Genomic DNA, 57,671 nt, shown 5'->3' with positions numbered 1-57,671 from the left:
GCCAAAGGCACTGTTGGCGCGATGGCTGCTGGCGCGATAGGAGACGCCGCAGATGCTGGCGGCACCGGTATGGCGGGCGCTGCCGGCACCACAGCCAACGCAAGCGGATGCGATGCAGATGAGGGTTCAGATGCGGATACGGTTGCGATCAGCGAGGGGCCGGCGAGTGCGGCGATGGCCAGCAGCAACGCGGTGCGTAGGCACAGCAATGGGGAAGCGGTCTGGATCATGGGAGATCTCCACGAAGGTCACAGCTCGGTAGGTGCCGCCTGCGTAAAGCACCGGCGGGGGAGGAAACAGCGATCACGCGGCCACGGCGTTGCCGACGCTGCGCAGCGTCGTCACGCGGGAAGTGCCGGGCTGTGGCGGGCCCGTGTCATGCAGGTGCTGCCTGGCGCGCTGCCATCGCACGACGCCGGCAGGTGCCTGGTGTCAGGCAGTGCTTACCGCTCCCGCAGCTCTGCCGGCCGTGCACGGCCGGGAGCGGATCGGGGGCTGTCCGCCACGCGTTGCACAGGCGTGGCCGCTAGAGACGGTTGCCGACGCGACCTGCGGTCTGCAGCGAATCCGCTGCGATTGGCTTTCTCTGTTCGGTAGCTGCAGCGGCAGGCAAGACGGTGCGAGCGCCGTCGACCGGTGTAGCTGGCGCGCTGAGAAGCGGCTTCGCCCAGAGCCGGAGCCTGCGCGTGGTCCATGCCGGCTCCGGGCACCGGACGCGCCGGCCTGACGTGAGCGCCGTCGTGTCGTTGATGGCTCCTAGTTGTTTTGCGCCTGTTCGGCCTCTGCTTGCGCTTGTTCGGCATCTGCCTGTGCTTGCGCCGCCTCCCGTTGCGCTTGCGCCGCTTGCTGCTGCCCGCGCGCAGCCTCAATGCGGGCCTGACGTGCGGCCTGTTTGCCCATCTCGGCCTGCTGCCGGGACAGCGCGGCCGCTTGGCGCACCGCAGCGGCATACGCGTATTGCGCCTGGCGATGCTGCTGTGCCACTTCGCGAATCTGTTGCTCGGCTTCGCGTGCTTGCTGTTGCGCGTCCTGTTTGGCTTGGGCCAATTCCGGGCCCAACGAGGCCAGTTGTTCGCGTGCTTCCTGTAATGCGTCCTGTGCGTCCTGCATCCGCTCCTGCTGCATCTCAAGGTCCTGGTTGTTGGCAGCGAGCGCATCGTGCACCGCGGCTTGCGCGCCACGGGTGGCATCGCGGCGGATGCGGTCCAGGTCGAGATTCCAGCCGCTGTCCGCTGGGTCCGCATCCGCGTCATGCAGCGGCTCGGCACCCAGCACATCGGCGATGACACCGTGCGTGGCAGGGGCGGCCGCTTCCGCCGGCGCAGCCGGCAGCGCCGGTGCAGGCAACGCGGTCATCGGTGCTGCAGCGTCTGCAGGGTTGACCTGTGCGCGTGCAGCGCGTGCTGCTGCCGGGGCAGTGACCACAACCGGCTGCATGCGCGGAGACGTCACCGGTACCGGCTTGGCCACAAGACGCAGCGGCAGCACACCGCACACCGCTACTGCGGCCAAAATCATCGCGGCGGCCAGCCGTGGAAACGCGCGGGTGTCCTGCAACATCGACAGCCTGCGCTTCAAACTGATAAACGAGGGCGACGCGCTCGCCACGCCACCGCGTGGGCGCGGCGCCACACCCAGTTGCAGCAACAAGCGGCCGTACTCGTGGCGGCAATGGCGGTGCCCGGCGACCACGGCAGCATCGCAAGCGGCTTCGCGGGCGATGCCATATTCGCACGCGGCCAGATGCACCAGCGGGTGGAAGAAGAACAGGTGCTGCGCCAATGCCGGTAACAAGCCCCACCACAGATCGCCACGGCGCAGATGGATCAACTCGTGGGTCAGCGCCATGTCCAGATCGTCATCGGCCATGTGCGGCAGACGTGCAGCAGGCAACAGCAACACCGGTTGCCACGGGCCGATCAACTGCGGCGAATCGATCTGCGATGACAACCGCAGGGCCGGCGGGCGCGATAAGCCATGCGCTTCGGAGGCCATCTGCAACGCCTGCACCAAGGCGTGGTCGGTGCAGGGCTCGGCCGCACGCACCAGTGCACGGCTGCGCAGATAGGCGCGCGCCGTGCCGGCAGCCAGCACCAGCACGCCCGCCGCCCACAGCGCCAGCAATGCCATCGCAACGGTGGGCCAGACGCCGACCTGCATCGCCTGCGCGGTGGCGCTGGCATGTGCGGCCGTGGATGCCGCGGCGGCGTTTGCCATCGGGGCCAGGCTGTCGGCCGAACCCAGCGCAGTGGTCAGGTGATGCGCTGGCAGCACCGGCAGCTGCACCGGGCTGCTCCACAACAGGCCCACCACGGCCTGCACGCCCACCAGCCACCACAGCCAGGTCTGCGTGGCGGCCGGCAAGCGCTTCACCCCGCGACACAGCCCCCACACCGCCAGTGTCAGCACCGCGGTCTGCACGCTGGTGGCGCCGAGTTTCCATAACAGCGATTCGATCAGAGGCGACATGGCTCAATCCTCCTTGCGCTGCGATTGCAGCTTGGCAACCAGGGCTTCGAGTTCGGCCAGTTCGGTATCGCTGACCTCGGCGCGCTGCGACATCCACGCCACGAAAGGCGAGACCGAGCCCTGCAAGGTCTTCTCCACGAACTGCCCCACCGCACCGCGCACCACGTCGTCCTGGCCGGCGGTGGCGCTGTAGCGGTACATGCCACCGGCCTGTTTGCGGCGCAGGAAGCCCTTGGCGCGCAGGCGCTCCATCATGGTCAGCACGGTGGAGCGCGCCAGCCCGCGCGGCTCACCGAACGCAGCCGCCACTTCGCCGACGCTGGCGTGCCGTTGTTCTTCGATGTGTTGCAGCAGGGCCAGTTCCTGGTCCCCGATGGTCTTGCCGCGCATGTCCGACTCCCTGACTACAGTTGTCGCTACGCTAGGCCTGACGACAGGTGTAGTCAATAGGTCGGATGGCAGGGTGCCGTTGGTGGGCTTGGGCAGGAGGTGACAGCAAGGTCGACCGGCGTTGCTGTGCGCGAGCCTGCGGGCGTGAGTGGCGCAACGACTGCTCAGTGGCAGTGCAAAACGACTGCTACGGTCTTAAGTTCCGCTAGCCTCGGCCAATACGGCTGGATGGGCGAGTACAAGTCACGCGCGAGTCAAAGATGCCCTGCAGCGTGCGCGCGCGAAAGAAACCACGGGTTCGATGCCTGCCTGTTTTGCAAAGGCTCTCTAACTGGAAGGCACTATTTGCTACATCCACTGCGGGCTTGCTGCGTTGCCCGCGTGCAAATGGTCATCAGGTCAGCGCTTCACCACCGCGCTGTCGGCGGATGTTCCCTGCCACCGTTCAATTTTGGGACACCTCGCTTGAGCCAAAGCAGGCCGTGGAGCTTGCGCTGCGCCGTTCGGCCAGGATGCAGTGCGAACGCGGCCATCCCAAGGGCTGCATGGTGACGCTTGGCGTCATGAGCACGCCGTCGCCGGAGTTCTCCGCGCTCTCTGCCCCGCTGACGCGCTCGCGTGCGCACACACGCGCCGGCATCCGCGCGTGCGTGGACCGCGCCATCGCCAATGGAAGCCTAGCAGCGGGTCTCGACGCGGCCGCGCTGACGTGCGTGTTCGACAGCTTCATGCTCGGGCTATCCACGCTCGCCAGGGACGGCAAAACCTTCAAGGCGATGGATGCGGCCATTACGCAACTCATGCAGCTGTGGGACATGCACGCCCGCTAGCGGGCTCCTTGGCGCACGGCGTTTTTTCCGCTAGCCACTACCAGCCACCCTCGCGCGCCACCTCCAGCAGAAAGTCGCGCAGCAATCGGGCGCTGGGGCCGATCTTTTTCGAATGCACCAGGTAGATCTCCAGCGGTGCGGTCTGTGCCTGCGGCAGCACCTGCACCAGTTCGCCTGCGGCCAGCGGGGCGGCGGCATCGTAGCCGGGCAGGCGCGCGATGCCTTCGCCGGCAAGCACGAAGGCCAGCCGTGACACCGCACTGTCGGTGACGATGTCGCCCTGCACCGGGATGTCGATGCGTTCGCCGTCGATCTGAATCTGCGTCTGCCGCTGACTGGGCGGGTAGATCACCCAGCGATGCTCTTTGAGCGCAGCGGCCGTGGTGGGCATGCCGTAGCGCTTTACATACGCCGGTGACGCGCACAGCAAGGTGGCTTCACGCACCAATGGCCGCGCGTACAGCGTGGAATCCGGCAGCGGGCCGGCACGCACCGCCAGATCCACGCCCTGCTGCACCAGATCCACGTTGGCATCGCCCATCGCGATGTGCAGGCGGATCGCCGGGTAGCGGCGGCGAAAGGCCAGCAGCGCGGGCAGGATGCGTTTGTTGCCGAAATGGTGCGAGCAGGTGAGCCGCACTTCGCCCTGCGGTTCGGCGCGCAACAGCTCCATGCCGCGCAAGCCGTCCGAGGCTTCGTCGAGCAAGCGCTCGCAATGCACGCGAAACGCCTCGCCCGCCGGGGTCAGGCTGAAGCTGCGCGTACTGCGGTACGCCAACGGCACGCCCAGGCGCGCTTCCAACGCGCCCACGTGATGGCTGACCACTGCGCGGGTCAGCGCAAGTTCGCGCGCGGCCGCGGCGAAACTGCCACAGCGGACCACCGTGGCGAAGATCGCCATGGCGCGCAGTTCGTCCAGCAGAGCCATGGCAGCCTCAAGTGCATTTGTCTTATTGAATTTTACAATCTGTCAGCCGCTCGCTGTCTACTGCCAGCACTGCACGCCTTCTATCGTCTCTCCACCGGCTGCTGCCGGACTCAACCACCCTCAAGGAGAGCGCAATGCACATCAAGCATGTCTTGTTCGTACTGACAAACGCCGGCCAGATCGGTCCCCATCAGCGCCCCACCGGCTACTTCTTCCCGGAAGTGGCGCACCCGGTCGAGGTGCTGGAGCAGGCTGGCATCGCGATCGAATTCGCCTCGCCTGCCGGTGGCGCGGCACCGGAGGATGGCTACGACGCGTCTGATGCGGCGCAGCTGGCGTTTCGCCACAGCAGGGCTTTCGGCCGCATGGCGCATAGCCGCAAGTTGTCGGAAGTGGACGTGCGCGATTACGACGCCGTGTTCGTGCCCGGCGGGCTGGGCCCGATGGTGGATGTCAGCGGGAACCGCGATGTGCAGGCGTTGATCAAGCAGGCGTGGGAGGCCGACATGCTGGTCGCCGCTGTCTGCCACGGCCCGTCCGCGCTGCTGGGCATCACGCTGGACGATGGCACCGCTTTGGTCCAGGGCCGTCGCGTCACCGGTTTTTCCACCGCCGAGGAGGACGGCTACGCGCGCGCCGATGTGCCGTTCGACCTTGAATCCGCCTTGCGCGAGGAAGGTGCGCTGTACGTTGCCGGCGCAGACTGGCAGCCGCATGTGGTGGTGGACGGCACGCTGATCACCGGCCAGAACCCCGCCTCTGCCGGCCCGCTTGCGCACGCACTGGTGGCCGCACTGCAGGTGCAGGCATGAGCGCGCCGGCCCGCCCCATCGTGGTGGTGGCGCGCTGGAGCGTGCCTGCCAGCGCGCGCGCCATAGTGCTGGCGCTGCTGCCAGAGCTGCAGCGGCAGTCGCTGCAGGAACCCGGCTGCCTCGGATACGAGGTGCTGCATGCACCGCAAGCACTGGAGTGCATCGTGCTGATCGAACGCTACCGCGACAGCGCTGCCATCGAAGCGCACCGCAGCAGCACGCACTACAGCAGCCTGGTGGTCGAACGCATCGTGCCGCTGCTGAGCAGCCGGCAGGTGGATCTGCTGGAGACGCTCGACTGAGCCGTTGTCATGCGGGCTGTCAGGGACGATGGCCCGTGGCTTTTGTAGGAGCGCGCTTGCGCGCGAGGGGGCGTTCCCGAGAAGGCTTCATCGCGCGCAAATGCGCTCCTACTCGGCATTGCGCGCTCCGTGCTCGACGTTGGCACTTACGCGTAATTGGCTGTTTGCTTGCCTGCACACCGGTTCAACCGCATCCATGCAGGGACGCGTCGGGCCTGATCAGCGCCTGCCGTCCGACGCACAACACCTGATCCCCGGCGCGCTTAAACTCACCGCAGACCGACAAAGGTGTGCCTGCCGTGATCGACCTCAATGACATTGCGCTGTATGTGCAGGTCGTGCGTAGCGGCAGTTTTGCCGAGGCCGCGCGCCGGCTGGGCACCGCGCCCAATAGCGTGAGCCGGCGCGTGCAGCAGCTCGAAGCGCAGCTGGATACGCGGCTGATGCAGCGCTCCACCCGCAAGCTCACCCTGACCGATGCCGGGCAGGCGTTTTACGAACGTTGCGGCGATGCGGTGGACGGGCTGACCGATGCCGGGCAATCGCTGGTGGCCGGTGGCGAGGAGGTCGCTGGCCTGGTGCGGGTGGCAGCGCCGGCGGATTTCCTGGATTTCTTCCGGGTCGAATGGGTGGCCGACTTCCTGGCCGCGCATCCGCGCGTGCGCCTGGAATTCTTGCTCAGCGATGCGCGCGCGGATCTGATTGCCGAGCGCATCGACGTGGCATTTCGCGCCGGCATCCTGGCCGACTCCAGTTACGTGGGGCGGCCGATCCTGGCCGACAACCGCGATGTGCTGGTGGCGAGCCCAGGTTATCTGCAGGCACGTGGCAGGCCGCTGCGCCTGGATGAGCTGCCGCAGCACGATTGCCTGGGCATTCCGCATCCCAGCGGGCACGTCAGCTGGACGCTGGTAGGTCCGTCCGGGCTTGCCGAGACAGTGCAGGTGCCCACCCGTTTTGCCGCAAATACAGCGCGCGCGCTACGCTTGGCGGCCGTGGCCGGGCTGGGAATCGCCTTGTTGCCGCAGGCACTGACCTGGCCGGATGTGGCCGAAGGCCGCCTGGTCACGGTGTTGCCGGATTTCCAGCGCAATGGCCAGGGCGTGCATGCGCTGTATCCCAGCCGGCGGCATCAGCCGCGCGCGGTGACGGCGTTTATCGAGGCGGTCAGCGCGCGCTTGAATGCGATGTAGCGCGGTGCGCGGGCATTGGTTGAGTAGATGATCGATGATTTCCTGCGCGCGTTTTGCGACTAAGTGCAGCTAACAAAACGTAGCGCGCAACCGTCAGACGCGCGCAGGGAACCTGGGTGTACGGGTACTTGCAGATTCCAAGCGCCAGCCACGCCCGCCTGGTGGCTGCGCAATCGTGTTGATCGCTGCGCCAAGGCGTACGCAAGTGGTGTCTGTACCGCTTTCCACAACACACGTCGAGCGATGCAATCGCTCGATGTGTCTGCTTGAAGATCACGTCGGCGCAGCGATACCTCACCGCGCCAACCGGTTGCTGCGAGCGGCATGCAACCGCCAGCACCGGATCACACCGGCAAGGCGTCGATCTGCGCCTGCGCAGCGGCCATGCCGGCGGCGCGTGCCTCCGGGCCCAGGGCCAGGCCTTCGGCAACCACCACTTCCGGTTGATGCAGACCAACGAATCCCAGCGCGGCGCGCATGTAGGTTTCCGCATGCTCCAGTGCCGCCGTCGGCGAGCCTTCGCCATAGCGGCCACCGCGCGCCACCGCCAGGATCACCCGCTTGTTGCCGGCCAGCCCTTCGAGCGCGCCTTCGGCGGTGTAGCGGAAGGTCTTGCCGGCCACCAGCACGCGGTCGATCCATGCCTTGAGCTGGGTGGAGATGGTGAAGTTGTACAGCGCCACGCCGATCACCACCGTGTCGGCATCCAGGAATTCCTGCAGCACCTGCACGCCTAGCGCCAGGTCGTTGGCCAGCTCCGGCGTCTGGTCGCCGGTGGGTTTTGCGCGGCCGCCAGATGTGCGCCGGACAGGTGGCCGATCGGGTTGGCCGCCAGGTCGCGGTAGGTGTACTGCAGCGCCGGATCGGCGGCCTGCAACTTGGCCACGATGCTGGCGGTGAGTTGGCGGCTGGCGGAATAGTCGCCCAGGATGCTGGAATCGAGATGGAGCAGTTTCATGGTGATGTCTCTGATGGAAGTGATGGAAAGTGATGCGCGGGGTGCGGCAACGCCCGAAGGCGTTGCTGCGGTGGTCTGGCGGTGAGTCATGGAGCGCTGTGCACACGGGTGGTGGTCACAGCGCCCTGTTGAAAGCGGAGAACAGCGCAAGCTGCAGCGCGTCAGGCCGTGGCTACATCGTGCGAAGACGCATCTGCACTGCAGCGCACGGCTGAGATGCGTGGCGTGGCGCAATTCCTGCGGGCAATGGCATCAGCGCGTTGCGCTGCTCCGTCCTGGGTGCAGCGCAGTGATCGGCGGCACGCATGCCGCCGATCGCGTTGCTCAACCCAGGCGCCCCTGGCTGCGCAGCTGCGCGCCGATGCGGCGGATCTCCGCTTCGCCCTGGGCCAGGCTGGCCGCGTTGGTGTGCACCGAGTAATGGCCCATCACCAGATCGTGCGGATGCTTGACCGCCGAGCCGAGCACGAAGGTGGTCGGGCCAACCGCAGTCACCTCGATCGCCTGCTCGCCGTCCTTGAACACCGCCATGTGCCCGCTGGCGATGGTTTCGGCCGCCTCCAGCTGCCCACCGTGCACCGCGATCCAGGCCACGTCGTGGCCGGCCGGCGGCACGTAGCGCCAACGCTCGCCGTCGGCCAGCTGCACGCGGAGGTAGGTCATGTCGGCCGGTGCCGGGATCAGGCTCTGCGCCTGGCCATAGCGCCCCAGCAACACCCGCGCCGGGCCCACGCTGGGCACCTGCTCGGGCGACAGATACAGGCTTTGCGCCGGGGCGTTCTCCTCGGCGGCCGGCAGCGCCACCCAGAGCTGGAAACCCACCGCCGACGCGCCGCCCACCGGCATGCCGTCGTGCCAGACGCCGTTGCCGGCGCGCATCCACTCCACTCCGCCGGTGGGCAGGGTGCCGTGCTTGCCGGTGCTGTCTTCGTAGCCCACCTCGCCCTCCATCAGGTAGGTCAGCGTGGCGATACCCGAATGCGGATGCATGCCCATCGGCGCCCCGCCAACCGTCGGCTTGACGGTGAACAGGTCCAGGAACACGAACGGCTTGACCAGCTGGCCCAGGTCGCCCGGGCTCATCAGCCGGGTGATCGGGCCGCGACGGGTGCCACTGGTACGGAACACCACCGGGCGCGGCCGGGCGGCGGACGGCACGGTCGGCGCGCCCTGCGACGGCGGATCGGCGTGGAAGGAGGCCAGTTGTGCGTTCATGTCGGTTCCCCTTGGGGTGTTGGTGGAGCGGTCTGCTCCGGTGAGGGAAAGACTAGGCGCCGCCGCATTGATCGACTAGACGGAAGATTTGGAGTGAAGTCGTCCACTATTCGAAGTAATCGACTGGTTGCTGGCAGTGGCCAGCCGGCTTGGCTCTGAGCCGCCTAGATCGCAGCGCGCGTTGCGTCATTGCCTGCTGCGCAGCACATAGCGTAGGCATCTGTTGCAGTACGGTAGGGCCTTCGTGACGCTGGCTGCTGATAGCTGATGGCCGCCTCGCACCAACTGGAGCGGACAGCGGCAACGTATATGCGTCCTTCCGCGTTGCAAAGGAGGCTTGATCGTGCTGACCGCTGACTACTGATCGCGGCACGCTCCTCCAACTGGCTGTGACAGCAGCACATGCGAACCCGATGCCCCAACCAGCGCGCGACATCTGCTCAACGGTTCGCTACACGCGTCGCAAGCACCGGCGTCTTCATCCAATCCCCACAGCGCGGCCTTCACGCTTGCGGCCATTCTTCCCGCTGGAGATCGCCATGGTCCGCACCCTCGCCCCGCTTGCCGCCGTCCTGCTGCTGTCGGCGTGCAGCACCAACCAGGTTGCGCAGGTGCAGCCGATCGATGGCGTGATCTCCGGCCAGTGCCATACCGACAAAGTACGCGGCGCCGTGGGTCTGGCCGCCGCGGCGCAGACCGTGGAACGCGCCCGCGTGGATAGCGACAGCCTGCAGGTCAGCGTGCGCCGTGGCGAGCGCAGCACCGGCGGCACCACCGCCAGCGGCCTGGCCGACCCGGCCCAGGGCGCAAGCGAAACCGGCGGCGATCACCTCACCATCGAGACCGGCCCGAACGACAACATCACCGCCATCTATTGCGGCTGAGCAGGCCCGCACGCGCTTCGGCGCGCCATCGCCGCCTGGCGTCTCGCCAGCGCGGCGCATTCGCATACGTCTGCTGGGCGCCGATGGCATTGGATAAAGCCATGCGGCACAACGCGCGGACCATACGCATGGCGCATCGGTCCGAATTGCGTTGAAGCCACGCCGATGCGCGCAGGTTGCGGCCCTGCAGTTCGCCTGATGCCGATACGTTGAAGTGCTCTCCAAACGACCGTCGCGCACAGCAACGCTGTGCCACACGATCCGACAGGCGAAAATTGGCGCAGCGCCAGCAAGGCTGGGCTGCGGCATCGGCAAGCAGTGGCATCCGCATGCGCGCAAGACGGCGTGTCGCCCAACATGAGCAAGGTCTGGCTGCGAGCCGTTGTGGCAGCCGCTTGGCTCTTCCCGGTGTCTCCGGCAGCCACCCGACCCTTTCCGATGGTCCCGACCGTTGCCGGTCGCTAACGCATCGCGCCGGTATGCAACGCCACACAATGCCTACGCACATGCACATGCGACCGTGCGACGTCGCCGGCTGAGCTGTCGTCTAGTTGGCAGCAGCTGTCTTCTGCTGCCATCCACACTGCACATCCTTGCATGACCGAGCGTTCGCATCGCCCCGCAGTGCCCGTTGCCGCTCGCTCTGAAGCCCTGTCAGCAACCGCGCACAGTGCAGCGCCGTGACCAATGCGCGGATGCATTTCGCGACGTTGCTACTCCACAAAGACATCGCGCGCGCACTGAACGCACGCACCACCGCGAACACCCGCCCAGCCACAAACGGTTGAAAACATCCCACCGCCCGCGACAGACTGCCGGCGGACTCATCCTTGCGTGGATGCCTTGCGCGGCGTGCTGGCACACTGCATCCACAAGGTAGGCGGCAGGTGCCTGAGCCAGACTCTGCAACCGGTGTGAGGATTGATGGCGCGTTCGTACAGGACTTCATTTTTTCGCGAATGGATCACTGCGCCCGCATCGGTTGCGGCGATCCTTCCATCCGGGCGCGCGCTGGCCGCGGTGATCACCTCCGAGCTCTCGCATACCACCGAGCGGGTGCTCGAACTCGGCCCCGGCACCGGTGTGTTCACCGAAGCGATGCTCGACAGGGGTGTGCAGGAAAACAATCTGGTGCTGCTGGAGTACAACGCGGCGTTTTCCGCATTGCTCAAACAGCGGTTTCCCCGTGCCAACCTGCTGCAGATGGATGTGACCGGCCTGGAAGCACTGCCGCGCATCGACGGCGGGCGCGTGGATGCGGTGATCTGCGGCCTGGGCTTGCTGACCATGCCCATGCACCAGGTGGCGGCGATCGTGCGCGGTGCCTTCCTGCATCTCAAGGATGATGGCCGCATGTATCTGTTTACCTACGGATTGAAGTGCTCGGTGCCCGACTGCATTCTCGACCAGCTCGATCTGGAGGCCGTCAAAATCGGGCGCACGTATCGCAACCTGCCGCCGGCGACTACCTACCGCCTGCAGCGCCGTTCGTACGCCTGCTGATTCGCGCAATCCGGTCACGCACCGCGCGCACAACAGGTCGCGCGACAAACGCACAAGGCACCCGAAGCAATGCACACCGCCATCGCCTCGGCACCACGCCAGGACACGCGCCGCATCACGCTGCCTTGCGTGCTCCAGCCTTCGTGGTGGTCGGCCGCTTGATGGCACACTTGCTCGCACGCTTGGCTGGCTTGACCGATGTGGCCGAGGACTTCGCCGCTTTCACCACCTTGCGCACCTTGGCGCGCGAGGCGCTCAAGAACCGCAGCGTGGCCGCTTCCCATTGCCGTTCGCCGCGCACACCGGTGGCCAGGGTCTGCAACTCGCCAGCGCGCCAGCCTTCGAACACGCAAGGGTCGATGTAGGCTTTGCGGCAGACCGACGGCGTGTTGCCCAGTGCATCGGCCACCTCGCGAATGACATCGTTCTGCACCTGCTTGAGTGCCCGCTCGCTGCTGCGCTCGGGCACGGGCAGCCGCGCCAGGCGCTGCAACGCCGCCAGCGTGCCGCCCCAGGTGCGGAAGTCCTTTGCGGTGAAGTCCTCGCCCATCGCCTCGCGCAGATAGTCGTTGACCTCGCCCGAATCCACCGGCTGCAGCTGGCCGTCATCATCCTTGTACTGAAACAGCGACTGCCCCGGCAGCTGCTGGCATTCGCGGATCAGTTTGACCAGGTGCTTGTCGTCGACTTCGATCTCATGTTCTTGGCCACTCTTACCGCGGAACTTGAGCCGCGCGCGGCCGCCTTTCAGAAATTCCATGTGCCGGTTGCGCAGCGTGGTCAGCCCGTAGGAGCGATTGCTGCGCGAGTATTCGGCATTGCCCACACGCACCAGCGTGTCAGCCAGCAACGCCACCACGATGGCCAGTACTTTTTCACGCGGGAAGCCCGGCAGCAGCAGATCGCGGCGCAGCCGGCGGCGCAACTTCGGCAGTGCTTCGCCGAAGGCGATCACACGCTCGAACTTGCCTTCGCCCCGCACCTGCGCCCAATCGGCGTGGTAGCGGTACTGCTTGCGCCGGCGTGCATCGCGGCCGGTGGCCTGCAGATGGCCGTTGGGCTTGGCGCAGATCCACACCTCGGTATACGCCGGCGGAATGGCCAGCGCGCGGATCCGCTGCAAGGTGTCGGCATCGGTCACCCGCTGCCCGTCCGCGTCCCGGTAGCTGAAGTTTTTGCCAGCCTTGCGGCGGCTGATCCCGGGCTGCTGGTCGTTGACATAGATCAGGCCGGCCGCACGCGCGGTGGCCTTGGCCTGGGCCACCGCAGCAGCGGTGGTGACGGCGGCGGTGGCGGCCACCGCAGTGGTGGCGACGGTGGCCAGCTTGCCCGCGGTGCTGGCAGCGACGGCGGCATTGCGAATAACACGGTTGGCTTTCATGGCGCACACATCGGAAGGCTGGCGCCGATTGTTGGGCCGGGCCGGACTAGGCCGCGTCAACGTCATGGCAACGCAGCGTGCGCAAGCAATGCCTGCGGCGGCGTTTGTGCTTATGCTTGGGCCATCCCCCTGTGCTGGAGTCATCGATGAGGTTTGTCCTGCCTACCGCCCGCCTGGCCTGCACGCTGGTTGTGCTGGCCGCACTCAGCGCCTGTAACAAGCCGCAACCGGACGAGCAGGAAGCCGTCTCCGCCAAGGCGCAGCAAGCCGCCGAACAGGCCTCCGCCCCGGCACCGGCTGCCGCACCGGACGCACCGCCCATCGGCACCTGCGATGCCACCCAGGTGCAATCGCTGGTGGGTCAGCCCTTGACCGAAACCGTGAGCGAACAAGCCCGCAACGACGCCGGTGCCAAGGCGGTGCGTGTGCTCAAACCCGGCCAGATGACCACGATGGAGTTCAACGGCGAACGGCTCAATCTGGAAGTGGACGCCAAGAACATGATCACCTCGGTCCGCTGCGGCTGAGCACCCAGCAGGCCTGGCGCTCCCATCGGGCGCCAAGCCTGCTGGCACAAGGGATTCAGGCCGCTCTCGTTGCAGCTGTAACGGTGTATTGCGGCACCGCATCAACTGTGTTTTAGTCGATGATCCGGTGATCTCCTGCACCGCTCCATGGTCGAGCGGTGCAACGTCGTCGCCGTTTTTCCCGGATCGCAAAGAGGCAGACATGGCCCCCCGCACTCGCCAAGGGCTCGACGACTACGGTCTCTACAACAGCGCGCGCGACGAACGCGACGCCTGTGGTTTTGGCATGGTCGCGCAGTTGGACGACCAGCCTTCCCGTTCGCTGGTCGATACCGCGATCGCTGCGCTGTCGCGCATGACCCACCGTGGCGGCGTGGCCGCCGACGGGCTCACCGGCGACGGCTGCGGCCTGCTGATCCGCAAACCCGACGCTTTCCTGCGCGGGCTGGCCCGCGATGCCGGCATCACGCTAGGCACGCGCTATGCGGCCGGCGTGGTGTTCCTGCCGCTGGACGAGGCCGATGCGGCGCGCTGTCGCAGCGAGCTGGAAACCCAGCTGCAGATTGCCGGCGTGCAGTTCCGCGGCTGGCGCGTGGTGCCCACCGATGACAGCGTGTGCGGCCAGCTGGCCCGCGACACCCTGCCGCGCATCGAGCAAGTGTTTGTCGATGCCGGCGTCGAGCAGACCGAAGACGGCTTCACCCTGGCGCTGTTTCTGGCGCGCCGCCGCGCCGAGCAGGCCTTGCGCGAGGTGGACAACTTCTACGTCACCACGCTGTCGCCCAATGGCATCAGCTACAAGGGCATGGTGCTGCCGGACAAGCTGAGCACGTTCTACCCGGACCTGCAGCGCAGCGATCTATCATCCAGCGCGATTGTGTTTCACCAACGTTTTTCCACCAATACGCTGCCGCGCTGGCCGCTGGCGCATCCGTTCCGCCTGCTCGCCCACAACGGCGAGATCAACACCATCGAAGGCAACCGGCGCTGGGCGCAGGCGCGTAGCAAGGTGTGGCAGACGCCGCGCTTTGACATCGCCGAATTCGACCCGGTGATCTCCATGCATGGCTCCGATTCGCAGAGCCTGGACAACATGCTGGAGCTGCTGATCGCCGGTGGCATGGACCTGCTGCAGGCGCTGCGCATCCTGGTGCCGCCGGCGACCCAGTCGCTGGAGTTCAAGGACGCCGATCTGGCCGCGTTCTACGAGTTCTACGGCCTCAACACCGAGCCGTGGGACGGCCCGGCCGGCATCGTGGCCTGCGACAGCCGCTACGCGGCCTGCATGCTCGACCGCAACGGCCTGCGCCCGGCGCGCTGGATGCTGACCTCCGACCGCCATTTCCTGGTGGCTTCCGAGGCCGGCGTGTGGGAATTGCCGGCCGAGCGCATCACCCGCAAGGGCAAGCTGGGCCCGGGCGAGATGATGGCGATCGATCTGAAGCGCGGCGACCTGCTCGATTCCGATGCCATCGACCGCATCAACCGTGCGCGTGCGCCCTACAAGCAATGGCTGCAGCAGGGCGTGACCTACCTGCAGACCGAGTTGATCGACCCGTCGCTGGTGGAAGAACCCTTCAGCGAGCAGACCCTGCGCAGCTACCACAAGCTGTTCCAGCTCAGCACCGAGGAAGTGGAGCAGATCCTGCGCCCGCTGGCCGAGACCGAGCAGGAAGCCACCGGCTCGATGGGCGACGACACCCCGATGGCGGTGCTCAGCCGCCAGACCCGGCCGCTGTACGACTACTTCCGCCAGGCGTTCGCGCAGGTCACCAACCCGCCGATCGACCCGCTGCGCGAAGGCATCGCGATGTCGCTCACCACCCAGCTCGGCAAGGAGACCAACATCTTCCATGCCGGCGCGGAAACGGTGAACCACGTCATCCTGAATTCGCCGGTGCTCAGCCAGCGCAAGCTGCGCCAGCTGCTGAAGATGGAGCAGTACGTTGCGCGTAATCGCCTGATCGACCTGTCCTACAGCGTCGAAGAAGGCCTCAAGGCCGGCCTGGAACGCATCTGCCAGGAAGTGGAAGCCGCCGCCCGCGATGGCGCGGTGATGCTGCTGCTGTCCGACCGTTACCCGGTGCCGGACCGCCCGATGGCGCATGCGTTGCTGGCCACCGGCGCGGTGCATCACCACCTGTGCAAGGTGGGCCTGCGCTGCGACGTCAACCTGATCATCGAAACCGGTACCGCGCGCGACCCGCACCACATGGCGTGCCTGCTCGGCTTCGGCGCCACCGCGGTGTACCCGTACCTGGCCTACCAGACCCTGTTCGACCTGGGCCGCCGCGGCATCCTGCAACTGAGCAAGGGCGGCGAGCAGTCGCAGATCGGCCGCCGTTACCGCAAGGGCATCTACAAGGGCCTGTCCAAGATCATCTCCAAGATGGGCATCTGCACCATCGCCAGCTACCGCGGCGCGCAGTTGTTCGAGATCGTCGGGCTGGACCCGGACGTGGTGGAGCTGTGCTTTACCGAAACGCCGGCGCGCATCGGCGGGGTAAGCCTGTCGCGGCTGGACACCGAAGCACGCGAGCTCACCGCACGCGCCTGGAACGACCAGCTCAAGCCGGAAGTGGGCGGCCTGCTCAAGTATGTGCACGGCGGCGAATACCACATGTACAACCCGGACGTGGTCATGACGCTGCAGCGCGCCACCCGCACCGGCGATGCCAGCGATTGGCAGAAGTATGTAGATGCGGTGCATTCGCGCCCGGCCTCCACGCTGCGCGATCTGGTGCAGCTCAAGCGCGCCGACACGCCAACCCCGCTGGACGAAGTCGCCCCGGCCGCCGATGTGCTGCGCCGTTTCGACACCGCCGCGATCAGCCTGGGCGCGTTGTCGCCGGAAGCGCACGAAGCACTCGCCATTGCGATGAACCGCCTGGGCGGGCGCAGCAATTCCGGCGAAGGCGGCGAAGACCCGGCCCGCTACGGCACCGAGAAGCGCTCCAAGATCAAGCAGGTGGCCTCCGGCCGTTTCGGCGTGACCCCGGAATATCTGGTCAACGCCGAGGTGCTGCAGATCAAGGTCGCCCAGGGCGCCAAGCCCGGCGAAGGCGGCCAGCTGCCCGGCCACAAGGTCAACGAACTGATCGCCCGGCTGCGCTACGCCAAGCCCGGCATCGGCCTGATCAGCCCGCCGCCGCATCACGACATCTATTCGATCGAAGACCTGGCCCAGCTGATCTATGACCTCAAGCAGGTCAACCCGACCGCACTGGTGTCGGTGAAGCTGGTGGCGCATGCCGGCGTCGGCACGATTGCCGCCGGCGTGGTCAAGGCCGGCGCCGATCTGATCACCGTGTCCGGCCATGACGGCGGCACCGGCGCCAGCCCGGTCAGCTCGATCCGCTATGCGGGCGTGCCGTGGGAGCTGGGCGTCGCCGAGTCGCACCAGGCGCTGGTGGCCAACGACCTGCGCGATCGCACCATCCTGCAGACCGACGGCGGCCTGAAGACCGGCCTGGACGTGGTCAAGGCCGCGTTGCTGGGCGCCGACAGCTTCGGCTTCGGCACCGCGCCGATGATCGTGCTGGGCTGCAAGTACCTGCGCATCTGCCACCTCAACAACTGCGCCACCGGCGTGGCCACGCAGGACGAGCGCCTGCGCGCGAACTACTTCACCGGCCTGCCCGAACGCGTGGAGCATTTCTTCCGCCTGCTGGCCGAAGAAGTGCGCCAGTGGTTGTCGTACCTGGGCGTGCGTTCGCTGGACGAGATCGTTGGCCGCACCGATCTGCTGGAACAGCTCGAGGTCTCGCCGCGTCCGGGCGTCAAGGTCGATCTGTCACGCCTGCTCACCCATGCGCAGTACGACGGCAGCCATTGCGCGGCCCAGCGCCTGTACGAATCGCCGGACAGCCTGGCCACGCAGATGGACGGCCTGCTCGCCGATGCGATCGCCAACAAGACCGGCGGCGACCACCGCTTCCTGATCCACAACACCGACCGTTCGATCGGCGCGCGCCTGTCCGGCACCATTGCGCGGGCGCACGGCAACCACGGCATGAGCGATGCGCCGTTGAACCTGCGCTTCCGCGGCACCGCTGGGCAAAGCTTTGGCGCGTTCAACGCCGGTGGCCTGCAGCTGGAGCTGGAAGGCGAAGCCAACGACTACGTCGGCAAGGGCATGGCCGGCGGCCGGCTGGTGGTGCGCCCACCACGCGGCGCACGCTTTGAAGCGCGCAACACCCCGATCGTGGGCAACACCTGCCTGTATGGCGCCACCGGCGGCGAGCTGTTCGCAGCCGGCCGCGCGGGCGAGCGCTTTGCGGTGCGTAATTCAGGCGCACTGGCGGTGGTGGAAGGCGCCGGCGATCACTGCTGCGAATACATGACCGACGGCGTGGTGCTGGTGCTGGGCAAGGTGGGCCTGAACTTCGGCGCCGGCTTCACTGGCGGCCTGGCCTATGTGCTGGATATCGAACGCGACTTCGTGGACCGCTACAACCACGAGTTGATCGACATCCACCGCGTCTCCGCCGAAGGTTTCGAAAACCATCGCCAGCACCTGCACACACTGATCAGCCGCCACCGCGAGCTGACCGGCAGCATCTGGGCGCAACAGATCCTCGACGAGTTCCGCGACTACATCGGCAAGTTCTGGCTGGTCAAACCCAAGGCCGCCAGCATTGAGTCGTTGACCGAGTCGCTCAGGCGAGCGGCGTAGCCGCCGCCGGGAATCGGGAATAGGGACTCGGGAATTGTAAAACTGGTTCCCCGCCCTTCTTCCCGTTCGTCGCGACCCGCTGTTCCGATTCCCCATTCCCCATTCCCGATTCCCAGCCCCTATGAGCCGCAAGCAAGCCTTCCAATTCCTTGACCTGCCGCGGACCATGCCCACGCGCATCCCGGTGGAGCTGCGTACGTCCGGTGACTGGGGCGAGTTGTACGGCAAGTTCGACAAGGCCGACGCGCAGTACCAGTCCGGCCGCTGTCTGGATTGCGGCAACCCGTACTGCAGCTGGAAGTGCCCGGTGCACAACGCCATTCCGCAGTGGCTGCAGCTGGTGCAGGAAGATCGCATCATCGAGGCCGCCGCGCTGTGCCATTCCACCAACCCGCTGCCGGAAGTGTGCGGGCGCGTGTGTCCGCAGGACCGTCTGTGCGAAGGCAGCTGCACGCTGGAAGAATTCGGCGCGGTCACCATCGGCGCGGTGGAAAAGTACATCGTCGATACCGCCTTCAGCATGGGCTGGCGCCCGGACCTGGGCAACGTGCAACCCAGCGGCCACCGCGTGGCCGTGGTCGGCGCCGGCCCGGCAGGCCTGTCCTGCGCGGACCGCCTGGTGCGCGCCGGCATCGAAGCGGTGGTCTACGACCGCTACGAACAGATCGGCGGGCTGCTGCAGTTCGGCATTCCTAGCTTCAAGCTGGACAAGTCGGTGATCGGCAAGCGCCGCGAGATCCTGGAAGGCATGGGCGTGCAGTTCCGCCTGGGCGTGGAGATCGGCAAGGACGTCAGCATCGAACAGTTGCTCGGCGAATACGACGCCGTGTTCCTGGGCACCGGCGCGTACCGCTACACCGACGGCGGGCTGGACGGCCAGGACCTGAAGAACGTTTTGCCAGCGTTGCCCTTCCTGGTGCAGAACAGCCGCATCGTCAGCGGCAACGACCCGCACGGCCGGCCGATCGCCGGCTGGGAAGACCAGATCGCCCTGCCCGACCTCAACGGCAAGCGCGTGGTGGTGCTGGGCGGCGGCGACACCGGCATGGACTGCGTGCGCAGCGCCATCCGCCTGGGCGCGGCCAAAGTCACCTGTGCCTACCGCCGCGACGAATCCAGCATGCCGGGCTCGGCGCGCGAAGTGGCCAACGCGCGCGAAGAAGGCGTGCGCTTCCTGTTCAACCGCCAGCCGCTGTCGATCGAGTCCGGCGCCGACGACGAAGCCATCGGCGTGACCGTGGTGGAAACCAAACTCGGCGAGCCCGACGCCAGCGGCCGCCGCAACGCGGTGCCGGTGGAAGGCAGCGAATCGTTGCTGGAAGCGGACGTGGTGATCATCGCGTTCGGCTTCTCGCCGACGGTGCCGGAGTGGCTGTCCTCGCAAGGCGTGGAGGCCGGCAGCAACGGTCGCATCGTCGCCCCGGCCGAGGGCAACGGCCGCCTGCCCTACCAGACCAGCAACCCCCGCCTGTTCGCCGGTGGCGACTGCGTGCGCGGCGCCGACCTGGTGGTCACCGCCGTGGCCGAAGGCCGCGATGCGGCCGGCAGCATCGTGCAGCTGCTGGGTGTCAAAGCGCAGGTCAAGGAGCCGGCTGCGGCGTGAGCGTTCGCTAACCAAAGATATGATCGCCCCTACCGTCAAAGGGTATGGTGACTCTGGCGCTGAGTCGTTCGACGATTACTACGCTCGATGGCCGAAACAGCTCAGTAATTTTCCACAATGTCGTCGAAAGCTGGGTCCACCGGCATTGGCAGGAGTTCGAGCGCGATTGGCTGAATAGGTCAATCGATCAGCTCGTCTTTGCGCAAGCTAACCTAACCAATGCAGAAATCATGCACATTGGCCACTTCGACGAGTGGCTAGAAACCCTCGATTACTGGGGAGACGAACTCTTCCGGGACCAGATTCGCAGAAGTACTTGGCTGGCGACATATATGCTGACCAACGGCACGTCGCCCGTCCCAATTATAGTTGCTGCAAACTCATCAGGCTTGATGCATCCAAAAGGCGCAACGATGCGTTCAAATCAACTGATAGAGGGCCATATGCGTCTCGCATATCTAAGGGGCATGATTCGCCAAAACCATACCTCTCTAAGGCAGTCTCATCTGGTATGGCTACTGTCGCTGCCGAACAGTCCATTTAATTACTAATCTTTGCTCGATGACTTACTTGAGGCTCTCGGCTATATGGTTGTCTCTAACATCCTACTACGTACATTTTTCATCAAAGCGGAGGCATATGGCACTGCTTTTACTTTAGAAATTGATGGAGAAGAATTTCTGGTACTGCGCGCCACCTCCTTAGTCAGGAGCATCAAGAATTTCAAATTCTGGTCTTCCATGACGAGAAGTGGCAGAGCTTAAATGCTCAGGTCGTTGGACATGGCAGGGGCGAAATAGACATTTCAGTCCTTAGGTTACCGCAACGCCTCAGTCCGGCTGGCTATCCTGTAACGCCAACCATTGCGGGCCTTGCTTGGGGGCAAGATATATACTTCCTTGGATTTCCATACAAGATGTGGGGAAACGTTGGGAATTTAATGGGTGGCATGCCATGTCCGTATGCGAAGAAAGGTACCGTTTCTTCATACCAGCTCGATGACCCGCAAATTCTCCACATAGATGCCATTAACAACGAAGGATTTTCTGGAGGCCCACTATTCTTTTACCCTGCTGGCAAGCCCGAAGAAGTTCGCGTCGCGGGTGTCGTCTCCAAGTTTCGCGTTGAATATGAGAATGTTATTGATGAGAACGGTGAACCTACAGGAATGACAGTGCCTTACAACACTGGATTCTTAATTGCGTATGGATCTAAGTACATCTTAAGTATCATTGCGACTTATAGGAAATCTAGAAGCTCATTCAAGACAAACTTGCCGGCTAATTGATTTCGGTGAGTTCCTTCGCAGAGCTGCAAGTATTTTTCGTCGCCTTAAACTATGAGCGACTTAAGAACGATCTAGTAGCTAGCTATTCAAGCATTAATTGCCTAATCGCGAGATTGTGCCAAACTGCAAGTAAACTGCGGCGTAGATAGATATTCCTTCAGCCCTAGGTCAACTGACCACCGTTGACCAACGCCTGCGTCATAAGCGACGCAAGCGGTGGCATTACACCTGCTACAACAGCGATCAGGCCGCCTTGGCCAGCGTGTCCATATCAATTACGAAGCGGTACTTCACGTCGCCCTTGAGCATGCGCTCGTAGGCCTCGTTGATCTGGTCGGCGCGGATGGTTTCGATGTCGGAGACGATGTTGTGCTTGGCGCAGAAATCGAGCATTTCCTGGGTCTGGCGGATGCCGCCGATCAACGAACCGGCCAGCGTGCGGCGCTTCATTACCAGGTTGAACACCGCCGGTGACGGATGCGAATGTTCGGGCACGCCCACCAGCACCATCGCGCCGTCGCGCTTGAGCGCATTGAGGAACGGGTCCAGGTTGTGCGGCGCGGCCACGGTGTTGAGGATGAAATCCAGGGTGTTGTACTGCGCGGCCATCTGCGCCTCGTCCTTGGAAATGACCACTTCACTGGCGCCCAGGCGCAGCGCATCGGCGCGCTTGCTTTCGGAGGTGGTGAACAGCACCACGGTGGCGCCCATGGCCTTGGCGATCTTCACCGCCATGTGGCCCAGGCCACCCAGGCCGACCACGCCCACCTTCTGCCCGGGGCCAACCTTCCAATGCGCCAGTGGCGAATAGGTGGTGATGCCCGCGCACAACAACGGGGCCACGGCGGCCAGGTTGTCGCTGTGGGAAATGTGCAGCACGTACTTCTGGTCCACCACGATATGGTCGGAGTACCCGCCATAGGTGTTCTCGCCGCCGCCAAACATCGGGCCGTTGTAGGTGCCGGTGAAGCCCTGTTCGCAATATTGCTCCTCGCCTTCCTGGCAGGAGGCGCAGCTGCGGCAGCTGTCGACCATGCAACCCACACCGGCCAGGTCACCGACCTTGAAGTTGGTCACGGCGCTGCCGACGGCAGTGACGCGGCCCACGATCTCGTGGCCCGGCACCGAGGGATACACCGTGTTGTGCCATTCGTTGCGTGCGGTGTGCAGGTCCGAGTGGCACACACCGCAGTAGGCGATGTCGATCTGCACATCGTCGGGACCGGGCGCGCGACGTTCGAAGACGAACGGCGCCAGCGGCTGGTCGGCGGTTTGGGCGGCGTAGGCGTGGGCTTTGCTCATGGGAATACTCCAGGGGACGGAAACGCCGCCCGCGCAGGGCGCAGACAGCAAAAAAGTAGGTGCGTTAGCTTAGGACACCGCTCCGTCGCACTCCTGCGACAGTGCGTCTTGCCAGTCGGCTTGCGAACTCGACCGTGGCGCCAGCATGGCGCTTTGGACGTTCGCGCATCATCAAATCAGCGTTGCCCGCGTGAATGGCGCGCTAACGCCGAGGCCCCTAGGCTGACCATCGATGGTGTGGCGCTGCACCATCCTCGCTGGCCGTGCCCTCCCCCTGCGGCCGCCTACGTCGACTGCCGAAGGAGGCTCCCCCATGTTCCCATCTCTCCCCCGCTCCACCCGCACCCACGCTGCCGCACTGGCGCTGGCCCTGCTCGCCACGTTGCCGTTGGCGCATGCCAAGGAGGCAGACAACGCCCGCGGCGGATTGAAGTACGTGGGCGTCAACATCTCCGGCGCCGAGTTCAACTCGCGCAAGAAGCCCGGCACGCTCTACAAGGACTACACCTACCCGGCGGCGGCGGATTTCAGCTATTTCGCCAGCAAGGGCATGAACACCATTCGCTTGCCGTTTCTGTGGGAGCGCCTGCAGCCAACCCTCAATGGCGAGCTGGATGCGGCGCAACTGGCGTTGATCAAAAAATCCGTGGCCGCCGCCAAGGCCAACAAGCAGTTCCTGATCCTGGACCTGCACAACTACGCCAAGTACAACGGAAAGCGCATCGGCACCGACGAGGTGCCGCCTGCAGCACTGGCCGATCTGTGGCGCCGCCTGGCGCTGGAGTTCAAGGACGACAAGCAGGTGATCTTCGGGCTGATGAACGAGCCCAATGGCATCTCCTCCACCGACTGGGCCGCGGCCGCACAAGCGGCGATCAACACCATCCGCAAGACCGGCGCGAACAATTTGATTCTGGTGCCTGGCACGGCCTACACCGGCGCGCACAGCTGGCGCAGCACCAGCTACGGCGTCTCCAATGCCAAGGCCCTGCAGATTCTCAAGGACCCCGGCAACAATCTGGCCTTCGAAGCGCATCAATACCTGGACGGCGACTACAGCGGCACCAAGCCCGAATGCACCAGTGCCACGGTGGGCGCAGACAAGTTGCGCGGCTTTACCGACTGGCTGCGCGAGAACAAGCAGAAAGGCTTCCTGGGCGAGTTCGGCACGGCCAACAATGCGGTCTGCAACGACGCGCTGAAAGGCATGCTGAGCTACATGGAAAAGAACAGCGACGTGTGGCTGGGCTGGACCTGGTGGGCGGCCGGCGCGTGGTGGAAGCCGGACTACCCGTTCAATGTGCAGCCGGGCAAGGACGGCAGCGAGAAGCCGCAGATGTCGATCCTGAGCGAGCACGCGCGTCGCGCCGGCAAGTAAGCGCCCCAAGCACCATGTAGCGAGCAAACGCCAGGCAGGCGCATGCGCGGAGCCGTTGGCGTGGACACTCAGTCCATACCGATGCACCTCCACGCTCGCGCCTGCCTGGCGTCTGCGTCTCTGCTTCCTGGCCGCTTTAGCGCAGCCGAATGCGAGCGCCGCACGCGCGACGTTGGCGGTGTCTGTCACCTGGCACGCCGTTTGTGCGGCGTGTAGGTGGAACTGCCACGTGCGCGTGCATCGGCTCGCAGCCACATAGGCAACCGTGATCACGCGGGCGCACCGCGGTCGTTGCGGTGTGGCTGCCCGTGCATGCAGTGATCACCGCATGCCGTGTTTTTAGCCAGGCAGTTTTTTCGCCACAGGTCTCTTGGCCGACGCGCCACGCGCGCCGTTTCAAGCTGCGCACACGCTTCCATACATGGGCATGAAAACGTGCCTCTGTCGCGGATGCGTCGACCAGATCCTGCCGCCACTGCGAAACACCGCACAGCTTGGAAGAGTGATACCTCGCATCTGTAGTTTCAGCGTGCCGTTGCGCCTAGGGTAGAGACAGATGCGCTGTTGGCCGCGTCGCGCGGCATGACGTTGCGGGCAGCGTATCTCCCCCGCAACTGCAAGGAACACCCCATGTCTGCCTCCCCCTCCTGGCCACGCCAGCTGCTGCGCTGCGCGTTGGTCATGCTGTGCATCGCCACGATGTCCATCGCACAGGCGCAAAGCCCCAATCGTCTGAAATACGCAGGCGTCAACATCTCCGGTGCGGAGATCCAGTCGTCCAAAAAACCGGGCGTGCTCAATATCGACTACCGCTATCCAACCGCGTCCGAGTACAGGTACTTCGCGGGCAAGCAAATGAACATCGTGCGCCTGCCGATCCTGTGGGAGCGCATGCAGCCCAAAGCTCAAGGTCCGCTGGATCAGGCACAACTGGCATTGCTGAAGCAGGCAGTGGCCAACGCCAAGGCCGCCAATCAATACCTGATTATCGATGTGCACAACTACGCCAAGTACTACGGCCAGAAGATTGGCAGTAAGCGGGTGCCGGTGCGCACGTTCACCGATCTCTGGCGCCGTCTGGCCATCGCGTTCAAGAGCGACAACGCCGTGATTTTCGGGCTGATGAACGAGCCGTACGACATCTCGCCAGAGAGTTGGGCCGCCGCCGCGCAGGCGTCCATCGACAGCATTCGTGCCACCGGTGCCACCAACCTGATTCTGGTGCCCGGTGCATTGTGGTCGGGCGCACACAGCTGGTATTCCACCGTGGCCGGGCAGTCCAATGCAGTGGCGCTTGCGAACATCCGCGACCCACTGAATCGCTATGCGATCGAAGTCCATCAATACCTGGATACCGACTCCAGCGGCACCAGTGCCGGTTGTGTGAGCCGCACGATCGGCGCGGAGCGCTTGCGCAGTTTCACCGGCTGGCTGCGCGCGCAAGGCAAGCGCGGTTTTCTTGGCGAATTCGGCACCGCCAATAACGCAACCTGCACTGCGGCGCTCGACGGCATGCTCGGTTATCTCGAAACCAACCACGATGTGTGGATCGGTTGGACGTTCTGGGCCGCGGGCGCGTGGTGGAAAACCAGCTATCCGTTCAACGTGCAGCCCGATGCGCAAGGCCGCGACAAGCCGCAGATGAAAACCCTGAGCGCACGCGCGCATCGCGTCACCCGATAACGGCAATCGATCAGTTCGCTTGTGTACAACCGCAGCAGCCGGCGCACGCAGTAGACCTGTACTGCTAGTGCGTCGGTTGCATGCGCAGCCGGAGATTTGGCGTCACGCTTTCGTCGCCTAGCAAATCGCATGTCGAGATTTCGTCGCGGTCGCGTCACGCGTGAAAGCGCAATCTCCCTTGAAAGCAGGCACAACCGCACGAACCCGGTGCCAGCTCCTCCCACGCCGCATAAAGTGCAGGCCACAACGCAGTTTGTTTGTGAGCCCCTGCGCACATCATCTTTAACCACCGCGCGATGCGCGGCTGGCACGCGTGATGCATTGAACGGGCAGATGCAGCGTAACGAACGTCGATCGCACGCCATGGGGCTGCGATGCATCTTTTCCGTCGTCGAAGGAGTGGTTTCCATGTCGTGTTCTCTGTGGTTGCGCAGGCTAATGTCCTGCGCGGTGTTCTTCCTGCTGCTCGGTGTTCTGCCGATGGGCCATGCACAAACGCGTGCACTCAAGTACGCCGGCGTCAATTTGGCGGGTGCGGAATTTGCGTCATCGAAAAAACCTGGCGTCCTCAACAAGGACTACATGTATCCCGCCAGCACCGATTACAGCTATTTCGCTGGGACTGGAATGAACGTGATTCGCCTGCCGATCCTGTGGGAACGTCTGCAACCTGCCGCACGCGGCGAGCTGGATCCGGCGCAGCTGGCACTGGTGCAGCAAGCGGTGGCACGCGCCAAGGCATCGGGCATGTATCTGGTGCTGGATATCCACAACTACAGCAAGTACTACGGTTATAAAATGGGTGGGCCGGAAGTGCCGCTCGCCACCTTTGCCGATCTGTGGCGGCGCCTGGCGGTGATCTTCAACAGCGATAACGCCGTGATCTTCGGGCTGATGAATGAGCCCAACAACATCTCTGCCAGCGAATGGGCCGGTGCAGCGCAGGCAGGCATCGATGCGATCCGTGCCACCGGCGCCAACAATCTGATCCTGGTACCGGGCGCGCTGTGGACCGGCGCACACAGCTGGCACTCGCTGACCAGCGATGGGTATTCCAATGCAACCGCGTTGGCATCGATCAGCGACCCTCTCAATCGCTATGCGTTCGAAGTGCATCAATATCTGGATGCCGATTCCAGCGGCACCTCAAGTGTCTGCGTCAGTGAAACCATCGGCGCCGATCGCCTGCGTGCGTTCACCGAATGGCTACGCACCAACAACAAGCGTGGTTTTCTCGGTGAGTTCGGCACCGCCAACAACGCCGTCTGCAATACCGCGCTGCAAGGCATGCTGGCCTACATGGAAAACTACGCCGATGTCTGGCTGGGCTGGACATGGTGGGCAGCGGGCGCATGGTGGAACACCAGCTACGCCTACAACGTGCATCCGAACAAGGACGGCACCGACAAGCCGCAGATGGTCATCCTCTCGCCGCAGGCCGCGCGCGCTACACGCTGACACGTTGTCGCATGCCCGCCTTTCGTAGGAGCGCCCCTGGGCGCGATGGAGCGTTACCGTGGTCGGTAGGGCTTCATCGCGCCCAGGGCGCTCCTGCAGATTTTTCTGCTGAATTGCGACGATGACGTACGCGTGGCTGCCGTGGCAGTCGTGGCAATCGATTGCCGCCGGTGCACAGCGGCTCTCTGCTTGCTCGCCCACACGATCGAGCGCTTTCGAGGTCAACGACCGCGCTAGGCTGTATCGACCGTTTTTAGCGACCTCATTCGCAGGTGTAAACGCTACGTGCAGCACGGGTGAACAGGCTCCCCGGTTGTCAGCTAACTGAACTTTTGCAATACATAAGGTCGTTTTTTTCACCACGCCGCGATCTGCCCACGCCCAGCATGGACGCACTTCACTGCTAGGAGCACTCTCATGGCACAGCGTTTGATGACCATCGCGCTGGTTGGCGCACTTGCCCTCACCGCACACGGTGCGTTTGCGCAGGACGCCGCCAAGCCGGCAAAGGCACTCACTTCCGCCGAAGTCAGCAGCATGTTGACGGCCAAGGGCTACACGAAGGTGCACGACATCAAGTTCGAGCACGGCGTGTGGACGGCCGATGCGCGCAGCGGCGACGGCAAGGATGTGGATGTGCGGATCGACCCGACGACCGGCCGCGTGTATGGCGACCAGACTACCTCCAAGATGAGCGAGGCCGACATTCGTGCAGCGCTCTCCACCAAGGGCTATTCCAAGGTGCATGACCTCAAGTTCGAAGATGGCCTGTGGAAGGCCGATGCCGAACAAAGCGGTGGGCAGAAGGTAGACCTGCACGTCGACCCGGAAGATGGGCACGTGGTGAGCGTGGATAACGATTGATTGCTCCCGCCTAACGCTTGCGCGCAGCGGCCGCGCGGGATGTGCGTTGCGATTTAGAGCAGCTATCAAAACTAGTGCGCAGCCGCCAGGCGGGCGCGGCCGGTGCTCGGAATCCTCATGTACCGACGTACACTCCGGTTCCTCCGCGCCGTCCGCATCCACCTGACGACTGCTCGCGACGTTTTGTCAGCCGCTCTTAAACTCGCCACAAACGAAGGGCCTCCATGCGGAGGCCCTTTTTTGTTCGGCGCTAAGTGCGTCAGACGTTGGACCCAACGTGCCAGCATTTCGCACTGGTTGTAGCAAGCCGCTGCAGCCCCTGTCACCACGCAGCGCGCGGTCACAGGGGCTGCCCGCAGCTCAGCGCGACGGCGTAGGTGCAGGCTTGGCGTCTTCCTTGGCCGCTGGCGCCGGCGCAGCGGCCGCACCCGGCTTGCCGGCCATCATGCGGTCGCGCGCGGCCTTGAACGGATTGCCCGCATACCAGTTGGGCCACTGCTGATCAGCCGCCACCTGCTTGCCCACGCCATACACCGCCTGCAGGTCCTCGATGGTGCCATCGAGCTTCCAGGTGGCCGCGTCGTACTGATCGCCAGGCGCGTGGTAGCGGTTGCGGCCGTAGTCCTCGGCGGCTGCGCGGCCGGCAGCAGTACCGCCATCGCGCAGGTCTTCGCCGCCGTCGGCGTACAACGCCGGCACGCCGGCCTTGGCGAAGTTGAAGTGGTCCGAGCGGAAGTACGAGCCGCTCTCCGGCGTGGCCTCACCGTGCAGCGTGCGCCCCTGCATGGCGGCGATCGGCTTGAGGATGTCTTCCAGCTCCGAGCTGCCCATGCCCACCACCGTGACATCGCGTGCGCGCCCGGCCACCGACATCGCATCCAGGTTGATCACCGCAGCGATCTTGTCCAGCGGAAAGCTCGGGTTGGCCACGTAGTACTTCGAACCCAGCAAGCCGGATTCTTCCAGCGTCACTGCCACGAACACCACCGAGCGCGCCGGCTTGGGATCCTGGTGCGCGAAGGCATCGGCGATTTCCAGGATGCCGGCCACGCCGGTGGCGTTGTCCACCGCGCCGTTGTAGATGTTGTCGCCGGTTTCGCCGTCGTGCTTGCCCAGGTGATCCCAGTGCGCCATGTACAGCACCGCCTCGTCGGCATGCGTGCTGCCGGGCAGCACGCCAACCACGTTGCGCGAGGACTTCTGGGCGATCGTGCTCTTCAGGTCCACCGACCAGCTGGCCTTCAACGGCACCGGCTTGAAGCCGCGCTTGCCGGCGTCCTTGTAGGCCTGCGCCAGGTCCAGCCCGGCGTCGGCGAACAGCTGCTTGGCGATGTCGGCGCTGATCCAGCCCTGCACCGGCAGGCGCGGGTCCGGGTCGTCCTTGGCCGGCAGGTCGTACTGCGGGCCGGACCAGGAATTCTTCACCACGTCCCAGCCATAGCTGGCGCCGGGCGTGTCGTGCACGATCAGCGCGGCGGCCGCACCCTTGCGCGCGGCTTCTTCGAACTTGTAGGTCCAGCGGCCGTAATAGGTCATGCGCTTGCCGTCGAACAACTTGGCGTCGTTGCTGTGGAAGCCCGGGTCGTTGACGAACATCACCACCGTCTTGCCCTTCCAGTCCTGCCCGGCGTAGTCGTTCCACTGCTGCTCCGGCGCATCCACGCCGTAGCCGACAAACACCAGCTCGCTGTTGTCGAGCTTGACCTCGGCCTGGCCGGTGCGCGTGCCCACCACGATGTCGGTGCCGAAGGTGAGCGGGCGGCTCTGCGCACCGCTGCGCAGGCTGGGCGCGGTGGCCGGGTCTGCGGTGGTTTCCACCATCGGCACATCCTGGAACCAGCTGTCGCCATTGCCCGGCTGCAGGCCGATGCGCTGCATCTGGTCGCGGATGTAGGTCACCGTTTTCTCTTCGTCCGGCGTGCCCGGCCCGCGGCCTTCGAAGGCGTCCGAGGCCAGCGTCTTGACCAGCTCGGCAAAGTCGCCGGTGGTCAGTTCCGGCGAGAAGGCGTGGCTGCTGACCGGTGCGCTGGGGGCGCTGTCGGCAGGTGCCTGCGCGCTGGGCGCGGTGGCGGGGTCGGCGGACTCACGCTTGCAGCCCGCCAACGCAACGGCGGCGGCCAGGCACAACACGATCTTGCGGGGCATCGGGACTCCTCGGTGCGGCGGGGGTTCCCGATTCTAGGCGCAGGCGGTGGTGAGCGCGTCAGTCCTCCGGCGCCACATCGCCATCGAAGCTGCGCGCGGTGGCCCCGGTGACCGCGCCGATCTTGGCGCTGCGGTGCACGTACAAGGTGACCTCGCGTTCGAACTTCAGCGGGCCATCGACCACCGCATTCGGGCCGATGATCACGCGCGGCTTGCGGTTCGGCTTGAACGAGAAGCCGAAATTGGGCTTGGTGACCAGGATCCCGCCACGTACGTGCGACCCCACGCCCACGGTGATGTCGCCGTTGACGGTCTCGATGCCCTTGCCCAGCTCGGTTTCCACCAGCCCGATGCTGCCGTTGACGGTTTCCACGCCACCACTGATCTGGCTGCCGCGCTCGGCCAGCACCGAGCCGTTGACGGTTTCCAGATTGCCCGACACCACCACCTTGCTGCCCAGGCGGATGCCGCCGTTGACGGTGGAGACACCGCCGGTGCGGGCATGCTCGCCAACCTGGATACTGCCATTGACGGTTTCCACGTTCTTGGTCTGCGTCGCGGCGCCGATCTCGATGGAACCGTTGACCGTTTCCAGGTCGCCGTAGGTCTTGCCGGCCTCGGCGCTGATGCGGCCATTGACCTTGCTGATGTCCTCATCGGCCCAGGCGCTGCCGCAGGCCAGGGAGAACACGAGGATCCAATGCGCGTGCTTCATGCTGAACCTCCCGCCGCGGCGGATATCGGTAACGTGGCAGCGATCACACCATGCTTGGCTACAATCGCGCACCTGCCTGAAGTCACTGGAACTTTCGTTTGCCTCCTGCCGCCGCGCCATTGCCGCACCCGACCCGCAGCCCGCCCGCACGCGCATGGCTGGCCGCGGCCGTGTTCGCCTGCACGCTGCTGGCCGGCACCAGCGCCGGGGCGCAGAGCCAGCGCGAGGCCGAGCGCAAGCTGCAGCAATTGCGCGATGAACTGAAAACCATCAGCGCCGACCGCCGCGACCTGGAAGGCAAGCGCGGCACCGCCGCCCAGCAGCTGCGCCAGGCCGATGAAAAAGTCGCCAAGACCGCACGTGCGCTGAGCGAGACCGAAACCGCGCTGCGCACGCACGAACAGAAACTCTCCGAACTGCAGCAGCAGCGCGCGCAGCTGCAGCGTGGCCTGCGCGAGCAACGCGTGCAGTTGGCCGCACTGCTGCGCGCCGCCGACCATGTGGGCCGCAACGCGCCGCTGAAAGTGCTGTTGTCACAAGACACCGTGGGCAATGCCACGCGCATGCTGGCCGACCACCGCTACGTGCAGAGCGCACGCGCGCAGCGCATCCAGGGGCTCACCACGCAACTGGAAGCACTGACCCAGGTCGAGCAGCAAATCACCGAGCGGCGCCAGGCGCTGGACGCCGCACGCGCACAACAAAAAGCACAGGCCTCGTCGCTGCTGAAAGACCGCTCGCAGCAGGCCGCCACCGTTGCGCAACTGGACACCCGCTATCAACAGCGCGCCGAGCGCGAGAAAGCCCTGGGCCAGGATGCCAAGGCGCTGGAGCAGTTGCTGGCCAATCTGCGTGCAGCCGCGGCCAAGGCAGAAGCCGAGCGCCGCGCGGCGGCCAAGCGTGCGGCCGCCGAAGCCGCCGCGCAGGCCAAGCGCGGCAAAACCGATCGCCCGGAACGCCCCGGCAAGACACCGCCCAAGGTCGTGGCCAACGCACCGGCGCCAAAGGTCGGTGGCCTGAGTTGGCCGGTGTCGGGCAACCTGCTGGCGCGCTTCAACGCCACGCTGCCGGATGGCCATACCAGCAAGGGCGTGCTGATCGGCGCGCCCAAGGGCAGCACGGTCACCGCGGTGGCCGATGGCACGGTGGTGTTTTCCGACTGGATGACCGGCTACGGCATGATCCTGATCGTGGATCACGGCAACGGCTACATGAGCCTGTACGCGCACAACGACACCTTGCTGCGCGATGCGGGCGCCAGCATCAAGCGTGGCGAGGCCGTGGCCAAGGTCGGCAGTTCGGGCGGGCAGGGTGTGCCGGCGCTGTACTTCGAGCTGCGTCGCAACGGCCAGCCAGTGGATCCTTCGAGCTGGCTGCAGCGCCGCTGAGTGCATGGGGCGCCGCACTTATCCGGCGTCTGCTTGCTGCATGGTGTTGCCGCTCACATGCCGGCAGTTCGCGGCGCCAGAGTGTCGCTGCGGACTGTCCCGACGGCAGCACCGCAGCAGATCTCATCGCGCAGCCTTGCCGGTGCTTCGCACATACGCCGGCGTTGACGGCGATTCAACGCGGATTTACCGCTGCTTCGCGCATAATCCAGCCAGCGCCGCGCTGTGGGGCGTCTTCTCTCTTTTCGGAGTGCTTCATGCGCGTAGCCGTCCTGTCCGTTGCCCTGTCGCTGGCCCTGTTCGCGTCGCCCGGTTGGGCACAGCAGGCCAGCCCCGCTGCCGCACCGGCCACCGCGGACGACCCGGAAGCCAACGAAGCCGCCGTCTCCAAGGTGCCGCTGGACGAGATCCGCCGCTTCGTGGCCGTGTACAACGCGGTCAAGCAGGCCTACGTGGACCCGGTCGAGGACAAGAAGCTGATGCACGCGGCCGTGCGCGGCCTGCTGTCGGACCTGGATCCGCACAGCACCTACTTCGACAAGGAAGACGCCGAGGCCTTCGACGAACAGGCCACCGGCGCCTATGACGGTATCGGCGTGGAACTGCTGCAGCAGCAGGACAACACGCTCAAGGTGATTGCGCCGATCGACGACACGCCGGCTGCACGCGCCGGTGTCAAGGCGGGCGATGTGATCGTGGCCATCGACGGCAAACCGATCGACGCCAGCAAGGCAATGGAGCCGCTGCGCGGCGAGTCCGGCAGCAAGGTCACGCTGACCATCGTGCGTGACAAGGTCGCCAAACCGTTCGACATCACCCTGCAGCGCGAAACCATTCGCGTGGCCAGCGTGCGCAGCAAGCTGCTCGAACCCGGCTATGGCTACATCCGCATCAGCACCTTCCAGGCCGACACCGGCGCCGACTTCCAGAAGAACCTCAAGCAACTGCAGGCCGGCGGCAAGCTGCGTGGCCTGGTGCTGGACCTGCGCAGCAACCCGGGCGGCCTGCTGACCTCGGCCGTGCAGGTTGCCGACGATCTGCTCGACAAGGGCAACATCGTCAGCACGCGCGGGCGCATCTCCATCAGCGACGCCAAGTTCGACGCAACCCCGGGCGATTTGCTCGGCGGTGCGCCGGTGGTGGTGCTGGTGGACGCCGGCTCGGCGAGCGCGTCGGAAGTGTTGGCTGGCGCGCTGCGCGACAACCAGCGCGCGCGCATCATCGGCAGCCGCACCTTCGGCAAGGGCTCGGTGCAGACCGTGTTGCCGCTGGACAACGGCGACTCGGTCAAGCTCACCACCGCGCGCTATTACACGCCCAGTGGCAAGTCGATCCAGGCCAGCGGCATCGTGCCCGAAGTGATGCTCACCCCCGAACCGCAGCCCGGCGACGCCGACGTGCCGGCCAGCCTCACCGACTTCAGCGAGGCAACCCTACCGGGCCACCTGCGCGGCGATGCAGAAGGTGAGGAGGGCTACAGCGCCGGCGACGTGCTGCCGGGCGATGGCCCGATCAACGAGGCGCTGGCCGAACTCAAGCAACCTGGTTCTGTTGCCAAGGCCCAGGCCGCGCGCAAGGCCAAGGCGCAAGCGCAAAAGCCCAAGGCCATCAAGCCAACGCCCGAGCCCAAGCCCGCCGCACCACGCCCGCCCGCCAGCGAGCAGACCACGCCGTCCGAGCCGACGGACAAGGCCAAGCCGGCGGCGCCAGCACCGGCAGCTGTGCCGGCCGAACCGGTCAAGTAACGGGCAGTGCTGCGGGTGCCACGTGCACCCGCAGTGCGCAGCTGGTGCTGGTGTGCATGCGGGCATGAGTGCGTCGGACACGGCTCGTAGTGCATCGTGCCGTTAACCTACAGCCATTGTCAGCGACGTGTGCGGTGAGTGGACGCATGACGTTTGCGGAAGAGCGGTACGTTTCGTCGGCATCGCCGGTCGCCAGGCGACAGCTTCTTGCCGTTGAAAAACTCTCAGCAAGATGCCGGCGCTTTGTGCAGGTGGTCTTCCACGCTTGGTCGCACTCACTTGCTGATGCGCGCGATACGTAGGAACTCTGAGCAGTGCACGTCATTAAACGTGTAGAGCGTCTTTGGCGCGTCATCGCCAGCAGCGTGGATCGCTGGGCGAGGGCACCTAGCCTAAGCACTCTCCCAGCGACGCAGTTGCGCGTTGAGGTTGCGCGTTGAAAACACTTCATCAATAACGATTCTCTGCCGGCTTTTTGCGGGTGCCGCGCTGCTCGATGCAGTGATTCGCGCTCACCACCTAAGCTGGGTGACATGGAATGCACGCACTGCATATCGCGCGAATGCGTCACACCGCGATCGATACGCAGCGCAGCAGCACGACCAGTCCGGATAACGCCGGCCGCACGTGCGCGTGAGGCGTGCCACGCTGCAACCAATACGGCGGGTTCTAAACCTCGCCGTTGTGTCGCTCATGCGTGCTCCCTGCAGGTCATTGATGGCCAGCAAGACATGCGGTCGTGCCTCTTGGGCGCACGGTGCATCGCAGGACCACGACGCGTGCTTGCGGGAAGCCGCATGGACACATGCGTATTGCTGCAGCTGTTTTCGCTACATCACTCTAGGAGAGCGGGTGATGACGAGCCGTTCGCGCATGAGACGTCGGCAGCGACGGCGCAGCAGCAATCCGCAACGCAACCACGCAACCTCACACCCTAACGCGCAACCAGCAACGCCTCAGGATTGACCAGGTTGCGCGGTGTGCCAGCAGCGAACGCCAGCACGTTGTCGAATGCGGCCTCGAAGTAAGCCGCGTAGCTGTCGCGTTCCACATAGCCCAGGTGCGGGGTGGCCAGCACGCGCGGGTGTTGCAGCAGCGGGTCGCGCGCATCCAGGACCGGTTCGCGCTCGAACACATCCACGGCGGCGTGCCCAGGGCGGCCGGCGTCCAGGGCCGCGATCAACGCGCCCGGTGCGATCAGCTCTGCGCGGCTGGTGTTGACCAGCAACGCGTCGGGGCGCATGCGCAGCAGGTCGGCGGTGGTCACGTCATGCCGGGTCTGCGCGCTCAGGCGCCGGTGCAGCGACAGCACATCGCTGCGTTCGAACAAAGCCTCTCGGCTGTCGGCGATTGCATAGCCATCGCGCGCCGCCTGCGCGCACGACACTTCACCGCCCCACACCAGCACGTGCATGCCAAACGCCCGCCCGAATGCGGCCACGCGTTGGCCGATACGGCCGTAGCTCCAGATGCCCAGCGTGCGCCCATGCAAGGTGCGCCCCAACGCGGAATCGCCCAGCGCCTGCCAGCGGCCTTGATGCAGGGCGCGCTGGTATTCGGTCAGGCGCCGGCTGGCGGACAGGATCAACGCCCAGGTCAACTCGGCCGGCGCGACCGGCGAGCCCACGCCCTCGGTGACCGCCACGCCAAACTCGGTGCAGGCCGCCACATCCACATGCGGGCCAATGCGGCCGGTCTGGCTGATCAGTTTCAACCGCGGCAGGCGCCGCAGCAACGTGGCGTCCACGCGGGTACGTTCGCGGATCAATACCAGCGCATCGGCTTCCACCAGCCGCTCGGCCCATTCGTTGGGATCGGTGGCCAGCGCGCCCAGCACCTGCACTTCATGGCCCTGCAGACGCTGCAGGCAGGGCAGGGCGCGCACGGCGCCCTGGTAATCGTCCGGCACCAGAATGCGCATCAGCGTGGCTTGGTCGGCAGCGGGAACGGGGTGACCACCTTGTCGCCGGTGGTGGCATCGCGGATCACCGACTGCCCCTTCTTTTCCACTTCCTCGATGCGCACGATGCTCTGCATGGGCAGGTGCAGCACCTTGGTGTTGCCGAACTCTTCGCGCAGGCGCTCTTCGGTGGGGTCGACCACCAACCCGTCATGCACGTCGAACACCAGCTCGCTGATCTGGTTGAAGCCCCACAGATGGCTGCCGGTGACGTGCTGGGCGTAGAGCTCGTACACCTTGCCGTGATTGAGGAAGGTGACTTTGTACAAGGGCTTGGACATGCGGCGATTATAGGCGCAGGGCAGGGCGCTAGAACCCGTGGCGCTTGCGCAGCCGCCGCGCGATCGCCGCGCGCACATACAACCCATAGACGATGCCGAACACGAAACCGGCAATGTGCGCCGACCACGCCACCATGCCGAAGGCCGGGCCGATATAGGCAAACACCACCTGCAGCACCGCCCACGCACCGATCAACAATGGCGCCGGCACGCGAATGAATTCCAGGAACACGCCCAGCGGCAGCACCACACCGAGCTTGGCGCCGGGAAACAGCGCCAGATAGGTGCCGATCAACGCCGACACCGCACCGGAGGCGCCGATGATCACCCGGTCCGGCGTGCCGATGGCGAAGATCGCCGCCAGGTTGGAGGCCGCGCCGCCCAGCAGGAACAGCAGCAACAGCCGCCAGGGCCCGAGGATGCGCTCGGCCGGCAACCCGAAGATCAGCAGGAACACCAGGTTCCCCAACAGGTGCGACCAGTCCGCGTGCAGGAACAGCGCGGTGAACAGGCGCAGCACGCTGCCGTCGCGCAAGGTGGCCCACCAGTCGCCGAGATTGGAGACGCCGATGGACAGCGCGCCCCAGTCCAGCCACAGCGTATTGCGCGCCTCGGTCGGGCGGCTGATCGACCACAGATAGGCCAGCCAGACGGCCGCGAACAGCAGCGGCACCGCCCAGCGCGGCGCGGATTTCTTGCGGGAGGGGATCGAGACAAACATCGGAGTGGCACAATAGCGGGTTCACCGTCCTGAACCCACCCCTAACCTGACCGGGCTGATAACGCGCACTTCGTTATTGTTCGGTTAATCGTCGTGGTTATACTGCGTACGGCGTCGTATGTCGGGGGGGGGGTCTCCGGCGCGCTCCAGGGCCATGTTGGCCACTGGGCGCGGGCGCTGTACCGACCACTGCAGTCTTTATTCCGGAGAGCAACAACTCATGTCTACCGCTTCCACTCTCAGCCGCGCCACCCTGCTGGCCGTTGGTATTGCCGGCGTGCTGGCCGTTGGCCAGGCACACGGTGCCGCCTTCCAGCTGAAGGAAAACAGCGCCAAGGGCCTCGGCCGCGCCTTCGCAGGTTCGGGCAGCGCCCCGGACGACGCATCGATCATCGCCAACAACCCGGCCGGCATGCGCCAGCTGGACGGCCGCCTGTTCCAGGCCGACGTCAGCGCCATCAGCTTCTCGGCCAAGTACCAGGGCGAAGGCGGCAGCTACGCCAACGGCGCCCCGATCTCCGGCGGTAACGGCGGCGACGCGGGCATGATCGCGCCGGTCCCGGCAGCGTATTTCCACGTGCCGTTCGGTGAGAACAACAACATGCACCTGGGTACGTCGCTGACCGTGCCGTTCGGCTTCAAGACCGAATACGACCGCGACTGGACCGGCCGCTACCACGGCACCAAGACCGAGCTGCAGGCGATCGACTTCAACGTCGCGTTCTCCTACGACGTGAACCCCTACGTGTCGTTCGGCGCGTCGGTGTTCGCGGAGCGTCTGGATATCGACCTGGGCAACGCGGTGGACTTCGGCAGCATCCTGGCCGCGCGTCGCGCACCGGGCTTCGCGCCGGGCAGCGCCGATGGCTACTCGCGCATCAAGGGCGACAGCACCGAAGTGGGCTTCACCCTCGGCGGCTTGTTCAGCATCGATGAGAACACCCACATCGGCTTCAGCTACCGCTCGGAAGTGGAGCACAAGATCACCGACGGCGACGCCGACTTCACCGTGCCGGGCAATGCCGCTGCCGCGCTGGGCTTCGCCGCACCGGGCACCTTCATCGATACCAAGGGCCGCGCCACCGTGACCCTGCCCGCCAGCGCCACCGCCAGCTTCACCCACAACGTGAACGAGCAGTGGTCGATCATGGCCGACGTCACCCGCACCGCCTGGAGCAAGTTCGACCAGGTGACCGTGGACTTCGCCTCCAATCAGCCCAACAGCGTGCTGGACTTCTCCTACCGCGACACCACCTTCGCCTCGATCGGTGCCGACTACCGCATGAGCGAGACGCTGACCCTGCGTGGCGGTGTGGCGTATGACCAGACCCCGACCACCGCCGAGCACCGTGACGTGCGCGTGCCGGACGCGAGCCGCAAGTGGGTCTCGCTGGGTCTGAGCTGGCGCCCGTCGCAGCAGGCCGAGTACAACTTCGGCTATACGCACCTGTTCACCAGCGATCCGACCAGCGACACCACCACTGCCACCGGCAACGCGCTGGCCGGCAGCTACAAGGTGCACGGCGACGTGCTGGCCGCGTCGATCAACTACAAGTTCTGATCGCCGCTGCTGCATGACGTACGAAAAACCCCGCTTCGGCGGGGTTTTTTGTTGGGCGCAGGTGTCTGCATGGCATGGATTCGAGGCGCCGGGGCACGCTGCATCTGTGAGCTGGCGGAGGCGCAGGGCGTCGCCTCAATGGAGGTTTCGCATTGAGGCGCGGCTGCGAATGCGCTGTAAAAGTCGATCAAAGCCCGAGCACTGTTTTTCTGGTTGTGGCGGCAGTACATCGCGCTACGGCGTGGCAGATAGCGACGCGCGCACTGGCACGCACGGGCGCTTGGCGATGCACAATCCAGGGCCTACCCATGTCGGCGCGAAGATCCCGGCCGAAGGTTAGTGCAGCGCAACCGCACCGCCGACCTTGCGCGCATGTGCAACAGCCATGGTGCTTTTACGGAACAGGCGAGTTGCGCGACCTCGCGTTGCAGCCAGTGATGCATCGTCGCCTGCATGTTGGTCGCTGATTGCGGTGCGCCGCCGCGGGCATCAACACCACGACCAATGGCACGACCTCGTTCTGGCCTCGCCGTTGCGCAGCGCGACGATCATCGACGCTGCGCAGGCGCCGCGTGCGTGAGCGTGCCGCTGTGCCACCCAGGGCTGTGCAGCACAGCGACGACGTTGCTATGGTCCTGCGTATGGACCAACCCGACTTCATCCAGATCACCGACGACGCCGTTTCGCGCGACGACTGCGCGGCGATCGTGCAACGCATGCGCGATAGCCAGCAGCTGCAGCCGGGCCGCATCGGCAGCGGCGTGTTCCCCGACCTCAAGCACAGCCGCGATCTGCGCATCAGCGGCCTGGCCGACTGGGCGGCAGTGGAAAACCGCCTGCAACAGGCCGTCTTCGAGGGCCTGCTCCGCTACCTGCGGCAGTATCCGCAGGCGTTGATTTCGCCCTTGATGCTGCAGGTCACCACCGCCGATGGCACTCCGCACCGGTTGGTCGCCGAGGACATCGCGCAGATGAGCGATGCGGCCTTGAGCGACCTGGCGCGCACCTGCCTGCGCCCGGGCGCCATCAACCTGCAGTGGTATCTGGCCGACCAGGGCGGCTACCCATATTGGCACTGCGAACTGTATCCGCGCGACGCCGGCGCAGAGACCCTGCACCGCCATTTGCTGTGGACGCTGTATCTCAACGAAGAGTTCGAACAGGGCGAGACCGAATTCCTGTTCCAGCAACGCAAGGCGCGTCCGCGCACCGGCAGCCTGCTGATCGCCCCCACCGCCTTCACCCACACCCACCGCGGCAACCGCCCGGTCGGCGGCGATAAGTTCATTGCCACCAGCTGGATTTTGTTCCAATCGGCGCAGGCGCTGTACGGCGGGGAATAGGGAATCGGCAATGGAGAATCGCACCAGCAGACCTGCGCTGTTGCGGTGGCTCTCGCCGTTGCGAATCCCGATTCCCCACTCCCGATTCCCCGCCCTAAAACAGCTGCCCCTGCGGCGAGTCCTTGACCGGTTTGGGCGGCGGTGCAGGGCGGCGGAATTGTTCGGTGTCCAATGGCGGAGTGCGGCGGGTGTCGAAGCCGGCACGGCGATGCGCCAGCGCGAAGCGGCGCGCCAGCAGGTCTGCGTACACGCCCTGGCCGCGCATGCGGGTGCCGAAGGTGCTGTCGTAGTCCTTGCCGCCGCGCAGCTGGGCGATGGTGCTCATCACGTGCTCGGCGCGCTGCGGGTGGTGGGTCTGTAGCCACTCACGGAACAACGGCGCCACCTCGTGCGGCAGGCGCAGCAGCACGTAACCGGCACTGCTGGCGCCGGCATCGGCGGCGGCCTGCAGGATCGCTTCCAGCTCGTGATCGTTGATCCACGGGATTACCGGCGCGGCCATCACCCCGACCGGCACGCCGGCCTCGTGCAGGCTGCGCATCGCGCGCAGGCGCGCATGCGGCGCGGACGCACGCGGTTCCAGCCTGGCCGACAGATGCGGATCCAGCGTGGTCACCGAGAAGTGCACATTGACCAAGCGCGCGCGCGCCAGCGGGGCCAGCAAATCCAGATCCCGCGTGACCAGGGCGCTCTTGGTGATCAGCGTGAACGGGTGCCGCGCCTCCCACAGCACTTCGATCAACTGCCGGGTCAACCCGCGCTTGCGCTCGATCGGCTGGTAGGCATCGGTATTGATGCCCAGTGCGATCGGGCTGGGCACGTAACTGGGCCGCGCCAGTTCGCGGCGCAGCAGCTCCGGCGCATTGGTCTTGGCGAACAGCCGCGTTTCGAAGTCCAGCCCCGGCGAGAGGTTGAGGTAGGCATGCGAGGGCCGAGCGAAACAGTAGCTGCAGCCATGTTCGCAGCCGCGATACGGATTGACCGACTGCGAGAACCCGATGTCCGGCGACTGGTTGCGGCTGATGATGCTGCGCGCGGTCTCGTCGGTGACCTGGGTGCGCAATGCGGGCGCAGCGAACTCGTCGCTGTCGTCCACGTGCCAGCCATCGTCCACCGCCTGCGGCGTGGTGACCTCGAACCGTCCGGGCAGATGGCCGGTCGCACCCCGGCCCTTGATCGCGCTTGCCATGCCGGCATGCTATGGCGGCCGCGTCTCACCTGCTGGGATCAGCCCGCTGCACGGATAAAGGTTTCAGCCTTCGTGTTCGATGTGCTGCCTGCACTGTCTGAGTAGAACGCTCGCCTCGGCAACGGGCACTGCAGCACGACGTTCGGTAGCCCCCATACCGAAAACAAGACGTGCCTTCGCTCATTGAGCCCTAATCCGCAGCTTTCCCGTGCATGTGCTACCAGGATCGCCAGGGCAGCAGCCGGCAGTCATCGCAGCACAGCGTGTGCGCCGTAGAATCCGCGCATGCTCGCACTTGCACAGGGCGCGTGGGATTGGCTGGCCGACATTCCCCACCTCAAAGCGCTCCTCTTCGCCGCCTACGTGCTGTATCTGCTGTGGATCGTCAGCTGGATCATCCTGCAGAAGCGCGAGCCGGTGGCCACGCTGAGCTGGGTGCTGTCGCTGGCCGCGCTGCCGTATCTGGGCCTGCTGATCTACTACTGGCTGGGCCCGCAAAAGGTCAAACGCCAGCGTCTACGCCGCGGGCGGTCGCGTTCGGGTATGGAAAGCTACAGCAGCGTGTGTCCGCCCGATGCCGATTGCACCGAGCTGGCCAAGATCGCCCAATCCACCACCGGCCTGGCCCCAAGCAGCGCGACAGAAGCCTTGTGGCTGGTGGATGGCGCGTCCACCTATGCGGCGATCATCGAGGCGATCACACAGGCGCGCGACCACATCCACCTGGAGTACTACATTTTCCAGCCCGACCGCAGCGGCATGCCGATCTGCGAGGCCTTGATGGAACGCGCGCGGGCGGGGGTCAAGGTGCGGCTGTTGATGGATGCAGTCGGTTCCTCGGCGATGACCCGGCGCACCCTGCGCACGCTGCGTGCGGCCGGCGTGGAGACCGCCTGGTTCCATCCCACCCAGCTGCTCAAGCCGTTCAAGCGGCCGTGGTTGAACCTGCGTACGCACCGCAAGTTGATCGTCATCGACGGCCGCATCGCGTTCACCGGCGGCATCAATGTCACCGACGAAGAGAACGAACAGGTTCGCCCCGACGCGTTTCGCGACCTGCATGTGCGTCTGCAGGGCCACGTGGTGCGCAGCCTGCAGCTGGTGTTCCTGGAGGACTGGCTCTACGCCACCCGCCAGGCCCAGGGCGCCTTCCATGGCCAACAACTGTGGCCGGAGGATGTGCCCACCCGCAAGCAGGGCAGCATCGATGCGCAGGTGCTGGTGTCCGGCCCCGATTCGTCCTGGGAAGCGATCCACCGGCTGATGGTGGCCGCCATCCACGAAGCCAGGCATCGGGTCTGGCTGGTCACGCCGTACTTCGTGCCGGGCGAGGCCGCGCGCATGGCGCTCACCTCTGCGGCGCTGGGCGGGCTGGACGTGCGCCTGCTGATCCCGCGCGTCAGCGATTCGCGCCTGGTCACCTATGCCGCGCGCTCGTATTTCGATGAACTGCTGGAGGCCGGCGTGCGTATCTACGAGTACGGCCCGCGCATGTTGCACACCAAGGCGCTGATCGCCGACGACGATGTCTGCATCGTCGGTAGCGCCAATTTCGACAGCCGCAGCTTCCGGCTGAACTTCGAGCTGTCGATGCTGTTCCGCGACCAGGCAGTAGCCGCCGAGCTCGCCGGCATGATCGGCACCGACATGGCCCAGGCACAGGAAGTGCGCTTCAACCTGCGCCGGCCGTTCTGGCGATCGCGCCTGCCGGAAGCCTTCGCGCGGCTGCTATCGCCGCTGCTCTGACCGCAGCGCCGCGCCCCACGTGGAACCACGCCGGGCGCAGCGCTACACTGCCGCCACTCAACGGGGAGCTCGTCATGCACTGGCTGTTTCTGCTTATGGCACTGGGTGCACTGGTGCTGGCCTTCAGCACGCCGCACGTGTGGTTGCTGGTCGTATCGCTGCTGGTGGCACTGCTGCTGTTGCTGCTGTGGACCCGCGGCTGGTTCGCCGCACGCATGGGCGATACCCAGCGCGACACCGGCAGCATGATCGACCCAGCCGAACTGCGCCGGCTGCGCGAACTTGCCGAAGCCCGCAAGGCCGCTGCACTGACGGCCGCGCGCGACGGCGAGCCGCAGGCCTGAGCAGCACGTGAGCACTCACCTCAGCGTCAACGTCAACAAGATCGCCGTACTGCGCAATTCGCGCGGCGGTCAGGACCCGGATGTAGTGCAGGCCGCGCGCAGCTGCATTGCAGCCGGCGCCCATGGCATCACCGTGCATCCGCGCCCGGACCAACGGCATATCCGCGCTGACGATGTCTACGCGCTCAGCACACTGACGCGCATGCATGGTGTGGAATTCAACATCGAAGGCAATCCGTTCGCGCCGCCGCGCGCTGGCTATCCGGGCTTGCTGGAACTCTGCCGGGCCACGCGGCCGCAACAGGTCACCCTGGTGCCGGATGGCGACGGCCAACTCACCTCCGACCATGGCGTGGATTTCGCCCGCGATGGCGCGCGGCTGGCGCCGTTGATTGCCGCCTTCAAGACTCTCGGCTGCCGCGTGAGCCTGTTCGTGGATGCCGGTAATCCGGAGATTGCGCAGGCGGCTGCGTTGGGTGCCGATCGCATCGAGCTGTACACCGGCCCGTACGCCGAGGCCCATCACCACGGCCAATCGCAACCGTCCCTGGCCCTGTTCGCCGATGCCGCCAGGCGTGCCCACGCGGCCGGCCTGGGCATCAATGCCGGCCACGATCTGTCCCAGCACAACCTGGCCGATTTCCTGGCCGGCGTTCCCGACGTCCTGGAGGTCTCGATCGGCCACGCCTTGGTCGGCGAGGCGCTGTATCAGGGCCTGGAACCGACCGTGCGCGCCTACTTGGCGATTATTGCGGGCGGCGCGACCACAGCCGCCTAGGCCCGGGTTTTAGCGAGCCGCGCGCAGTCCACGCAACATGCAGCTGCGCGTCCGTCATGCGCATCGGCCGCACAGTCGAGCTTGCGATGCGTGCAATCGCGCTTCGCCCAAGCACTTTCGTATCCACTCAGCCCGTGCCTCTCCGTACTCGAAATGGCCATGAGCTTTTGGAGGCGGCAACGCGATGTTGCCAGCATTGATGGACTCAGCGCCGACTAGACATCAGATTCGATGTTCAAGAAGAGGTTGCCCGAAAGGCGGATGCGTTTCGGTGGAGTGGAAGTGTGTTTCTAGATGGATGTCAGGTTTGAATGTATGAGCGTCCGCAGATCGCATACGAATGCCGCTCGGCATGTCGTCCATCGCTTCACTACTTACCCATTGGATGGCGCTTGCTGCTTGGGTGTTGCCACGGCCGGCGCCAGTGAGTGGCGCGTGTTGGGCGGAATCAGGTTCTAACGAAACTGCATGCTTCGCACTTCGGGAGAAGGTATACCCAAGACGACTGACGATGAGATGTGGACCGGAATGTGCAGACATGCACGTCAGGTTTGCATGTGTGAGCGTTCGTCGATCTCATGCGAACGTCGCTCTGCATGTCATCTCATCAAGGCATCCCATCAAGCCACTGCACACACGTTCGAATGCACGTGTCAGCTGTTTGGTTTGTCACGGAAATCGCAAGAACGCGTCACAAGCTCGTTGCGTGTGCGCGGCACTACTTAGCGCATCTCTGTATGCATCTCGGCGATAGGCATCGCGTTCGATGCGATGCGATAGAAGCGATCTGCAGCTAGTGCGATTGCTTGCCGACTGATCGCAATGCGCGTCTTTCTCAAGACTCACTTGATAGGTACGCAGCGCAAGATGCCTTGAGCATTGCCTGCATCAGACGCACCGCTACACCTACAGAAACCAACGGCGTGGCGATGACTTCCAAACAACGCTTCATCAGCGAGGCCGTTTCAACATCGCATCGCTGCCGTCCGCACGCGTGGATCAACGACGACGCATCGATTGCATCCACTATTTGATCGGCAGCATCGAAGGCGCATGCGCAGCACCCTCGCGTCATCGCCGCACAAAAAAACGCCACCGTTTCCGGTGGCGTTGCAGTCGCGTCATGACTGTTGTGTTGCGGTCGTGCGATGTCTTACTGCATGAAGCCGATTTTCTTCATCTGCGAGTTCTTCGCCGCGGCGAGGACCTTGGCCATCACCTCGTACTCAGCATCCTCGTTGGCATCGATGCGCAGCTCCGGCTGATTGGTCGGATCGGCCTGCACCACTTCTTCCATCTTCTGCTGCAACTGCGCGACCGGGGTCGGGCTGTTGTTCCAGAACACCTGGTTGCTGGCGTCGATCCGCAATTCGATCGGCGGCGGCGGTTCGGTCGTCTGCGGTGGCGGGTTGAGCACCCGCTGCGGCAGATCCACGGCGATCGGGTAAGTCATGATCGGCGCGGTCACGATGAAGATGATCAGCAGCACCAACATCACGTCCACGAGAGGCGTGACATTGATGTCGGCCATTGGGCCGCGGTTTCCACCGGTACTGAATGCCATGGCTTACTGCCCCTTCTCTTTGGTTGCAACGAAGCCGACGTCCAACATGCCCTGACCCTGCGCGATCTTGGTGATCTCGTTGATCGTACGCATCTTGGTGGTGCGGTCGCCGCGCAAGTTGAGCGGCGGTTGCGGGGTCTGCTGTGCTGCGGTGGACAGGCGCGACTCCAGGGCTTCCTTGGAGATCGGCTCGTCGTTCCAGTACAGCGACCCGTCTTCCTTGACGGCCAGGGTGATCGGTGCGGCGCGCTTCTCCGCATCTTCCTTCTGGATCAAGTTGGCCTCTGGCAGCTCCACCTTGACCTTGTGGGACATCAGCGGTGCCGTAATGATGAAGATGATCAGCAGCACCAACATGACGTCCACGAGGGGCGTCACATTGATGTCGGCCATCGGGCCGCCGCTGTTTCCACTACTGAAGGCCATAACGGGCTCCGTCTAAATCGTTGCGAAGGCGTTCTTTACTACCGGATTAGCGAACGCGCGAACCGGTTGCGAAGAAGTCGTGCAGGTCGTGGGCAAAGGTGTCGAACTTGGCGATCACCGAGCTGTTGACCTTGGAGAAGAAGTTGAACGCGAACACGGCCGGGATTGCGACGAACAGACCGATCGCGGTCATGATCAGCGCTTCACCCACCGGGCCGGCAACGGCGTCGATGGAGGCCGAACCGGTTGCACCGATCTTGATCAGCGCGCCGTAGATGCCCCACACGGTACCGAGCAGACCGACGAACGGCGCGGTTGCACCGACGGTCGCCAGCAGGGTCATGCCCGACTGCAGCTTGGTGCTTTCGCGGGTCACGGCCTGACGCAGAGCGCGGTCGACGAACTCCGAACGGCTCAGGCTCTCGCCCATACCGCCGGTGCTGCCTTCGGCACGCTGGTGGTGCGCAGCAGCCTGGGCTGCATCCAGTGCGATCTTGGAGAACGGCTCGGAAGCCGGCTGCTCTTCCATAGCGCGGATGGCGTCCTGTGCATTCGGGGCATCCCAGAACGCGGTGGTGACGCGGTCAGCCGCGCTTTTCAGACGGGTGGCGCGGAAGATGTTGATGACAGTCCAGTACCAGGAGGCAGCGGACATGGCGATCAGGGTGATCAGAACGACCCAGGACACGGCGAAGTCGCCGGGGCTGGAGGTCATTTCGGTGATCAGGTGCTCAAAGCCCATCTGCGAAAGAGCGGCCGACGGATTGGAGCCCCCTGCAGCGGCGGCGATAACGAATTCCTGCAGCATGACGCTTACCTTTGTTGTGTGTGGTGATGAAGGGTGGAGCGAAAGGAAGACAGGATCCTAGGCCGGCCGCAGCCGGCCCGTGGATCAGTTCAGAGCAAAGTTGACCGGGACGCGGACGCGGCCGGCGGCTTTCTGCCCATTGACAGTGGAGGCGTTGAACTTCCACTTGCGTGCTGCGTCCATCGCGGCACGGTCAAGGTCGCGGTTGCGGCTGGACTTTTCGACCGACACATTGGTCACGTTGCCGTTGGCATCCACATCCACGATCAGGATGACCTCACCTTGGACACCGGCACGGAATGCGGCCGGCGGGTACTTCGGTGGGTTCATGTTCTTGGACGAGATATCGACGCTGGCACCGATGTCACTCGGTGGAGCCGGCGGAGCTGGCGGGCTCGGCGGCGTGACGATATCGCTCGGACGCGGTTCGGGAACGTCGACCACCGGAGCTTCCGGCGGCGGCGGAACCGGTGACGGCTTCGGCGGCGACAGATTCTTGACCGGCGGTGGCGGCTTGTCTTCCGGCGGCGGCGGCGGCGGCGGCGGCGGGGGAGGAGGCGGTGCATCCACCAAGGTGACCATGGTGGTGCGCTCCTTCTCGGCCGGAGCCTTCGGCGCTACTGCAGGGATCAGCAACATCATCAATGCAGTAAGGTGCAGGGCAATTACGAAAGCAATGCCGATAATGCGGGCCCAGCTCAGACCCTGGTTCCCGGCATCATAGTCATGCCTGTGGATAACGAGTTGTTCCGTCATGCGCCAATGGCTCTTTCAGTGGGGGCCCGGATCACTGTGATGATCCCCAGGTTTTCGGACGGCTTTGACACCGCAGGAACTCCCAAGCTTATACCAATCCCGAGTCCTGTAACCACTAAAAACACAGGGATTTCGGGGGTTTATTTTCTTTTTTTACTTCAGATTGATGATCTTCTTGGCGTCTTCGGGTTTTTTAACACCCTTGGCGATCGCCTGCTGTGCGGCCTGCTTGGCCTCGGGGATGCGTCCTTCCGAATGCAGCACCTTGGCCAGATTCAGATAGGTCTCACCGTCCTTGGAGAGGGGGGCGGCCTTCTGCCAATTCTCGATCGCCTTCGGCACGTCTTCGCTGTAGTAGTACGACTGCGCCAACGCGAGGTAGGTCTGGTAGTCAGGCTTGAGAATGCCCTTCTGCATGCCCTCGGTGATGACGGCGATGACGTCCTTTTCCTTGTTCTCGGTGTTGGCGTAGATCGAGTACAGCTGCTTGTATTCCTTCTCTTCGGTCAGCTGACCGGAGGCGCGCAGCTTGTCCATCACCCCGGCCGCCTTGTCCATCTGGTCGGCCTGCATGTACATGCTGGCCAGATTGAGCTGGGCCTTCTTGTCGTTGGGCGTCTTGGCGGCCAGCGCTTCGGCGGCGGCCACGGCTTCACCGGTCTGGCCGGCTTCGGCGTAGGACGCCATCAGCAGCTGGTTCCACGTGTCCTTGGGTTCGGGCGAGGCGGCGATGGCCTGCTTGAGCACCGGAATGGCTTCCTTGTAGCGCTCGGCCTGGTACAGCGCCTGGCCCTTGAGGATCAGATCTTCCGGGCGCTGCGACTTGCTCTCGTCCAGGTACTTGTCCAGCGTGGCCAGACCTTCGGCCTGCTGGTCATCCTGCAACTGCAGCTGCGCCAGCATCAGCATCGACTGGAACTGGCCGTTGTTGTCCAGCGCGTTCAGGGCGATGGCCTGCTGCAGATAGGTCTTGGCAGCGGCGGTGTCGTCCATGTTGTACGCCGCCTGGGCGGCCAGCTGGCCGGCCAGAGCCTTGTCGGCTTCGTTGGCAGCGCTGTTGGCCAGGATCTCGTCGGCCTGTGCCCGCACCGCAGGGAAATCCTCGCCCTTGTTGAAGGTTTCGATCAGCTTCTGCAGCTTGCTGCCCAGCTTGGACGACGGCTTGATGGTCGGCGCGGTGCGGGTGGACTGCGGGTACAGCTCTTCGGCCTTGCCGCTGTTCTTGGACTTGCGGTTGGCCCGCTCGGTCGAGCGGTCCGACTGCGCGACCGCATCGGTAACGACAGCCCCGCCCAACGATGCGGCGATGATCAGGGACAACAGGGCGTGCTTGCGGTTGAGCAGTTTCATGATTCACCTCGGACGAGCCGCCGTTGGGCGGTACGAAAAGCGGAATGGAAGCTGTACGAAAATTCTGAGCCGGCAAACTTAGCAGAAAGTCTCAGTTCCCGAAAACGGTTTCCGTGCTGTGGTGCAGCATCGGCGCCATTACCCACAACGGGGCACTCGACCGTCCTGTCGGGCCTGCTGATATACCGGTTGCAGGGCATTGACGTCGGCCTGCAGCTCACGGATGCGGTTGGCCGGATCCGGGTGGGTGGACAACCACTGCGGCTGACGGTTACCGCTGGCGGCCATCATGTTCTGCCACAGGCTCACCGCCTGGGCCGGGTCGAAGCCGGCTTGCGCCATCAGACGCTGGCCCACCACGTCGGCCTCGCTTTCCTGGGTGCGTGAGCCGGGCAGCAGGAACACGGTTTGCGCGGTCATGCCGCCGACCTGGTTCACCGCACTGGCGGCACCATCGCCGTAGGCCGCGCCGGCCAGCGCGCCGATAATGCCCAGGCCGGTCTGGGCGCCGAGCTGGCGGGTGATGCGTTCTTCGTGGTGGCGCGAGATTACGTGCCCGATTTCATGCCCGAGCACGGCGGCCAGCTGATCCTGGGTCTTGGCCACGGTGAAGATGCCGGTGTTCACACCGACCTTGCCACCGGGCAGGGCGAAGGCATTGGCTTCGTCGTCGACAAACAGCGCGGTCTCCCAACGAGTCTCGCGCCATTGCGGCGGCAGCTGTGCGACCAGGGCGTTGACCACGCACTGCACGTAAGCGTTTTGCTTGCCGTCGGTGCTGACCTTTTCCTTGGCCTTGGTCTGCGCAAAGGACTCCGCGCCAAGCTTGTCGAGCTGGTCTTGCGTCACGCCGCCTACCACCTGACGGCGGCCGGTTGGCGAAGTAGTGGTGGCGCACGCCGTCAACGCGAGGACGGCAACAACGATCAACAACCTGGCTTTCATTCAATCCCCCTTGAACCCTGTGGGCATTTTGGCAGGGTCGTCTTAACTTTTCGTCAAGCGGGTCAGCCGAGACCAAAAAAGTACAGGGCTGCCAGGGCGGTCGCGTTGTTGATGCCATGCGCCAGGATCGGCGCCCACAGCGTGCCGGTGCGCCAATACAGCCATGCAAACGCCGCGCCCATGCCGCCGTAGACCAGCCACAGTTGGGCGATGGCAACCACGCCATTGCCGCTGATGCCGGGCACTTCATGCACCAGGGCGAAGGTCAGGCTGCTGAGCACCACGCCCAGCCACGGCCGCCCGGCCGCCAGCAGACGCCCGAACAACACGCGCCGGAACAGCAGTTCTTCGTAGGCAGGCGCAATGGCGACTGCAAAGACGACCAGCGCCAGCGGCCATTGCTTGATGGCTTCTTCCATCAGCGGCAGGTTGGTCGGCACCGGCTTGATGCCCAGCGCCGAGGCCAGAACGCTGACCAGATTGCTGAGCATGAATACGCCGGCGGCCACGGCCGCAATCCAGCCCCAGGTCGACCGGCGCCGGATCGCGGCACGCGACGTGGCCTGTTCGGCGGGCGTGGCACGGCGACGCCAGACGTACAGCAGCACCGCCGGAGTCGCCGTGCTGACCAACGCGATCAGCAGCTGCACCATGACGCCCGGTTGGCCGATGGCGGCCATGATCGCGGCCGGGGAGGGGCTGCCGCCCTGCGCACGCACGGCCTGCACCTCGCCCATGCTGCGCAGAAAGCCCCACACCGCAAAGCCGGCCACGCTCAACAGCAGCAACAGGCCGATGGCAATCAGCAGATCGATGCAGAAACCGAGCACGGCGGACCGCAGTGACGGTGGACCGGGCACCGACACCGGCGCCGGGGAAGGCGGAAGAACTGCGCTCATCGTCATCCCTGCAGGGCGGCGCACACCGCCACATCGCGCGTGGCGATGCGGCGGTGCAGGCGGCGGATCAGATATCCAGGTTGGAAACCTTCAGCGCGTTGTCCTCGATGAAGTCGCGGCGCGGTTCCACCACATCGCCCATCAAGGTGCTGAAGATCTGGTCGGCCGCCACGGCGTCTTCAATGCGCACCTGCAGCAGGCGCCGCGTGTCCGGATTGACCGTGGTTTCCCACAACTGCTCGGCGTTCATTTCGCCCAGGCCCTTGAAGCGCTGCACCTGGCGGCCCCGCTTAGCTTCTTCCAGCAGCCAGGCCTGCGCCTGCGCAAAGCTGGTGATCGGGTGGCTCTTGTTGCCACGCAGGATCTGCGCGCCTTCGCGCACCAAGCCATGCAGGGCCAGCGCAACCTCGCGCAGCGGACGCAGCTCACCACTTTCGAACGCGCCCATCGGCAGCACCTGGGTGAATTCCTCGCCCATGTGCTTGCGCACCGACACCAGCGAGGCGGCGGCACTGTCGGTGGCCGGGTCGAAGCGCAGGTGATAGCGCGCCGTGCCCAGGGTGCCGCGATTGAGCACTGCCTGCAGCGCATCCAGCGTGGGATGCACGTCGCCTTCGGCCTGCAGCTGCACCACGTCCAGCGGCGGCAGATCGATCAACGCGGTCAACAGCGCCGGGTCGTAGCGGTGGGCATTGCGGGCAATGGCCTCCTTGGCGCCAGCGAACAACAGCAGCAGTTTTTCCAGCGCCTCGCCGGTGATCGGCGGCTCGTCGCTGGCCGGGATCAGCGCTGCACCTTCGACCGCGCTGCTGGCCAGGTAGGCGTTGAGCGCGGCGTCGTCCTTGAGATACAGCTCGCTCTTGCCCTGCTTGAGCTTGTACAGCGGCGGCAGGCCGATGTAGATGTAGCCGCGCTCGATCAGCTCCGGCATCTGCCGGTAGAAGAACGTGAGCAGCAGCGTGCGGATGTGCGAGCCGTCCACGTCGGCGTCGGTCATCAGGATGATGCGGTGGTAGCGCAGCTTGTCCGGGTTGTACTCGTCGCGGCCGATGCCGGTGCCCAGCGCGGTGATCAGCGTGCCCACCTGGTCGGAGGCCAGCATGCGATCGAAGCGCGCGCGTTCGACGTTGAGGATCTTGCCGCGCAGCGGCAGCACCGCCTGGTTCTTGCGGTTGCGGCCCTGCTTGGCCGAGCCACCTGCCGAGTCACCCTCGACGATGAACAGCTCGGACAGCGCCGGATCCTTTTCCTGGCAATCGGCCAGCTTGCCCGGCAGGCCGGCGATATCCAGCGCGCCCTTGCGGCGGGTCAGATCGCGCGCCTTGCGGGCGGCTTCACGGGCACGGGCGGCATCGACGATCTTGCCGGTGATGGCCTTGGCTTCGTTCGGATTTTCCTGCAGGAATTCCTGCAGGCGCGCACCGAAGGCATTTTCCACCGCCGGGCGCACGTCCGAGCTGACCAGTTTTTCCTTGGTCTGCGAGGAGAAGCTGGGGTCGGGCACCTTCACCGACAGCACTGCGATCATGCCTTCGCGCATGTCGTCGCCGGTCAGGGTGATCTTTGCCTGCTTGGCGATGCCGTTCTGCTCGATGTAGTTGCTCAGCACGCGCGTCAACGCGCCGCGGAAGCCGGCCAGATGCGTGCCGCCATCCTTCTGCGGGATGTTATTGGTGAAGCAATACATGGTTTCCTGGTAGGCGTCGGTCCATTGCAGGGCCACGTCCACCACGATGCCGTTGTGCTCGCCGGTCACCGAAATCACGTTCGGGTGCAGCGGGGTCTTGAGCTGGGCCAGATGCTCCACGAAGCTGCGAATGCCGCCTTCGTAGTGGAAATCGTCGCGCCGGCCTTCGCCGCGCTCGTCGATCAGCGCAATCTTGACGCCGGAGTTGAGGAACGAAAGCTCGCGTAGGCGGCGCGCCAGGATGTCGTAATGGAACTCGACGTCGCTGAAGATCTCCACCGCCGGCTTGAAGCGCAGCGTGGTGCCGCGCTTGGTCGAGGCTTCCAGCTGCTTGAGCGGGTACTGCGGCTCACCCAGCGCATATTCCTGCTGGTAGTGGAAGCCGTCGCGCCAGATATCCAGCCACAGGTGCTCGGACAGCGCGTTGACCACCGAGACGCCCACGCCGTGCAGGCCGCCGGACACTTTGTAGCTGTTGTCGTCGAACTTGCCGCCGGCGTGCAGCACGGTGAGGATCACCTCGGCTGCGGAAACGCCTTCTTCCTTGTGGATGTCCACCGGAACGCCGCGGCCGTTGTCCGACACCGCTACCGAGCCATCCACGTGGATCTTGACCACGATGTCATCGGCGTGGCCCGCCAGGGCCTCGTCGACCGAATTGTCGACCACCTCGAACACCATGTGGTGCAGGCCGGTGCCGTCGTGCACATCGCCGATGTACATTCCGGGGCGCTTGCGGACGGCTTCGAGGCCACGCAGCACGGTGATCTTGCTGGAGTCGTAGGTGCCGTTGGGTGTTGGCGGTGTGGTTTGTTCGTCGGTCATGCGCGTGCCGTTGGCTCCACAACACGCACGAGGACGGCGGAAGCCGTATCGCGCGTGGGAAAAGGGGGATAGCGCGGCAATTATACCAGCCGGCTCATGCCAGCCGCGGCGGATTAGTCGGCAGCGGTTGTGGGCACCAACTGACCGTGTTCCACGTGGAACCGGCGCAGGGTCTTGCCGGCGTCGGCCAGTCCGGGGGGAAGTTCAGTTGCGGTAATCAGCACCTGCGCCGGGGCGCTCGCCAATCGTTGTATTACCCGGGCCTGATGATGACGGTCCAACTCGGAACCCAGATCATCCAGCGCCATGATGGGCCACTCGCCACGCTCATGGGCGAAATCCTCCGCCTGGGCGAGCAGGCAGGCCAGCGCCGTAAGCTTGGCCTGCCCCCGTGAGAGCGCGTCCTTGCCGGGCAGAGCGTCGAACAACGGCGCCCAGTCGGCCCGGTGCGGGCCCTGCGAGGTGTAGCCGTTCTGGCGGTCGCGTTCGCGGGCGAGCAGCAGGGCATCCGCCAACGAAACCTCGTGGCGGCGCCAGCCGGGTGCGAACGTCAGTGCAGACAGGCCAAGCGAGGGGGCAATGGCCGTTGCGACCGGGACCAGGCGTTCCTGCAGCCGCTCAAGGTACTGCAGGCGCCGAGAGGTGAGGGTTTCGCCAGATTCGGCCAGTTCGTGATCCCAAGCATCCAGCATCTGCGGCTGTGCGCCCTGTTTGAGTAAGGCGTTGCGCTGTTTGAGTGCGCGCGCGTACCGACGCCACAGCGCCAGAAAGTCAGGTTCCACGTGGAACAAGCCCCAATCCAGGAAACGCCGCCGTGGTTCGCCGCCACCGCTGATCAGCACATGGCTGCCAGGCTCGAAAGTCACCACCGCAAGTGCGGCACACAGCGACCCGAGTTGGGCTACGTCCTCGCCATCCAGGCGGCCGGTCCATTCCTGCCCGCTGTGCCGCAGGCCGGCACGGCGTGTGCGCTCGGTGCTGTCGCCCGCACGTTCGCGCCATTCAACGAAGATTTCCAGATCCTGCCCACCCTGGCGGATCAACCCGTCCCGCACCCGGCCACGAAAGCTGCGCCCGTAGGCCATGACATGCAGGGCTTCAAGCACGCTGGTCTTGCCGGCACCGTTGTCGCCGGTCAATAGATTCAACGTGCTGGCTGGATGAAACTCGACTGCTTCGAAGCGACGAAGTCGATGGATGGACAACCGCGCTACATGCATCGATCGGTCTGCTTGGCCTTGAAGTCCGGCATCGGACGGGGCGGAGCATACGTGATCGGCAGTGGACATGCTGCGGCAAACGTTTCCGTCACGCGGCGACAAACTGGGGACAAGTTGTGGACAGTTTCAATGCCCATGGCGGCCGTTTCGCTTATCCACAGGTAATCAGGGCGTTTGAGCGGGTCTAGACACAGGGTTTCAAGGCCACAAAAGTGTTTAAGAACATATGCTTAACCTACTTTTCGGAGAAATCTGGCCCTACCATCACCACCCAGCCTTTAAGATTTATCTAGATTTAAAAGCTTTGAACGTTGTGCATAACTCAAAAGTACCTTCCGAAGCCGTGCTCTAATCGCACGAAACTCTTTTGCAGAAGACCTAGTCTCTTGTTCGCACCCTGGTTCCCTGTGTTTATGATGTTCCCTCACCAAGTGACGATCTCAGGTTTCTACGGAGCAGGCCGACCCGAAGCAGAGAGCGTGTGCCGATAGCCGCCGTGTTCTAGCCACGAGACCACGAGTGCTTTCGAGCCATGATTGGAAGAGAGCAGATAATCGCTTCCCTGATTGCTCGTGATGGCTCTTACGTCTTCAGAGCCAGCCAAGAGCAAGCCCGCGATATCCCACCATTGCCACGTGACACGGGACACCAGTCATCAGTCGATCCTGCGTGCGCGGAAGCTCGCTGCCCCAGCCAATCCGCATGACTTCGCAGCAACGGTCGTTCACGACATCTCAGACCGCAAACCAAGGCACATTGGCTTGAGAAACCCCGAGTACGCCGGCAGGCACGTCGATGGCAGCGAGCCATCTGTCTCAATGTTCCTTGGCCCACAAAAAAGCCCGGCGTAAGCCGGGCCCCTTCGTGTTCCACGTGGAACGCAGCGTCAGAGGCGCAACGGCATCACGACGTGGCGGGACTTCTCGCTGCTCGCCTCACGCACCAGCGCCGACGAATTGGCATCGCGCAGCTGGATCACCACATGCTCGTCGCGCAGTGCAGAGAGCGCATCCAGCAGATAGTTCACGTTGAAGCCGATGGCCAGATCATCGACCTTGGTATCGGCCTCGATCTCTTCCTGCGCTTCTTCCTGCTCCGGGTTGTGCGCGCTGATCTTCAGCTGGCCCGGCGATACTTCGACGCGAACGCCGCGGTACTTTTCGTTCGACAGAATCGCCGCACGCTGCAGTGACGCACGCAGCGCCTCGCGGTCCACCTTGACCTCACGGTCCGCGCCGATCGGTATCACCGCCTCGTAATCCGGAAAACGGCCGTCGATCAGCTTCGAGGTGAAGGTGACATCGCCGCGCTTGACCCGGATATGGCTACGGCCCAGCTCCAGCTCGACATCGCGATCAGCCGCCTCCAGCAGGCGCAGCAGCTCGGTGACGCCCTTACGCGGCACGATGATCTGGCGCTTCGCGCTACCGGACTTTTCCAGCTCGGTCTCGCACAGCGCCAGGCGGTGACCATCGGTCGCCACGCAGCGCAGCAGGCCATCGCGCAGGTCGAACAGCAGGCCGTTGAGGTAATAACGCACGTCCTGCTGGGCCATCGCGAACGCCGTGCGCTCCATCAGCTCCTTCAGCCCGGCTTCCGGCACCGCCACACGCTCGGTGGCCTCGACTTCGTCCACCGACGGGAAGTCGTTGGCCGGTAGCGTGGCGAGCGTAAAGCGGCTGCGCCCGGCCTGCACCGTAACCTTGTCTCCGGTCTGCGAGACGGTGACGCGGCTGCCGTCAGGCAGGGCCCGCAGGATGTCGAACAGCTTGCGCGCCGGGATCGTGGTTTCGCCGTCCTGGGCGTCCTCGACCATGGTGCGCGAGATCATTTCGACTTCCAGGTCGGTCCCCGTCAGCGACAGCTGGCCGTTGTTCACCTGCACCAGCAAGTTCGCCAGTACCGGCAATGTCTGACGCCGTTCGACGACATTGACCACCTGGGCCAACGGCTTGAGGAAGGCTTCGCGCTGCAGTGTGAAACGCATGTGGTTCCGTGCCCCTATGCTTTAAAGATGTGGAATAAATCAAAAGCTTGGTGGTGATGGTAGGGCCGTTTTTGGCGGACAACCACACTAACGTATTGTTTCCAAGAACTATTTTGAGCTTGAAAGTCTATGGACTAGTGCCCCTGGAGCGGTGGGAAAACCTGTGGATAGTTTTCGCCTCAACGCTGCAGCCGCATTTATCCACAGATTCTCCCGCATTTGGCCCCAACTCATCCACGCTTTTTTCCAAGACGGGCGAGAAGGGCGCCAAACGCTCACTCGCTGAGCTTGCGAATCAGCTTTTCCCAGTCCTCGCGCAGCTTGCCGTCGGCCTCCATCAGCGTGCGGATCTGCCGGCAGGCGTGCAGCACGGTGGTGTGGTCGCGGCCGGCAAACGCATCGCCAATCTCCGGCAGGCTGTGCTCGGTCAACTCCTTGGCGAGCGCCATCGCCACCTGGCGCGGGCGCGCCAATGAGCGGGTGCGGCGCTTGGAAAGCAGGTCCTTCATCTGCAGGCCGTAGTAGTCGGCCACGGTCTTCTGGATGTTGGGAATGCCGATCGCCTGCTGCTGCGCACGCAACAGGTCACGCAGCGTCTCCTGCGCAAACTCCACAGTGATCGAGCGGCCAGTGAAGTTGGCGCGGGCCACCAACGTGTTGAGCGCCCCTTCCAGGTCGCGCACGTTCGAGCGCATCTTCTTGGCGATCAGAAACGCCACGTCGTCGGGAATCTCGGCGCCGCGCTCGCGCGCCTTGGCCAGCACGATCGCCGCACGCGTCTCGAAATCCGGCGGGTCGATCGCCACCGACAGGCCCCAGGCCAGGCGCGACTTCAGCCGCGGCTCCAGGCCCTCGACTTCGCGCGGATAGCGGTCGCAGGTCAGGATGATCTGCTGGCGGCCGTCGAACAGCGCGTTGAAGGTGTGGAAAAACTCCTCCTGCGTGCGGTCCTTGCCGGCAAAAAACTGGATGTCGTCGATCAGCAGCGCATCGATCTGCTGGAACTGGCGCTTGAACTGGTCCATTGCCTTGTCCTGCAACGCGCGGATCATCGCGCTGAAGAACTGTTCCGAGCGCAGGTACATCACCTTGGCCGCCGGATTGGCCTGGCGCAGCGCGTTGCCGGCCGCGAACATCAGGTGGGTCTTGCCCAGCCCGGTGCTGCCGTACAGCAGTAACGGGTTGTGTGCACGGTCGCCCGGCTTCTGCGCGGCCTGGATCGCCGCGGCCAGACCGAGCTGGTTGCTGCGGCCTTCCACGAAGTTGGCAAAGGTGTAATGCGAATCCAGGTTGCCGGCGAAGGGCACGATCGGCGCGGCCGCCGGCGCACTGGCGACGGCTTGCGGTGCCGGCAGCGGCTCCGGCGCACGCGGACGGGAGCCGACCGCCAGCGCCACCTCGCCATTGCCGGCGAAATATGCCAGCAACTCGCGGATGCGCGGCAGGTATCGCTCGCGGACCTGCTCAACAATGAAGGCGTTCGGCGCGTACAGCACGATGCTGTCGCCGCGATCTTCGGCCTGCAGGGGTTTCAACCAGGTGTGGACATCCTCGGGCGGGAATTCAGCTTCGAGACGTTCCAGACAGCGGGGCCAAGCATCCATCAAAGTGTGATCATCTGTTGCTGGCTGCGGCGCGCAGAAAA

The 57,671-nt window shown here is 64.8% G+C and carries 45 protein-coding genes, 1 other RNA gene and 1 pseudogene; 23 read left to right on the top strand and 24 right to left on the bottom strand.

Features of this window, described 5'->3' with window-relative positions:
• Positions 1-756 precede the first annotated feature (756 nt).
• Together XCC_RS00235 and XCC_RS00230 are read right to left on the bottom strand one after the other, a co-directional pair.
• Positions 757-2,469, bottom strand: coding sequence for a M56 family metallopeptidase (locus tag XCC_RS00235; RefSeq protein ID WP_011035304.1), 1,713 nt, complete (start codon positions 2,467-2,469; stop codon positions 757-759).
• Positions 2,470-2,472: 3 nt separating this feature from the next.
• Positions 2,473-2,859: a BlaI/MecI/CopY family transcriptional regulator gene (locus tag XCC_RS00230; RefSeq protein WP_011035303.1), complete on the bottom strand. Its 387-nt coding sequence runs from the start codon at positions 2,857-2,859 to the stop codon at positions 2,473-2,475.
• 428 nt (positions 2,860-3,287) lie between these two features.
• Here XCC_RS00230 and XCC_RS00225 point away from each other — a divergent pair, with 428 nt between their 5' ends.
• Positions 3,288-3,689, top strand: a complete 402-nt coding sequence (locus XCC_RS00225) for a hypothetical protein (RefSeq protein ID WP_016944882.1) — start codon at positions 3,288-3,290, stop codon at positions 3,687-3,689.
• 37 nt (positions 3,690-3,726) lie between these two features.
• On the opposite strand, the gene XCC_RS00220 is transcribed toward XCC_RS00225, so the two are convergent.
• Positions 3,727-4,617 carry a LysR family transcriptional regulator gene (locus XCC_RS00220; RefSeq protein WP_011035301.1) on the bottom strand — a complete coding sequence of 297 codons (891 nt, stop codon included), beginning with the start codon at positions 4,615-4,617 and terminating at the stop codon, positions 3,727-3,729.
• A 134-nt stretch (positions 4,618-4,751) separates the two neighbouring features.
• Here XCC_RS00220 and XCC_RS00215 point away from each other — a divergent pair, with 134 nt between their 5' ends.
• From XCC_RS00215 to XCC_RS00205, 3 genes are all read left to right on the top strand, one after another.
• Entirely contained in the window at positions 4,752-5,429 is a 678-nt protein-coding gene (locus XCC_RS00215) for a type 1 glutamine amidotransferase domain-containing protein (RefSeq protein WP_011035300.1), read from the top strand.
• Positions 5,426-5,731: an antibiotic biosynthesis monooxygenase family protein gene (locus XCC_RS00210; RefSeq protein ID WP_011035299.1), complete on the top strand. Its 306-nt coding sequence runs from the start codon at positions 5,426-5,428 to the stop codon at positions 5,729-5,731. The genes XCC_RS00215 and XCC_RS00210 overlap by 4 nt, the downstream gene beginning before the upstream one ends.
• 299 nt (positions 5,732-6,030) lie before the next feature.
• The gene (locus tag XCC_RS00205) at positions 6,031-6,924 is read left to right on the top strand and encodes a LysR family transcriptional regulator (protein ID WP_016944881.1); all 894 of its coding nucleotides are present in this window, start codon (positions 6,031-6,033) and stop codon (positions 6,922-6,924) included.
• Between the two features lie 344 nt (positions 6,925-7,268).
• Here XCC_RS00205 and XCC_RS22710 read toward each other — a convergent pair.
• Positions 7,269-7,882: pseudogene (locus XCC_RS22710) on the bottom strand (FMN-dependent NADH-azoreductase).
• A 324-nt stretch (positions 7,883-8,206) separates the two neighbouring features.
• Entirely contained in the window at positions 8,207-9,097 is an 891-nt protein-coding gene (locus XCC_RS00195) for a pirin family protein (RefSeq protein ID WP_012436882.1), read from the bottom strand.
• 539 nt (positions 9,098-9,636) lie between these two features.
• Between XCC_RS00195 and XCC_RS00190 the strand changes: the two genes are divergently transcribed.
• Positions 9,637-9,981, top strand: a complete 345-nt coding sequence (locus XCC_RS00190; protein WP_012436881.1) for a hypothetical protein — start codon at positions 9,637-9,639, stop codon at positions 9,979-9,981.
• A gap of 924 nt (positions 9,982-10,905) precedes the next feature.
• Positions 10,906-11,484: a class I SAM-dependent methyltransferase gene (locus XCC_RS00185; RefSeq protein WP_011035293.1), complete on the top strand. Its 579-nt coding sequence runs from the start codon at positions 10,906-10,908 to the stop codon at positions 11,482-11,484.
• Between the two features lie 115 nt (positions 11,485-11,599).
• Here XCC_RS00185 and XCC_RS00180 read toward each other — a convergent pair whose 3' ends face one another.
• Entirely contained in the window at positions 11,600-12,931 is a 1,332-nt protein-coding gene (locus XCC_RS00180) for a DNA topoisomerase IB (protein WP_012436879.1), read from the bottom strand.
• An 80-nt stretch (positions 12,932-13,011) separates the two neighbouring features.
• Here XCC_RS00180 and XCC_RS00175 point away from each other — a divergent pair, with 80 nt between their 5' ends.
• From XCC_RS00175 to XCC_RS00155, 5 genes are all read left to right on the top strand, one after another.
• The gene (locus tag XCC_RS00175) at positions 13,012-13,392 is read left to right on the top strand and encodes an I78 family peptidase inhibitor (RefSeq protein WP_012436878.1); all 381 of its coding nucleotides are present in this window, start codon (positions 13,012-13,014) and stop codon (positions 13,390-13,392) included.
• Positions 13,393-13,594: 202 nt separating this feature from the next.
• The gene (gene gltB / locus XCC_RS00170; protein WP_011035290.1) at positions 13,595-18,067 is read left to right on the top strand and encodes a glutamate synthase large subunit; all 4,473 of its coding nucleotides are present in this window, start codon (positions 13,595-13,597) and stop codon (positions 18,065-18,067) included.
• A 121-nt stretch (positions 18,068-18,188) separates the two neighbouring features.
• The gene (locus tag XCC_RS00165) at positions 18,189-19,670 is read left to right on the top strand and encodes an FAD-dependent oxidoreductase (RefSeq protein ID WP_011035289.1); all 1,482 of its coding nucleotides are present in this window, start codon (positions 18,189-18,191) and stop codon (positions 19,668-19,670) included.
• A gap of 44 nt (positions 19,671-19,714) precedes the next feature.
• Entirely contained in the window at positions 19,715-20,221 is a 507-nt protein-coding gene (locus XCC_RS00160; protein WP_011035288.1) for a hypothetical protein, read from the top strand.
• A 125-nt stretch (positions 20,222-20,346) separates the two neighbouring features.
• Positions 20,347-20,958 carry a S1 family peptidase gene (locus XCC_RS00155; RefSeq protein ID WP_080506171.1) on the top strand — a complete coding sequence of 204 codons (612 nt, stop codon included), beginning with the start codon at positions 20,347-20,349 and terminating at the stop codon, positions 20,956-20,958.
• A 243-nt stretch (positions 20,959-21,201) separates the two neighbouring features.
• Here the strand turns inward: XCC_RS00155 and XCC_RS00150 are convergent, their stop codons facing one another.
• Positions 21,202-22,260, bottom strand: a complete 1,059-nt coding sequence (locus XCC_RS00150; RefSeq protein WP_011035287.1) for an NAD(P)-dependent alcohol dehydrogenase — start codon at positions 22,258-22,260, stop codon at positions 21,202-21,204.
• Positions 22,261-22,573: 313 nt separating this feature from the next.
• Here XCC_RS00150 and XCC_RS00145 point away from each other — a divergent pair, with 313 nt between their 5' ends.
• From XCC_RS00145 to XCC_RS00125, 5 genes are all read left to right on the top strand, one after another.
• Complete coding sequence (locus tag XCC_RS00145) at positions 22,574-23,638, top strand: glycoside hydrolase family 5 protein (RefSeq protein ID WP_011035286.1); 1,065 nt, start codon at positions 22,574-22,576, stop codon at positions 23,636-23,638.
• A gap of 630 nt (positions 23,639-24,268) precedes the next feature.
• Positions 24,269-25,321 (top strand): glycoside hydrolase family 5 protein, encoded by a 1,053-nt coding sequence (locus XCC_RS00140; protein WP_011035285.1) that lies wholly within the window; start codon positions 24,269-24,271, stop codon positions 25,319-25,321.
• A gap of 438 nt (positions 25,322-25,759) precedes the next feature.
• On the top strand, positions 25,760-26,779 hold the full coding sequence (locus XCC_RS00135; protein WP_016945027.1) for a glycoside hydrolase family 5 protein: 1,020 nt from the start codon (positions 25,760-25,762) through the stop codon (positions 26,777-26,779).
• Positions 26,780-27,196: 417 nt separating this feature from the next.
• Positions 27,197-27,643, top strand: coding sequence for a PepSY domain-containing protein (locus XCC_RS00130; protein WP_016945028.1), 447 nt, complete (start codon positions 27,197-27,199; stop codon positions 27,641-27,643).
• A gap of 117 nt (positions 27,644-27,760) precedes the next feature.
• Positions 27,761-27,835, top strand: a non-coding RNA gene (locus XCC_RS00125) — sX9 sRNA.
• A 168-nt stretch (positions 27,836-28,003) separates the two neighbouring features.
• Here the strand turns inward: XCC_RS00125 and XCC_RS00120 are convergent.
• Positions 28,004-29,788 carry a M28 family metallopeptidase gene (locus tag XCC_RS00120; protein WP_011035282.1) on the bottom strand — a complete coding sequence of 595 codons (1,785 nt, stop codon included), beginning with the start codon at positions 29,786-29,788 and terminating at the stop codon, positions 28,004-28,006.
• A gap of 58 nt (positions 29,789-29,846) precedes the next feature.
• Positions 29,847-30,503 carry a hypothetical protein gene (locus XCC_RS00115; RefSeq protein WP_011035281.1) on the bottom strand — a complete coding sequence of 219 codons (657 nt, stop codon included), beginning with the start codon at positions 30,501-30,503 and terminating at the stop codon, positions 29,847-29,849.
• A gap of 98 nt (positions 30,504-30,601) precedes the next feature.
• Here XCC_RS00115 and XCC_RS00110 point away from each other — a divergent pair, with 98 nt between their 5' ends.
• Positions 30,602-31,891: a murein hydrolase activator EnvC family protein gene (locus tag XCC_RS00110; protein WP_019237041.1), complete on the top strand. Its 1,290-nt coding sequence runs from the start codon at positions 30,602-30,604 to the stop codon at positions 31,889-31,891.
• Positions 31,892-32,148: 257 nt separating this feature from the next.
• Positions 32,149-33,636: a S41 family peptidase gene (locus XCC_RS00105; RefSeq protein ID WP_019237040.1), complete on the top strand. Its 1,488-nt coding sequence runs from the start codon at positions 32,149-32,151 to the stop codon at positions 33,634-33,636.
• A gap of 934 nt (positions 33,637-34,570) precedes the next feature.
• Here XCC_RS00105 and XCC_RS00100 read toward each other — a convergent pair.
• Genes XCC_RS00100 through XCC_RS00090 form a run of 3 tightly spaced genes read right to left on the bottom strand, consistent with a single transcriptional unit; the run spans position 34,571 to position 36,598 of the window.
• Positions 34,571-35,557 (bottom strand): D-2-hydroxyacid dehydrogenase family protein, encoded by a 987-nt coding sequence (locus XCC_RS00100; protein WP_011035278.1) that lies wholly within the window; start codon positions 35,555-35,557, stop codon positions 34,571-34,573.
• Complete coding sequence (locus tag XCC_RS00095; protein WP_011035277.1) at positions 35,557-35,877, bottom strand: DUF1820 family protein; 321 nt, start codon at positions 35,875-35,877, stop codon at positions 35,557-35,559. Before XCC_RS00095 ends, XCC_RS00100 begins: the two co-directional genes overlap by 1 nt.
• Before the next feature lie 28 nt (positions 35,878-35,905).
• Entirely contained in the window at positions 35,906-36,598 is a 693-nt protein-coding gene (locus XCC_RS00090; protein ID WP_011035276.1) for a rhomboid family intramembrane serine protease, read from the bottom strand.
• Positions 36,599-36,818: 220 nt separating this feature from the next.
• On the opposite strand from XCC_RS00090, the gene XCC_RS00085 reads away from it, so the two are divergent.
• Together XCC_RS00085 and XCC_RS00080 are read left to right on the top strand one after the other, a co-directional pair.
• Positions 36,819-38,159, top strand: coding sequence for an outer membrane protein transport protein (locus XCC_RS00085; protein ID WP_011035275.1), 1,341 nt, complete (start codon positions 36,819-36,821; stop codon positions 38,157-38,159).
• Positions 38,160-38,800: 641 nt separating this feature from the next.
• Positions 38,801-39,502 carry a 2OG-Fe(II) oxygenase gene (locus XCC_RS00080; protein ID WP_011035274.1) on the top strand — a complete coding sequence of 234 codons (702 nt, stop codon included), beginning with the start codon at positions 38,801-38,803 and terminating at the stop codon, positions 39,500-39,502.
• A gap of 94 nt (positions 39,503-39,596) precedes the next feature.
• Here XCC_RS00080 and XCC_RS00075 read toward each other — a convergent pair whose 3' ends face one another.
• Positions 39,597-40,691, bottom strand: coding sequence for a PA0069 family radical SAM protein (locus XCC_RS00075; RefSeq protein ID WP_011035273.1), 1,095 nt, complete (start codon positions 40,689-40,691; stop codon positions 39,597-39,599).
• A gap of 285 nt (positions 40,692-40,976) precedes the next feature.
• On the opposite strand from XCC_RS00075, the gene cls reads away from it, so the two are divergent.
• The 3 genes from cls (at position 40,977) to XCC_RS00060 (ending at position 43,559) form a co-directional block, all read left to right on the top strand.
• Entirely contained in the window at positions 40,977-42,437 is a 1,461-nt protein-coding gene (gene cls / locus XCC_RS00070) for a cardiolipin synthase (protein ID WP_011035272.1), read from the top strand.
• 74 nt (positions 42,438-42,511) lie between these two features.
• Positions 42,512-42,781: a hypothetical protein gene (locus XCC_RS00065; protein WP_011035271.1), complete on the top strand. Its 270-nt coding sequence runs from the start codon at positions 42,512-42,514 to the stop codon at positions 42,779-42,781.
• Positions 42,782-42,788: 7 nt separating this feature from the next.
• Positions 42,789-43,559 carry a pyridoxine 5'-phosphate synthase gene (locus XCC_RS00060; protein ID WP_011035270.1) on the top strand — a complete coding sequence of 257 codons (771 nt, stop codon included), beginning with the start codon at positions 42,789-42,791 and terminating at the stop codon, positions 43,557-43,559.
• Positions 43,560-44,712: 1,153 nt separating this feature from the next.
• Here the strand turns inward: XCC_RS00060 and XCC_RS00055 are convergent.
• From XCC_RS00055 to dnaA, 11 genes are all read right to left on the bottom strand, one after another.
• The gene (locus XCC_RS00055) at positions 44,713-45,123 is read right to left on the bottom strand and encodes an ExbD/TolR family protein (RefSeq protein ID WP_011035269.1); all 411 of its coding nucleotides are present in this window, start codon (positions 45,121-45,123) and stop codon (positions 44,713-44,715) included.
• A gap of 3 nt (positions 45,124-45,126) precedes the next feature.
• Entirely contained in the window at positions 45,127-45,549 is a 423-nt protein-coding gene (locus tag XCC_RS00050; RefSeq protein ID WP_011035268.1) for an ExbD/TolR family protein, read from the bottom strand.
• Positions 45,550-45,595: 46 nt separating this feature from the next.
• Positions 45,596-46,357, bottom strand: a complete 762-nt coding sequence (gene exbB / locus XCC_RS00045) for a TonB-system energizer ExbB (protein ID WP_011035267.1) — start codon at positions 46,355-46,357, stop codon at positions 45,596-45,598.
• An 84-nt stretch (positions 46,358-46,441) separates the two neighbouring features.
• Positions 46,442-47,113 (bottom strand): energy transducer TonB, encoded by a 672-nt coding sequence (locus tag XCC_RS00040; RefSeq protein ID WP_011035266.1) that lies wholly within the window; start codon positions 47,111-47,113, stop codon positions 46,442-46,444.
• A 153-nt stretch (positions 47,114-47,266) separates the two neighbouring features.
• On the bottom strand, positions 47,267-48,463 hold the full coding sequence (locus XCC_RS00035) for a tetratricopeptide repeat protein (RefSeq protein WP_011035265.1): 1,197 nt from the start codon (positions 48,461-48,463) through the stop codon (positions 47,267-47,269).
• A gap of 138 nt (positions 48,464-48,601) precedes the next feature.
• Positions 48,602-49,408, bottom strand: a complete 807-nt coding sequence (locus XCC_RS00030; RefSeq protein WP_011035264.1) for a M48 family metallopeptidase — start codon at positions 49,406-49,408, stop codon at positions 48,602-48,604.
• 62 nt (positions 49,409-49,470) lie between these two features.
• Positions 49,471-50,307, bottom strand: coding sequence for a CPBP family intramembrane glutamic endopeptidase (locus XCC_RS00025; RefSeq protein ID WP_029628810.1), 837 nt, complete (start codon positions 50,305-50,307; stop codon positions 49,471-49,473).
• Between the two features lie 67 nt (positions 50,308-50,374).
• A complete protein-coding gene (gyrB, locus tag XCC_RS00020; RefSeq protein ID WP_011035262.1) occupies positions 50,375-52,819 on the bottom strand; it encodes a DNA topoisomerase (ATP-hydrolyzing) subunit B in 2,445 nt (814 codons plus the stop codon).
• A 113-nt stretch (positions 52,820-52,932) separates the two neighbouring features.
• On the bottom strand, positions 52,933-54,039 hold the full coding sequence (gene recF, locus XCC_RS00015; RefSeq protein ID WP_011035261.1) for a DNA replication/repair protein RecF: 1,107 nt from the start codon (positions 54,037-54,039) through the stop codon (positions 52,933-52,935).
• An 886-nt stretch (positions 54,040-54,925) separates the two neighbouring features.
• Positions 54,926-56,026 carry a DNA polymerase III subunit beta gene (gene dnaN / locus XCC_RS00010; protein WP_011035260.1) on the bottom strand — a complete coding sequence of 367 codons (1,101 nt, stop codon included), beginning with the start codon at positions 56,024-56,026 and terminating at the stop codon, positions 54,926-54,928.
• 275 nt (positions 56,027-56,301) lie between these two features.
• Entirely contained in the window at positions 56,302-57,630 is a 1,329-nt protein-coding gene (dnaA, locus tag XCC_RS00005) for a chromosomal replication initiator protein DnaA (RefSeq protein ID WP_011035259.1), read from the bottom strand.
• Between the last annotated feature and the right edge of the window lie 41 nt (positions 57,631-57,671).

This window comes from Xanthomonas campestris pv. campestris str. ATCC 33913 (genome assembly GCF_000007145.1).
In the GTDB taxonomy this organism is placed as follows: Bacteria; Pseudomonadota; Gammaproteobacteria; order Xanthomonadales; family Xanthomonadaceae; genus Xanthomonas; species Xanthomonas campestris.
This window is presented reverse-complemented; position numbering and strand designations above follow the sequence as displayed.

What these genes read in the sequence shown, in the direction of transcription:
- exbB (WP_011035267.1), bottom strand. Translation starts at nt 46,357, where the DNA reads ATGCTGCAGGAATTCGTTATCGCCGCCGCTGCAGGGGGCTCCAATCCG.
- XCC_RS00145 (WP_011035286.1), top strand. Translation starts at nt 22,574, where the DNA reads ATGTTCCCATCTCTCCCCCGCTCCACCCGCACCCACGCTGCCGCACTG.
- XCC_RS00105 (WP_019237040.1), top strand. Translation starts at nt 32,149, where the DNA reads ATGCGCGTAGCCGTCCTGTCCGTTGCCCTGTCGCTGGCCCTGTTCGCG.
- gyrB (WP_011035262.1), bottom strand. Translation starts at nt 52,819, where the DNA reads ATGACCGACGAACAAACCACACCGCCAACACCCAACGGCACCTACGAC.
- XCC_RS00140 (WP_011035285.1), top strand. Translation starts at nt 24,269, where the DNA reads ATGTCTGCCTCCCCCTCCTGGCCACGCCAGCTGCTGCGCTGCGCGTTG.
- XCC_RS00175 (WP_012436878.1), top strand. Translation starts at nt 13,012, where the DNA reads ATGAGGTTTGTCCTGCCTACCGCCCGCCTGGCCTGCACGCTGGTTGTG.
- dnaA (WP_011035259.1), bottom strand. Translation starts at nt 57,630, where the DNA reads ATGGATGCTTGGCCCCGCTGTCTGGAACGTCTCGAAGCTGAATTCCCG.
- XCC_RS00090 (WP_011035276.1), bottom strand. Translation starts at nt 36,598, where the DNA reads ATGTTTGTCTCGATCCCCTCCCGCAAGAAATCCGCGCCGCGCTGGGCG.
- XCC_RS00160 (WP_011035288.1), top strand. Translation starts at nt 19,715, where the DNA reads ATGGTGACTCTGGCGCTGAGTCGTTCGACGATTACTACGCTCGATGGC.
- XCC_RS00195 (WP_012436882.1), bottom strand. Translation starts at nt 9,097, where the DNA reads ATGAACGCACAACTGGCCTCCTTCCACGCCGATCCGCCGTCGCAGGGC.
- XCC_RS00035 (WP_011035265.1), bottom strand. Translation starts at nt 48,463, where the DNA reads ATGAAACTGCTCAACCGCAAGCACGCCCTGTTGTCCCTGATCATCGCC.
- XCC_RS00215 (WP_011035300.1), top strand. Translation starts at nt 4,752, where the DNA reads ATGCACATCAAGCATGTCTTGTTCGTACTGACAAACGCCGGCCAGATC.
- XCC_RS00180 (WP_012436879.1), bottom strand. Translation starts at nt 12,931, where the DNA reads ATGACGTTGACGCGGCCTAGTCCGGCCCGGCCCAACAATCGGCGCCAG.
- XCC_RS00120 (WP_011035282.1), bottom strand. Translation starts at nt 29,788, where the DNA reads ATGCCCCGCAAGATCGTGTTGTGCCTGGCCGCCGCCGTTGCGTTGGCG.
- XCC_RS00150 (WP_011035287.1), bottom strand. Translation starts at nt 22,260, where the DNA reads ATGAGCAAAGCCCACGCCTACGCCGCCCAAACCGCCGACCAGCCGCTG.
- XCC_RS00130 (WP_016945028.1), top strand. Translation starts at nt 27,197, where the DNA reads ATGGCACAGCGTTTGATGACCATCGCGCTGGTTGGCGCACTTGCCCTC.
- XCC_RS00095 (WP_011035277.1), bottom strand. Translation starts at nt 35,877, where the DNA reads ATGTCCAAGCCCTTGTACAAAGTCACCTTCCTCAATCACGGCAAGGTG.
- XCC_RS00050 (WP_011035268.1), bottom strand. Translation starts at nt 45,549, where the DNA reads ATGGCCTTCAGTAGTGGAAACAGCGGCGGCCCGATGGCCGACATCAAT.
- XCC_RS00235 (WP_011035304.1), bottom strand. Translation starts at nt 2,469, where the DNA reads ATGTCGCCTCTGATCGAATCGCTGTTATGGAAACTCGGCGCCACCAGC.
- XCC_RS00225 (WP_016944882.1), top strand. Translation starts at nt 3,288, where the DNA reads ATGTTCCCTGCCACCGTTCAATTTTGGGACACCTCGCTTGAGCCAAAG.
- XCC_RS00065 (WP_011035271.1), top strand. Translation starts at nt 42,512, where the DNA reads ATGCACTGGCTGTTTCTGCTTATGGCACTGGGTGCACTGGTGCTGGCC.
- XCC_RS00230 (WP_011035303.1), bottom strand. Translation starts at nt 2,859, where the DNA reads ATGCGCGGCAAGACCATCGGGGACCAGGAACTGGCCCTGCTGCAACAC.
- XCC_RS00080 (WP_011035274.1), top strand. Translation starts at nt 38,801, where the DNA reads ATGGACCAACCCGACTTCATCCAGATCACCGACGACGCCGTTTCGCGC.
- XCC_RS00210 (WP_011035299.1), top strand. Translation starts at nt 5,426, where the DNA reads ATGAGCGCGCCGGCCCGCCCCATCGTGGTGGTGGCGCGCTGGAGCGTG.
- recF (WP_011035261.1), bottom strand. Translation starts at nt 54,039, where the DNA reads ATGCATGTAGCGCGGTTGTCCATCCATCGACTTCGTCGCTTCGAAGCA.
- XCC_RS00165 (WP_011035289.1), top strand. Translation starts at nt 18,189, where the DNA reads ATGAGCCGCAAGCAAGCCTTCCAATTCCTTGACCTGCCGCGGACCATG.
- XCC_RS00135 (WP_016945027.1), top strand. Translation starts at nt 25,760, where the DNA reads ATGTCCTGCGCGGTGTTCTTCCTGCTGCTCGGTGTTCTGCCGATGGGC.
- XCC_RS00025 (WP_029628810.1), bottom strand. Translation starts at nt 50,307, where the DNA reads ATGAGCGCAGTTCTTCCGCCTTCCCCGGCGCCGGTGTCGGTGCCCGGT.
- XCC_RS00115 (WP_011035281.1), bottom strand. Translation starts at nt 30,503, where the DNA reads ATGAAGCACGCGCATTGGATCCTCGTGTTCTCCCTGGCCTGCGGCAGC.
- XCC_RS00190 (WP_012436881.1), top strand. Translation starts at nt 9,637, where the DNA reads ATGGTCCGCACCCTCGCCCCGCTTGCCGCCGTCCTGCTGCTGTCGGCG.
- XCC_RS00085 (WP_011035275.1), top strand. Translation starts at nt 36,819, where the DNA reads ATGTCTACCGCTTCCACTCTCAGCCGCGCCACCCTGCTGGCCGTTGGT.
- dnaN (WP_011035260.1), bottom strand. Translation starts at nt 56,026, where the DNA reads ATGCGTTTCACACTGCAGCGCGAAGCCTTCCTCAAGCCGTTGGCCCAG.
- XCC_RS00040 (WP_011035266.1), bottom strand. Translation starts at nt 47,113, where the DNA reads ATGACGGAACAACTCGTTATCCACAGGCATGACTATGATGCCGGGAAC.
- gltB (WP_011035290.1), top strand. Translation starts at nt 13,595, where the DNA reads ATGGCCCCCCGCACTCGCCAAGGGCTCGACGACTACGGTCTCTACAAC.
- XCC_RS00075 (WP_011035273.1), bottom strand. Translation starts at nt 40,691, where the DNA reads ATGGCAAGCGCGATCAAGGGCCGGGGTGCGACCGGCCATCTGCCCGGA.
- XCC_RS00055 (WP_011035269.1), bottom strand. Translation starts at nt 45,123, where the DNA reads ATGGCATTCAGTACCGGTGGAAACCGCGGCCCAATGGCCGACATCAAT.
- XCC_RS00100 (WP_011035278.1), bottom strand. Translation starts at nt 35,557, where the DNA reads ATGCGCATTCTGGTGCCGGACGATTACCAGGGCGCCGTGCGCGCCCTG.
- XCC_RS00220 (WP_011035301.1), bottom strand. Translation starts at nt 4,617, where the DNA reads ATGGCTCTGCTGGACGAACTGCGCGCCATGGCGATCTTCGCCACGGTG.
- cls (WP_011035272.1), top strand. Translation starts at nt 40,977, where the DNA reads ATGCTCGCACTTGCACAGGGCGCGTGGGATTGGCTGGCCGACATTCCC.
- XCC_RS00030 (WP_011035264.1), bottom strand. Translation starts at nt 49,408, where the DNA reads ATGAAAGCCAGGTTGTTGATCGTTGTTGCCGTCCTCGCGTTGACGGCG.
- XCC_RS00185 (WP_011035293.1), top strand. Translation starts at nt 10,906, where the DNA reads ATGGCGCGTTCGTACAGGACTTCATTTTTTCGCGAATGGATCACTGCG.